Below are 52,820 nucleotides of genomic sequence, written 5' to 3' on the forward strand. Positions count from 1 at the left end.
AAACACCTATGGTTAAGCGAGTTATCGCTTAACAAAAACACTTTATAAAAATTGTACAGAAAAGGGGTGACTTTTCACCCTATTTCTTTCCCAACACATCAGCAAACGGAGTAAAAGCTTTTTAGTTACTGTTTGATGATGAGGTGCTGCTGGTTTCTGTAAGCGTTGATGGCTTAGTGTCACTTGAGCTGCTGTTGTTGTTAAGATCTGCAAGTTCTCTGGACTCTTGTTCTTTACTGGCTTTGGTTTCAGCAGCTGAAGCTTCCAGTTCAGGCGTTGTCGTGTAAATGCCAACCTCCATATCGATAATTTGTGGATAGGTCAGCTTGTCTTTAATGGTTTTGTAGTAAGGGAGCTTTAGGCTGATTTCCGATAGGGGAATACGAACCGTGTGCCCTTCTGCCATCGTGAGCAAAAGCAAGTCAGGCGTTGACGCTGAATTAGCAAAGATAACTTGCTTGACAGACTGGCGAATGCTCGGATCAAGACTGATAAACTGTTTGATAAAACTAGCGGTGTCTTCTTGTTTGTCAAACTTTAAAGGTAGGCTACCCTCGGGAAGTTGACCATCACCTAGTGGAGCGACTTGCTCACCATTTTCTAAAATTGGTCGAAAACCATCCGCGGTTTCATTGTAAGCAACGATGGCGTTTTCTTCCACAGCGATAGCAAATTTGTTAGGAAATTGATAGGTCAGATTGGCTTTTTTTACCCAAGGATTCTTTTTTACAAGAGCTTTCTCATAGCTTTTTAAGTTGAAAAACGTATGCGTGATGTAGTCATCCGATGCGATTCCTGTTGCCTTGATGATTTCTTGCTCAACGGCATGTTGAAATCCTGACACAGTGACTATTTTCTGTTTGCTAAAAGGGCTGATGGTAAAGAGAGCCAATAACAAAACAATCAGAGCAGTAAAGATAATCGGCAAGGCTTTTGGCCATTTCTGTGATAGCCCTTTTTTTCTCACTCGCTTAACCTTAGGTGGTTCAACCGCTATCGAGTCAGGTGATACGGGTGTCTCTAAAGCGTTCGACGAATCAGAGCTGTCAACAGTTTTGTCTGTCTCAGTAGCTTCACCGTCAAGTGAGGAACTCGCTGATTCATTTTTTTGTAACGCTTCAGCTTCCAAACGCTCTTTTTCCGCCTGACGCTCCTTTTTTCGCTGTTGAAATTCTAAGTTACGTTTCTGCCACTCGGTCAACTCTGGCTGAGGTTTCTTTTTTGTCGATTCTCGTTTCTTAAATGTCGCCACATAACCCTCCTATCTCTGACAAGAGCAACTGATAAAAGCTGTCAACAGAGCTGATGTCAGTGCTTCGGGACATGGCAGAGCGGTAACTGTCTGCATATCTTAAGAGTTGGTTGACCTTGTCAAGCAGACGCTCAACGGTCAGTTCCTCTTCCAAAAGCTGCTCGGCATAGCCTTTCTTGACAAAATAGGCTGCATTCTCCAACTGATCCCCACGGCTGGCTTGTTTCCCAAGCGGTACAATCACATGTAGCTTTGCCATTACCAATAATTCAAACAAAGTGTTAGCCCCCCCGCGCGTGATGACCACATCAGCCTGCTCTAATAACGGCTGGTAGAGGTCGGTGGCATAAGCTAACCGATAACAGTTGCGTGAGAGCTGGTTCAGTTTTTCATCGCCTGTGATGTTGATGATATTATAGTGCTGACAGAGCTCTGGGTGAGCTGTGATAAAATCGTTAAAGACCTTGGCTCCAGCAGACCCTCCGACAAAAAGCAGTGTTTTGAGATTGGGGTCAAATTGCTCAAGAATTGGTCCCAAGTCAGTAGCAGAACCAGTCGTTGATTGATCAACCTTGGTCACTGCACCGACTTGCTGAACCTTGGCACTCTTTAGTGTTGGTGCAAAAGTCGTATACATCTTGGTCGCAAATTTGCTGGCAATCCTGTTAGCTAACCCCATGGTCAAGTCTGACTCGTGGATAAAAACAGGAACCCCCAGCACTCGGCAAGCAATCACAGGCGGAACAGACACAAATCCCCCCTTTGAAAAGAGAGCTTTGGGGCGAAGACCAGTGATAATCACTAAGGATTGTAGAATCCCAAAGGCAACCTTGAAAAGGTCCAGAACATTTTGCAGGCTAAAATAACGACGCAACTTGCCCGTCATGATGCCATGAAAAGTCACTGCATACCCTGATTGCTGGATTTGCTGGTACTCAACACCTTTTTTATCCCCAATGTAGTGAACCTCCCAACCATCGTGAAGAAGTTTCGGGATTAAAATCAGGTTGAGGGTCACATGACCAACCGTGCCACCACCTGTTAAAACAATTGACTTAGCCATGATAATCTCCTTGTAGTTGGTCAACGGCAGCAAGAAACTCATCGCCTCTGACTTCAAAGTTTTTGTACATATCCCAACTGGCATTGGCTGGGCTAAGTAAAATCACATCTCCTGCTTGAGCCTTGGCAAACGCAAGGTGAACAGCTTCCTTGACATCTTTGGCCTCTTGATAGTTAATCCCAGCTTTCTCACAGAGGGCAATCAGCTTAGGTGCTGCTTCGCCTAACACAATCATGCCTTTTAGACCTTCTACATGAGGCAGAAGATCATCAAAATCGTTGCCACGATCAAGCCCACCAGCAATCAACAACAACTGGTGATTATCAAAGCCAGACAGGGCTTTCTGAGTGGCTAAAGTGTTGGTTGACTTGCTATCATTATAAAAGGTCACGCCAGCAATCGTTGCTACCTTTTGCAATCGGTGCTTAACGCCACCAAATTGACTCAGAGCAGCGATAATGGCTTGATTCTCAATCCCTGAGAGTTTAGCAACAGCAATCGTTGCTAGTGCATTTTCAACGTTGTGGCTACCAGGAACGCCGATAAGATGAGCCGGCATGATGGCCTCTTCTCGGAAGTAGAGCTGACCATCTAAAAGATAAGCCCCATCAACAAGTCCAGTCGTCGAGATGGGAACAACTGTCGCGCTTGTCTGCTGAGCTAGTTCTCTTGCCATCGCCTGATCATGATTGATCACCAGATAATCTACCGGTGTCATATTGTCTTGAATGCGCCACTTGGCTGACACATAGTCTTCGAAGGTCCCATGATAATCAAGGTGGCCCTCAAAAAAGTTGGTGATCACTGCAATTTTAGGGTGAAACTGCTCTATTCCCATCAGCTGAAAGGAAGAAAGCTCCATGATAAGTGTATCTGTTGCTGTCGCATGAGCGGCAACTTTACTAGCTGGGAAACCGATATTGCCAGATAAGAGCCCTGAACGACCTGCCTGTTCAAAAACATCTGCAATCATCGTCGTGGTTGTTGTTTTACCATTGGATCCTGTAATCGCAATGATTGGTGCTTCTGAGTTCAAGTAAGCCAGCTCAATCTCCGTATAAATCGGAATCCTTTTCTCCTGAGCCTTTTGTATCATGTCGTTTGTATACGGAATCCCTGGGTTTTTGACGATGAGCTCAAAATTTTCATCGAGTAAGTCCAGTGGGTGACTGCCACAGATAACCTTGATGCCTGCTTCTAGCAAGTTTTGGGCAGCTGGGTTGTCCTCAAACGGCTTGCCATCATTGACCGTAACGATAGCCCCTAGGCGGTCCAGCAGACGTGCCGCGGCTTCACCAGATTTTGCTAAACCGAGAACCAACACTTTTTTGTTGTTAAATGACCGAATGTCTTTCATACTAATCGTCTTTCTTAGATATTAATTTGCTACCTGCTTATTTTACCATAAAAGGGCAGAAAAAGGCTAAATAAGCTGGCAGATTGCCTGAAAAACCAACTAAGGACGTTCCTAGTTGGTTTGTTTCATCTGTTTAATTTTGCCCTCATCAGGGGTCACGCGTAAAGTCTTTTGTCCTGTATAGGTAACAAAACCTGGCTTAGCGGCAGTCGGCTTGTGGAGCTTTCTGACCTCAATCATATCGACTTGAACCAAGTTTGACAAGCGTGCCTTCGAATAATAGGCCGCAAGCTCGGCGGCATCGGTCTTGACTTCATCTGATGGATCAAGATTATCCCTGATAACCACGTGGCTCCCTGGAATATCCTTGGCGTGAAACCAGAGCTCGTTTTTCTTGGCCAGCTTGAAGGTCAGCTCTTCGTTTTGCAGGTTGTTACGTCCAACCATGATGATGGTTTGACCATCTGACGCCAGATAGCTCTCAGGTTTTTTCCGTTTGTGAAGCTTATCCTGACTGCGACGACGGATAAAACCTGTCTGTACCAGTTCGTCACGAATGTCACTGATGTCCTCACGACTGGCTTGACTGAGCGCCAGTTCCACCGTCTCCAGGTAAGCGATTGTCGCCTTGGTTTCAGCAATCAAACCTGTCAAGTGCTTGACCGCCTCCTTTAGTTTCTGGTATTTCTTGAAGTAGCGCTGGGCATTCTGATTGGGCGTCAAGGCCTTATCAAGGGCAATCGTCATCGGCTCACCCGTGTAATAATTATCCAGCACCACGCTATCTTTGTCGTTTGGCACCTGATGCAAAAAAGTGGTCAAGAGCTCCCCTTTTTGACGGAAGTCCTCCGCATTCTCGGTCGCCAGTAGCTCGTCCTCCTGTTTGCCCAATTTCTTACGGTTCTTGGCCAGTTCATTATCAACTTTCTGCACCAAATCACTGGCCTGCTGAGCCACACGATCCCGCTCTGCCTTGTCCATAAAAAAGACATCCAAAAGCTCCGACAGGTTGTCATAGGGTTTTGGGCTATCGCCCCATAGCAGAGCAGCAAAACCTTTTGCCGTTAAGCTGGGTTGAGACGGTTGGGCAAAAAATTGACGGAAGGTTTTGAGCTTCTGGCTGCTGGTCATCAGCTCCTCAGACAACTTTTCCGCAGTATCCCGCCCCAACCCCTGAAAGAGGGTCTGCAGGTTTTTGCCTGTCAGCTCCTGCGTTTGCAAGAGGTCAAAGAGCTTTTCATCCCCAATGGTAAAGGGGTTGCCCTTACCTGTTTCAGGTGGTCTGAGGTAGTGACTTCCAGGCAGAATCGTCCGATAAGAGTTCTGCGAGAAACCGACATGCTTGATGGACTCGATGATTTTACCTTGGCTCTTATCAACCAAGAGAATGTTGGAATGCTTGCCCATGATTTCGATGACCAGGGTTACCTTGAGCTGGTCGCCAATCTCAGTTTTGTTAGAGACGCTGATTTCCAGAATGCGGTCATTATCCAGCTGGTCAATCGCCTCAATCACCGCCCCCTGCAGGTACTTTCTCATCAGCATGGTAAAGGTATTTGGTACCTTTGGGTTGTCAAAGTCAGCTCTTGTCAGCTGAATCCGACCAAAAACTGGGTGGGCAGACAGGAGCAGTTTATAGTTGGTGCGATGGTTGCGAATGCCCAGTACTAATTCGCGCTCGAAGGGCTGGTTGACCTTCTGGATACGACCACCTAGCAGATCTTCTTGCAACTCTTTCGTCAAATGGTGCAAAAAAAAGCCGTCAAAGGACATGGGTCACCTCTTTCTATGGTTCTCTTTCTTTTATTATAGCACAGGACATGCGCAAACGCATGAGGAAAATCTAGCTTTATCGTCCTGTGAACAGCTGCTAAGTCCGACTGAAATGCGTCACCGTCAGCCCTTCTAAATCACCATGAGAAGTTCTCTTTCTTGAAATAAAAACGTTTTTTCGTTATCATAGAAGTATCATATAGATAGGAGAACAGCGATGAAGCTATTACATACCTGTATCCGTGTCAAGGATTTGGATGCCTCAATTAACTTTTACAGCTCAGCCTTTCCCTTTAAGGAAGTTCGCCGCAAGGACTTTCCTGACCACAAGTTCACCCTTGTGTTTATGAAAACCGAAGGGGAAGATTTTGAACTAGAGTTGACCTATAACTATGACCACCCAGGCTATGACTTGGGCGACGGCTATGGTCACTTGGCTGTAGGTGTGGAGGATTTGGAAGCCAACCACGCTAGCCATATCGTTGCGGGTTATGAGGTGACCGACCTCAAGGGTCTCCCTGGTCAAGAACCCCACTACTACTTTGTCAAAGATCCTGATGGCTACAAAATCGAAGTCATTCGCCTGCATTAATCGTAGAGCAACCTACTGCTAGGCAATTATTAACCAAGCTGATCATCTCTGTATTCACTAACAGGAGGGTCGGCTTTTTTAGTACGCAACTAAGTTGCTGTGAAAGGTGGCGACGGTTTTTATCATAAGAATTTTGATACAATACTGTCCCTGCTGCAATGGTTGGTAAAGGAGACTGTATGTATTACTTGAAAAAATATCACCATCAGCCCAGCATCACGATCGGCTACGCCCGCGTCAGCTCTGCTGACCAGCATCAAGCGCTAGGACTAGCGGTTCAAAGGGAGGCCCTCAGCTTTTGCGACCTTATCTTTGCCGAGAAAGACTCAGGAGCTTACAACCATCGTCCCAAACTGGATAAAGCCCTTGAGACCGTTCATTGTCTTCGACATGGAGTTCACGGTCTGTGTCCTCAATACGAATGATAAAAGTACCACCATGATGACGAGCATAAATGTAGTTAAAAAGAGCTGTACGAGCGTTTCCGATATGGAGTATGCCTGTTGGACTTGGTGGGTAACGCACGCAAATTGGTTGTGACATCGTTTCTCCTCATTTATTTAGTCAATCCCTAGTATTAAAGCATAGCTAGATGATGAGATTATCCTTTGAACAACTTAAAAAACGCCCGATGAACGAGCGTCTGATTTAGTGTTTTCGATAATTGCAAAACATAAACAACATTACCGAGAAGAGAAAATAAGTCAAAAGCTGGTTCCTAGCAAGCAATGGTAAAGGGATTGCCAAACTATCTAGGAGAGTTTTTATGACAAATGAAAGCCCCAAACAAGGGAATAAACCGAAAATCCTCTCCTCTTCTTTTGTCCAACGAACACCTAAAAACGGTAGCGACAGAGGTAGAACGACCAACATCTGAACCAACTTTGGAAAGTTTTCTAAAAAACGACTTGGCAACAAAAGGAAAACAGCTCCGAGCACCATAGCAGTGAATGCCAATCGTTTCACATAAATACGCCAATGATTAGGTTGTTTTATGATCATAACTAACGTTTGGACCCCCTCGATAAGCTCTTCTAGCACGTTTGTGGAGAGCTATCCAGCCATTTCCATCAGTGTCAAGTGAAGTAGCGAGCATCTCACCAATACTCCAACCAATGCCCATAAAGGCCAAAATTTCATGTATTACTGAGACCGCTACTCCAAACCAACCTGCCAAAAAAGCTGTCGTAGCTGTAAATCCCGCATTTGCTAAATTAGCAACTGCTCCAGCTGGTACCGCGAGCCCTGTATATTGCCAATCATCATATACATGACGAAAACCTGTTCTGCCAACACTCTCTTTTACAAACTCCTGTCGGCTAACAAGCCCCGTATTATCTGTCGTTTCAATAATAGAACGGTTATTAACCGACGTAGAAGAAATCATATCATGCGTTTCTAAATTATAAATATCCGTCGCTAATACAATACCGTTTTCTCCTACAAGCATTGTGATGATATAGTTATTTTCAAAATAGGATTGCTCCACTTTATCTGGATTAGCCGCTTTAATCTCCGTAAATAATTACGAATGTCTAACAGAATCTGTTCCCGAAAACTCTAAAGCTTTAACAATAGAGATAGGTTGTATAAATATGCTCAACGCCATCAAAAATAGATAAAAAGCAGAAAATTTCTTAGACATCTTTATTCTCCTTTGACATAAGATGCTGGTATCTAACACCTTGCCTTTAAGTACGACTAACCTCCTTTCAATTTATTGACAAAGCACTTGTGCCTTTTTTCTCATTTTATCATATAAAATAAAAAAAGCAAGAAATTAGAAAACGAATACAAAACCTGTTAAAAAGTCCCACACTTCACTTTGAAAATAAAATACATAAAAAAGTGATCTACTCCCCTTATAGTGGACAGTGAAAAAACAAAAATTCACTAGAAACTAAAAGGGGAGTTTTCGTATGTCAAAAAGAAGTCCAAAATCAGTAGAGGAAAAACTAGAGATTATTATCAGCAAGCATAATGACAATCCTCTTGTTATGAAGAGCCTAAGAAATGCTATGGAAGCTAATTCAGATGCCACGCCACTTATCCCTAGTGAGCGTGACTCCCAATACACTTCACGGAAATATCGGATGATAACGACACAATATCAGATGACACGATCTATGTCACGAGTTGGCAAATGCATTGACAATGCGCCAATTGAGAGTTTCTTTGGTCACTTTAAAACCGAGTGCTATAATTTGAATAGTTACAAGACCTTTGAGGAATTGGTTACTGATATTGATGACTATATCTATTTTTACAATAACGAACGATTTCAAGAAAAGTACAACGACCTTGCCCCTCTTGAAATGAGGAACAAGGCCGTTGCTTAATCTTTTATTATTTCATTGTCCACTTGACAGGGTACCGTTCACATACCACTCCCTCAATTAGTTTTTCAACTTTTCAACATCTCGCGCGATAACCAACTCTTCATCTGTTGGAACCACGAGGACACGCACTTTGGCAGCTGGTGTTGAGATATCACCTGAGTTACCAAAAACATTCTTCTCAGGGTCAATGTCAAGACCAAACCATGTCAAACCATTGACGATTGATTGACGCACCAGAGCGGAGTTCTCACCGATACCTGCGGTGAAGACCAAAGCATCTGCACCATTAAGTACCGCTAGGTATTGACCAATAAACTTCTGCAAACGATTAACCAGCATATTGAAGGCTAGGGTACATTTTTCATCTCCTGCCGCAACACCTGCTTCAATCTCGCGCATATCACTGGATACTTCGGCAATACCGAGGAGACCGGATTGCTTGTTGAGGACGTTGACGACATCTGCAGCATCTTTTAGCTCTTCCACCTGCTCGATTAGATAAGGAATGATTGCTGGGTCAATATCCCCTGAACGTGTCCCCATCATCGGACCAGCAAGCGGTGTGAAGCCCATGGATGTGTCGACAGATTTACCACCATCAATCGCTGAGATTGAGATCCCATTACCGATGTGAGCGGTAATCAATTTTGTTTCTTCCAATGGTTTTCCAAGCAACTCAGCTGCCCGACGAGACACGTAGTAGTGGCTTGTTCCATGAGCACCGTATTTACGTACTTGATGATCTGTATAGAACTTATTTGGTACGGGGTAGCGGTAAGCAACTTCTGGCATGGTCGTATGGAACGCTGTATCAAAGACCGCGACGCTAGTGATGTCTGGTAAGATTTCCTTAAAGGCACGGATACCAGCCACGTTAGCTGGGTTGTGAAGTGGCGCTAAGCTAGATAACTTCTCAATACGAGCGATAGCTTCCTCATCCAAGAGAACTGATTCTTTAAAGTCTTCACCACCAGCAACAACGCGGTGACCGACGCCTGTAATCTCATCATAGCTACTGATAATCTCGTAGCGAATCAAATCATCTAGCAAAAGCTTTACAGCTTGGTTATGGTCAGCAATATCAAGGGTTTGAGATTCCTTTTTCCCATCAAACTTTACAGTTGAAATCGAATCTTTCAAACCGATACGCTCAACAATACCAGCTGCCAAGACTTCTTCTTCTGGCATGCGGTAAAGTTGCCACTTTAGGCTTGAACTACCTGCGTTGATTGCAATTGTTTTTGACATCATACACCTCTATTTTTTTTGTTATCCCTTACATTATAGCAAATTCTTATCAAAATGGCACGCCTTTGGACTATATTTTTTTGTGAGTTTGTGACGTTTTTAACAGTTGTTTCCCAGACATGATAGACTATAAACGATTCACAATCATTATTAGCTACTTTTCCAGGTCCTAAGAGCTTTCATAAATGCTCTTAAGGCATCGGGGTCTTTTAAATCAGTTAAGGGATAGATGAAGCTCTCCTTGCTCTTTTCTGCTTGCTTTTGCAAGATAAAAATCGATTTGGTCAGTTGCTGACCAGCAAAAAGGTTATCAGGCAAGGTAATCACACCAAGGATATTGGCATAGTCGCTTAGCCATTGTTTCAATAAATCTGCCTGCGGGCTTGTTAACAAGTTATTTGGCGCTAGAAAAATCGCTAGTCCTCCAGGTTTTAAGTACTTGAGCGATTGTTCCATGAGGAGATGATGCGCATAGGTTTTTTGCCCTGTTGAGGCCACCTGATAGCGGCTAGCAATCTCTTCATCAGGGTAATATCCAACTGGCAAATCAGACAAAATCACATCGCTCTCTGGCAAATGCTGCGGACGAACAGCGTCGCCTTGTACCAAAGTCAACGGTAAACCAGCAATCTCAGCCATGCTAGCCGATAAATCAATCAGCAAGTCATCCAGCTCAATGCCTGTATAAGTTAGCTGCTTGCTGGTTTGGCTGAGCAACGTTAAGGCCAGATTGCCCGTACCTGAACCGATTTCCAGAACATCCAGCTGAGGTTTATCCGTCAGGACTTCAATCAAGAACAAGAGGATAAAGCCCAGTGAATCTGGGGTGAATTGATGATTAGGCTGGAGCTTATCTGTCTGACTACCCTTGATGAGTAGGAACTGATAAACACGTCGCCAGTCCTCAGCACTCAGTTTAAGGTCACGTAGGACTTGATGGCGCTTGGCTAGGTGCTCGCTTGCTGTTTCTTCCCCAAGATAGGACGCATTTTGCTCAATCAAGGCATCAAAGAAATGGGTTGATAAGGCCGTTTGCAGATCATGGGTATTGTCCAGCACCAGCTGGTAGGCCTGTTCGATTTTAGTTAATGTCATGGGTTGCCTTTCCAACGTTTTTGGTCTCATTATACCAAAATTACCAAAAACCCTCCACTATCGTATTTATTAGACTACCTCCCCCTAAAATCACGACCTCTGGACAAGGTCCTTTTTCTTTATCTACTATATTCCTACTGTATCTTACTGTATTCTACTATCTCTACTGTATCTTGAGCCTATCTTGAGAACACAAAAAAAGCCAGAGGAGCGTCTGGCTTTTTTACTTGCCCCAGTACAAAATTTCAGCTTTTCTCCTGATTAGTGCCGCCTCTTCCAAAGTCAAAGCACTTCCTAAATATTTTTGCTTCTTGTCTATATTGATGTATGCAACATAACGTTGTTTTCTTTTTGAATAATAAACACCTCGGACCCCTGTCGAACTTTTGGCAGTGGGCTTTGTTGATTTAAGTGCTTCAAAATCCGTGATAGAAGCCATGTATTCTTTTGATGCGCCCTTCTTTAAGCAACCACAAGACTTATTTAGCTCAATCTCGTTAGAGTTTAGAACTATTTCATTCTCACAATGTTTGCAAGAACAGACCCAATCAACCCTCTGTTTTTCGCTTCCTTTTTTATATAAAACACGAAAATTGTCATTCTCAAAACCTGCTAGATCTTTGTAACGCTCTCTCCTCTTTTCGTCGTTTAGGCAACCGCAAGATTTTGTAGCGCCTGATTTTAAAGCGGCACCGCGGATGTCTTTAATCGTTCCACAATCGCATTGGCATTCCCACGTTATATGTTTTCTTGGCGCTCCTTCTTTGACCTCTCTTAAAACAACCAATCTACCAAACCGTTGCCCGGCTAAGTCCATTTTCAACATTTTGTGCCTCCTTCTTTGTTATTTATTATAATCGATATGTCAACGCCTTTATCCAAGTTTTTTGACTTTTTTACAAAAAAATGATAATCTTTAAGAGGTGGCTTCCTCGCCACCTACCTTACAAACAAAAGCTGGCATCTTGCCAGCTTTTTTCTATTCAAGATAGAACGACTTCATCTCTGTTAATACCGCGGCGGTCCGAGCCTTCTCGGCTATATCGCCTTCCATGATGTCGCCTGGATTGTAGTAATAATCAACAATTGGACAAGCGCCCAGTGCTTCATTAAACTCTCCTCGGACAATGTAGATATATTCGCCTGTGAGGCCTTCGGCCAAATCTCTCTCGAGCTCCTCTATGAGCCCGGAATAATCATAATTGATTTTAAAATTCCCGTCGTTTATCCAGCGTTGAATTTTCATAGCTGTGTCTAATGTAATGTTACCTATAGATTTTATTCCCATTGCCTTTTCGGGATTTCTAAATCTTGAAACAGTTGCTTTTGACACTCCAGTCTCTTTTTCTAAAAAGTTCGCTGGAATAGCTTTGTCGCTAAGAACCAATTCTACTTGCGAAGTGTTTATAATCATTGCTCCGTTCCTTCCTTATGTTGTTATTTGCTACAGCGGATAGATGACTAAATAACTTCAAACTCTTGATAGTATGCTTGAGAGTTAGCAGAACGAATAACAAATTGCCAATCGACATCGCTAAATGTCTCAAAGATAGCTTCCCAAGAGAAATTCTCGAAAAGTGATTCAGCTTCAGCGTCTTTATCATCTTCTAAAAGTTGCTCGTATTCAACCTTGAAGTCTTCAACATCTTTAGAAATTTTGGCGATTGCATGAAACAGTTGTCCTTCTAAATTCCAGTAGCCATCTGCCAACTCCTGATCAATCATTTGCTCCATCAAATCCCGATAGCTGTCTGCTTCGATTGCATAAGTTGAGCGTTTGTCTGTTGTTTTCCCTGTAAATTTAATCATTTTGTAAGTCCTCCTTGTTTTTACTTGAGATTTTTTATCTCGTTTACCTTACAACTATATTATAGCACCATCGTTGATATATGTCAACACTTTTATTCAAGTTTTTTTTATTTTTTTACAAAAAAACCTCTGGATTGCTCCAGAGAGATATCGACATTTATATCCCGTGAAGTAGCGTGATACCTTCTATCAACAATCTTTTTAACAATCACAGGATAATCTTTCGCTAAAAATAAAAAAGCACGGGTCGGATAATCCTCCGACCGAGGCTAACGATTAAGGTTAGGAGCCTTAACTCCCCATTGTGCTTCCTAGGCTTCTCGCAAGGGAACAGTTCTTAAGCTCTGCCAAGCCATACAGCGTGCTTCAGCTGTACGCTCCTAAGGAGTGAATGGAAGAAAGGAGGTGGTAAGTGATAAGCTTACATTCTTTTTTCCATAATCATTATTTCATATCTGGCAATCTCTTGTCAAGCAAAAACTTCTAAATAAAATACAAAAAAAGCCCTTTGGAGCAATCCAGAGGGCTTAGTTTATCTATGCAATTTTCCCCCACAAGGAGACACGATTCCCCTTGCTGTCAACCTGACCAATAGCCATATAATTTCGCTTACCGCTGCGTCCGACAAACGAAATCCATCGATAGCCACCAGCTGTCAACTTGCCATCGTAGTGGACAACTTCACCAATCTGATAAATTGCCACCATATCGCCCGTCAATGACGGGGCTCGACGAACATTGATAGCTGTCTGCGTTAAGGTAAACGTCCCTTTCTCAGCTACCAGCTCCGTCTCAGTTGCCTGCGTAGGTTCGCTATCGGCTACAGCAGCTTCCGTGCTATCTCCCAGCACGATAAAGCCCATCATCTCGCTGAAGTTGCGCTGATGGTACCTAGCAGGACTACCCACGTTCAAATCACCTGCCAGATTTTGCTCAACTGTAATCATGGTCTCGCCATCGCTATCCTCGATGACAATCCCTGTATGCCCATAGTTGACCCCATCACCCGCCACATAGCGCATGACAAAAATCCAACCTGACTTAGGCTTGATACCTGGAGAGTAGTCAACCACCTTGAGCCCTTGACTTCTCGCACTATCCAGCAGATCAGCCGCATTGCCCCAAAGGTCAATGCCAGCCCACTTCTTTGTCACAAAGCAAGGCAAATCTGCACACTGAAAACCATAGGCACCATCCTTATCGACACCAGCACCAGCATTCGCTAGATTCCGTGAATATAGCGTAATCTCATTCAAAACGTTCATTTTTCTTTCCTTTCTCTTCTAAAAACGGGAAGACACTGCCAAACACTAGCACCAAAGGCCACAGTGAAATAGCCAGTAATCCCCACATCACCTTAGCGCTTTGGCGAATCATAACCTAGCGCCCTTTGACTATCGCTTAAGCCGTTTGTTGTCGGGTCGGTCAAAACCCCTAACAAAGTCAGTAGCGTTAACACAGTATTGACAACATCTGACACATTGTCAGGCAATTTAATACCCAGTTGCTGAGCCAGCAAGATGCATGTTGCAAAAATCGCTGTCAGAGTCGCCTTATTCTGCAGTCGCAGTTTCCAATTGATTGTCATATTTATCCCCTTTCCTTAATCATTGTTTTCAGTTCCTTAACATCTTCAGTCAAGTTCTTTATCTGTTCCGTCATCGCAACCAGCGCCTGATTTTGTTTATCATGGTCGTCTAGTCGTCGTGTATGGTCTTTGATAGTCTGCTCCAAAAAAGAGACTTTCAGCTCCAGCGTATTGATTCGCGTCGCCTGCTCAATGCTTTTAGCCTTCAGCACATTGTAAAAACCGTACACAGTGATAAAGAAACCAACCGCCGTCATCAATATTTGATATTCAGGCTTCACATTCAGTCCTCCTTGACCTCTAGCGACTCCGTGCCCTCATCGCCTAACAAAGCAGTATGTTCAACTGCTGACCAAATCGGCTGACCAGCCTCATCAAATAGCATGATAGTGAAGCTCTCCCCTAACAAATCTGCCAAAGGAATGCTCGTCACAGCACCACCCCACTGATAGACCCCACTGATGGTCTCTACCGTCTTAAACTGTCTGCGTCCATTAATCAGCACAGGCAACCGCTTCACATCGAGGAAGAAGTAATAACTCTGACCGCCCGTCTCTCCACGGATGGCCTCGTTATTGTCACGCATGTAGCCAATCGCTGTCGCCAAATCAAACGGCTGCGTTACGTCTTGCAAATTCAACGGTTTCACTTGTTTTGTCATCTTATTCTCCTTTTACTGTACCAGGGGCGGTTGCTTGATCAAGCGCTGCCGTGAGTTGGTTATTTTCAGCTTCTAACTCGCCAATCCGTTGCTTATCAGTTTCAGATTGGGCTAGAGCTTGACCTAGCTGAGCTTGTAGCTCTTCGTTTTGAGCTTCCAGCGTCGCGATTGTTAAGGCTTTGCTAGCAATATTGATTGCTAATTTAGATTGTATTGTGTCGTTCATATCGTTCTCCTTATAAATCTTTCATGTGGTTGTTGTATTCATTGATGACAGCTCGTCCCAAGTTATTATTTTGCGGATTCCAAGCCACATTGTTCATGTGGAGCCAGCACCTTGCAAGTGCTCTTACCGCACCGACAAGATAGTTCATATCAATCATGCTGCCTATGGTGGTTGGTGTAAACTTAAAGCCTCGATTACCATCGAATCCATCTTTTAAGAGGATACTATCACCGTAGATTTCCGCCTGGTCTACTGTAGCCGTGTGTTCAGTTCCCCTTGCTCCGCGGAAAAATCTAGCACCACAAAAACGTCCTGATGAGGCTGAGTTGATACCATCTCCAGATGACGTCACACCGATAGAAGTGTAGATACTACCAGCTCCCCCGTCAGTGGAACTCCCTACATCTTGAAAATGGACAAAAGCTGTATGCGTTCCCTTTCGACGCACAAGAGCATTATTAGCTGAGTTGAATTCAATCGTCGCATTCTGGTTGAAGGCGATGTTTGCTTGGTTCAGGTTAATTCTCATGGCATTGTTTAAGGCAGTCAACTTACCACCAGAGATTTGATTAGCTGATATACTCACTGACTGAACGCTAGTGATAAAGGCATTCTTAGCAAAGAGTTGTTTCAGTCGAGCCTCATTAGCCATGAATTTGTTAAAGAAGGCTTGATCAATCTTCATCTTTTCAGCGGTCACCGCCTCAGCCTGCAACACCGCCGTCCCAACTGTGCCAGCTTGTATCTTCCCACCGTACAGGCTCTCAATCATGGCATTCTTAATCGTCCCATCTTGGACATAGACCGTACTAGGGGTTACTACCAGCTTATTCTGACCAGCTTGTAGAGCTACCCCTCCAGTGGCGACATTGACGGCAGACAAGACCTGGTTAGCACTACCTAGTGTCGTTATCGCATAGCTATCTGCCAACTGAGTCACCCGTGTCGTTAAGTCTTCTGTTCTTGAGTTAGTGATGTCATAGACCTGATACTCAGACACATACCAGACCAAAGGCGAGCTAGCCGTTGGAGTTGCGCCACCCCCGATAGCCCAAAAGCCAAAGTTGCTAAAATGCCCTTCGTAGCCACTCTTGACATAAGCAACATAAGTCGCATAGTTACCAGTCCCATCCACCGACGACAACCAGCGCCAACTAGCACCAGTTCCCAAGGAGTTGTTGTGGAAATAAATCTTGCGACCAATAGGAATTTTAGCGACAAGCCGAACCAAAAATTCTTTGTTTTTGGCTGCGTAAACTGTGCTGTAAAAACCACCTAACCAAGGTGAGGTCCCACTCCCGCTGGTTTTTACCATCATGGCATAACCAGATGAACTAAGATTATCTGACACCCTACTGATGGTCACATGACCAGTCCTAGCATTATCATAGACATTGTAGCCCGCCAGGTCAGTTGCAAAGTGCTTATTACCAGTCATCGGCACGCCATCAGCCATACGGCTCAACAACTCACTATCCGTCTGTTGCTTGGTCACTTCCGTTTGGAAAAGCTGACTAGTCATGACCTGACGAGCCACATTGGACGCCACATCACCCTCTGTCCGCCCTAAAACTCGTTCGTAGAGCTGTGCGGTTTCTTCTACTCGATTGAAATCAACTTGAGAAACTAAATCTTCGAGAGCTGGCGACCATTCTGTGGGTTCGAGGTCACTTTGGACAACCATATACCAGTCGATGTCCGCAGTGCCTGAGCGGTCACCGCCGTTGGGATACCAGTAGGAGGTGATGTAAAAAGCACCTGTCGAACGGGATACAAACTTAACGCTTTTAGTTTCATAGTTTGTTGAGTTAAACTCCAAATTGTAACCTTCTTGCCAATCAGATTTATAGATATAGACTCTCGTTCGCTTATCACTAGTGCCCCCTGTCTTCTTAGCTCTCGCTAAGAACCAATAGGTCTTCCCAGCCTCTAATTGAATCGTCCGAGTCCCAAAACCATAAGCATTCGAACTCTCGTTGATTTTAGAATTTGGCACGAGATTAACCGAGCTTCCCTTGGTCGGTATCAACGCTCTTGTCTCCGTCAACTGACGCTCAATAGACTGCGCTGTCTCTCGTTTGTAGTTGTCAAATACCTTAGCCGAGACAAGGCTTTTGCCATCAACCAAGCTATCAACCTCTGTACGTGTCAAACGTTGAGAGATTTGGTCAGCCTGCTGGCGAATTGAACTCTCAGCTATTGATAGACGACCTGTGACCGCGTTGACTTCGGTTTTGGTCGCTAGTTGACGGATATCATTCGCCGTCTGCTGTACCAATGTCTTGGTCTCAGACAAGCTACCGTCTAAACCTTGAACGCGTCTCCCTAGCTCTGCGCTATTCTCCTCCACTGTTCGCTTGTAGTCTGCAAATTCTTGACGGAAATCTTCATCGGCTGCCGACCAGTCGGTGGGAATAGTGCCGTGTTCTAGTTTGAACGGTGTGTGACTAAAGCCACCTTGCTCATCGGTTATCATCGCTAAACGAATAGCTAATGTCCCGACACGCTCTGCCGTAAAAGTCACTGAAATAAGACTGAACTTATCCGCATCAAGTTGAAAAATTTGGTCTCGATTAACATTTAAAAACTTGTTGTCATCATAAAGATAGAGGAAAATTCGCCCTTGACTGCCTTTTTTGACATAAGTGCTAAATGTATATGTTGCGCCTGCTGTGACAGAGTAATAAGCGATAGTTGTATACTTACCTCCGCTTACCCACTCAAAAATTGGTTGTTTGCGGTACGTCTCTTGAGATTTTCGCCAAACTTGTCCGCTACTAGACCAGCCTGTACCTGTCATAGTCTCTGTGTTTTTTAGCAGGTTCACCCCACCGACCGATAGATTCTCAAACCGCTCCCTAACGCCGTCTAAACCGCGCTCAATGTCAGTAGTCTTTTGACTAACAGACTGAACCTGACCGGTCGTCGTATTGAGCGCTTGATTGAGCTGGCTGTACTGCTCACGAACACCAGACAGACCAGCCTCAGCACTCGCCACCCTTTGGGTCACTCTCATCAGATTGCCTGTCGTGCTATTGACGGTTTTTGACAGCTCTGTCAGCGTAGCCTTCGTGCCATTTGCGGTCTCCTCAACGGTCGTCAAGCGACTAGACAGCCCATCTTGCGCCTGAGCCTGTCGTCGGATTTGGTCGGCTTGACGAGACAGGTTTTCCCGCGCCAATCGCACAGCTTCTTGAAGTTCTCTGGACTTCGTCAACAAATTTTGGCCTGTTTGCGCCGACGAAGCTACCGCTCTGTCTGCTGTCTCTTTTGCTAGTCTTGCTAGATTGTCACTCGCCCCAGCCCTAATCAACGCCTCACTGGCTTTTTGGTCTGTCGACCGCATGCCCTGCAGCGCTTGATTAGCCTTATTCTCAGCCTCAAGCACCGATTGCCCAACTTCAGCCTTGACCACCTCTGCGGCAGCCTTGGCCTCTTCAATGCCGTCCTCGATAGCTTGCTTGTTCTTTTCAAACTCCGCTTCAAAGGCACGGTTGGCGTTGTCGATTTGTTTTTGTAATTTACGGTCAAAATCACTATCAAGAGCTGATTTTGCCTGCTCAATACCGCTATCTACAGCCGAAGAAATTTGCTGGTGGAGATTCGTCTTAGTTTTACCAAAACCGATAGACTTCAACTTTCTAGACATCGGCGAAAACTTATAGCTAGTTATTTTTAGCCGTAAATCTTTCCCAAACACTTCATGATGAACAAGCACCGTGTCAAACAAGCGGACATCGTAAGAATGATTATCTGTCACCTCAATTGTCAGGCTATTTTTAGGGACATCTGGCAAGTTCTTGCGGAAATAATCTTGACCATATTCGACCAATTGATCCCGTGTCGTGATATTTTCATCGGACACCTCAATCGCATGTTCAAAAATCCGCCCCTTATAGGCATCAATCAGCGGACTATCCACAACAGCCTCCAGCACTTGGTCAGCCGTACCTTCTTGCCCCTGAACGGCCTTTCTCAGATGAAGCTGCGTCACCAACCCCTTCATGCTATCTATCTCCGCATAGGATTTCAGATTCTTCTTGTACATAAAGAGATGTTCCGTGTCACGCCCACCATGCGCCAGCAAGCGCAAACTGTACTTATCCCGCACCAAATCACCGCCCCATTGACCAATAATCGAGTGCTTGCCTTTGGCCAAAGCATCCATTACCGAGACAATCTTTTGGTTAAGGGTATGGCGGTCTTGAATATCGCTAAAAAAACTAAACGGGTGCTGACGAATGACACTGCCAGCTAAAGCCGACATGACCATCTGACCAGGCGCACGATCAACTGATATGGCACTAATTAGGTACTCATTTAGGTCAAAACTGACCTGATTGGCATAGACAAAGAGGTAGCCGTTGCGTTTCGTGATTTCAAAAATCCGAAATTCCTGCTCACCGTGAAGGTCATCCGCCAAGACCAAATCCCCAACTTCAATCTCCGCCCATTTAGGGTCTGATACTGGGTATTTGAAAGACAGCTGATAATCGCTGTTAGCTTCTTGAACAATCTCGTCCTCGAAGGCATTAACCAACAAAATACCCTTTTCTTTTAAACTAATCATACCTGAAACCTCCATCTCGGTTCAATCTCAACACGGCTTATCCCGTCCCCTAAGACAACCCCAATTGGGTCACTAGAGGCTGGAATCTCAAAGAAGGTCCCTGATGTCCGAATGCTGTTCTTGATCACATCATTTTTATCATAGATATTCTGGAAACCATGACGGCACTCAATCGTAGCCTTGGTATCGAGAGTAAGCCGCATGACTTGCTTACCAATGGTCAGGCTCGTTGCGCCGCTACCGTATATCGTTACCCTAGGCTCGCTAAAGACATCCCCTAGATTACGAATTGCCCCAGAATCCGTCAGAGAAATAGGCTCAACCCCAAGCAAATAACGAAAAGGTTTAATGGCTAGCGTGATGGTCACGTCCCAGCTCTGTTTATGGTGAAATTGATACTCGCTCTCTTTGAAATCGAAGTAATAAAAACTGTCAGGCACTGGCCAGAGTTCCAAACGTCTATCCATTCCTTGGAAGAATCGGATAATCTGACCAACTGCTTCAAAGGATTCACAATGAAAACCGAGCTTTCGCTCTGTCTCTCCATAAGCCTCAATGGTTCGATTGACCCCGTTCATGCCATAGACAGTCTCTTCTACAAATCGAGGAGCAGAGCCTGACCAGTCACCAAGAGTTGTCAACAAACAACCCCGAACCGTCCGTGACGACACGCCATTAACTTTTACTTCAACGGTCATCTAAACACTCCTTTCCATAATTCTGCCGTGCTCTTCATAGGTCATTCGACCGACTTTTTCAAGGTCGAGGTAAACATCACCGTTTTTGTTCAAAATAGCCTGCAAGAGCTCAATAATTCGCTCTAGCAAGTCCCTGTTATCTGACAAACCAACACCCCAAGCCTCAGCGATAGACTGACCGATAGGGCGCAACGTCTGCTCATTCAACGGCAAAATCGCCTCAGGGCCAGCTTCGCCGCCCATCATGACATTGGCACCATTCATGCCAAAAGCTGTTGGTTGGGTCATAATACCACCCTTAGCGAACCACTCAATGCCAAAACTTGGAACACTCAAGGGCTTCAAGCTGAATCCCCCTGAAATGGTAATCCGGGGCAACTTCAATTTAGGCAAACTCCAGCTAAAGTTCATGATACTTTTTACTGTATCAATCGCTGTCTTAACCGCATTCTTAGCACCATCAATGGCACCAGAGATTTTTTCCTTGATACCGTCCCAAATCTTGCCGACGGTATCTTTAATGCCACCCATAACGTTAGAAACAATACTGCTAATCCCGTTGATGACACTATCAATGTTGGATTTTATCCCCTCCCAAACAGCACTGGCTGTTTGTTTGATGGTTTCCCAAGCCCCCGACCAATCGCCATTGATCGCCTGCATGATTGCTGTAATAATGCCAGAGATAACCGTAATGACCGTTTCAATATTGGTCTTGATAACATCCCAAACCGTCACCACAACAGTTTTGATGGTCTCCCATGCCCCCTGTAAAAAAGAACCCAAGAAATCCATAGCAGCTGAAAAGACCTGTTTGAGCCCTTCCCAAAACTGAACAAACCAATCCGCTAACCCTTGCCATATAGGCTTGCTCCATTCGACAAAGCTAGACCAAGCACCAGATAACCAGTCCATAAAGGACTGCCACATCTGCCGCCCAGTCTCTGTCTGGGTAAAGAACCAAACAAGACCAGCAACGAGTGCCGCGATTAGTCCGATAATCAGGACAATGGGATTGGCCATTAAAACAGTGTTGAATAGCTGAAAAGCTCCCGTTGCCCCCATCGTAGCCGCCGCCTGCGTCGCTTCCGCTGCTGTTAGGGCACCAGTCTGAACAAATCGAGCCAGCATCAAGCCATTTCCGATAGCCAACAAAGTGTTTTTGACTGTCTCAATCCCTTGGATAATACCAGTCACAACCTTGTAGCCTGTCCAAGCTGTCGTTAGGCCGACAACAGCTGATTTCAAGAGGTCAACGCCAGTTCCGCCTTTTTCAAACCACTCAACAAAATCCCTGACCTTGCCAGTGGCCTCTTCAAGAAAATTAGCTAACTCCTCAAAAACACCAGCAATGCCTTCGACATTAGCCTCACTACCCGTAAGTCCTGCTAAATCAGCAATGAAGTCACCAACCAAACGACCGAGTGTTTTGACAGTCTCCCAAAGATTTTCAAAACTGATGCGAACAGACTCCGCCATGTTGACAATAGAGGTCGCCGTCGCTTCGTCCAAGCCAAGAGAGGTCATGAAATCAGCGTTATCTTTTTTCGATTGAGAACCAAAGATAACATCATACATTGAAACGACAATTTCTTTGAAAAGGTCGATTTTCGGTTGTAGTTGCTGAAATTTATCCCCTAGCTTATTGATCCAACCAGTAGCTAGTTGCAAACCAGCAACCACAGGCGCTAGTATCGGACCACCGATAACAGCCTTAAAGTCCTCCCATGCCTGCTTGAGGTTGCCCATGACATTCTCGTAGCCGTCAGCTTCACGGCTGGCCTGTCCCATCGCACCAGACGCCTCTTGCATAGCTTCCGCAAATTGCAGACGGATAATCTGCTTGCCCTTTTCGTCTAGGTCTTTCCAACTGACACCAAGGTTATCAGACGCCCACTTGGCGAGCTGGGTCTCATTGGCAAACAAGCCGATAGCCTCACCACCCTCATAGTTACCGTTGATGAAACTATTCAGCGCACTAGAAGTGTCCTCCAGCGACTTGTCGTAAAAGGCTGCCGCATCTGCCGCTAAGGTCGTCCCCCTAGCCGCCAAATTCATCGCCTCTTCCGTCGTCGCACCAAGACCCTTGTACTTTGCGGACAGCTTAGAAAACATCGGATTCAGACGATTGGGCAAAATCCCCATCTCATCAGACATCTTCTTAACTGTCTGTCGTGCCATCGGCTCCAACTCGCCGAAAACAGACTCGAACTGAGCATTGATGGCCTTAGCTGTTGCAGCTGCTTCAACAACCGACTTCCCAAAATCAAAAATCGCCTTACCAGCAAATAGCGTCCCTAAAAAGCCAGCCATTTTCTTAAAGGTATCAGTGATTTTCCCGCTGGATTCTCTTGCCTTGCCTGTTGTCTCGTCAATCGCCTTGTTAGCATCTTGATTTTTGATGCCAATTGAGCCAAACAGTTTAAACAATTCCATCTAGCAGTACCTCCTCTCCTCTACCCATGTTCAAAATGGCTTCCGCCTGTTCTAACGCTCGCTTATCCTTAGCAACTGACTGCGTTCGCTGGTCTAAACGTTTAATATAGGCTTTTTTAGAATATTTAGTGATAAAATCAGCCAAGGTCATATCAACCTCCTTAGCCAACCAAATCTTGGTCAATGCTTCCTTATCCTCTTCATCAAAGACATACAAAAAGAAATCCAGGGCACCCTTTAGGTCATAAGACCTCAAGATGCCTTCTGGATTTCCGTATCGTCTAAAGAGAATATCCTTGAGCTGGTTGAGGTCTAGCCCAAGACAGAAGCAATAGATTGGAAAAAATCCTTTAGCTCTGGTTTTTTCGCAAAATCAACCAACAAAGCCGTGTAAGCAAGCATAGATAGACCTTCAATTTCTTTTCGCCTCACTCCTGTTAAATCAGCCAGAAAAGTATTGGTGTCATTCTTAACATCGCCAACATGGCGCAAAATCGCAAAACCGATGTCAGTCAGGACACGCATACCGCGCAACTCGATAGCCTGTTCCTGCGCTTCCTGCTCCGCTTTGGTCGCTTTCTTTTTCTTATGGTCGTTCAGGGTAGGCAACGTGTTACCAGAACCGTACTGACGCTCCAAAAGTTCCACCACCTCATCCTTGATATCCAACTTGCCCAAGATAGCTAGCATAGTGAAAATATCGCCACCGTTTAGCTCACGCATCGTCAACTTGTCAGCCATTCTCTACACCTCCTCGCTTGCTACAGGTGGGAAGTAAATCCGACATGGCAAGGTCAAGTCTTCGATTTGGTCTTCACTGGCATGCGCTTCAAAGGTCATGGTCACCACCGCCTCTTCATTGTCCTTGGTCTCAAACTCAAGGCCAGACGTACACAAGGCGTTGTCTAAGATAATGATGATAGGCTTATCAGTCCCTGACACCGTCCCCACCAGACCAAGGTTCTTGATATAGTCTGTTTTTTCCAACTTGCCTTTAGCAGACAAAACCTTATAATCTGTGGGTGCAGTAGAACCGTCACCACTTGTTACCACACCGTTGATTGCCATACGCAGATTTTCAGCGGTCAACTCCTTGGCGTTGACCTCCAACTTAGCCGTCTGGCTTTTTAACACCTTCTGACCAACCGCAGCCGTAAAGACGCCGTCAATTTCGATGGTACGGTATTCTTGCTCAACAACCAATTTATTACCGCCAGCTGTTGCGCCAAAACGCTCTCCTTCCCACTGGCTTGATTCGCTGTTCCATTTTAAATTTTTATAAATTGCCCCAGCATTGACAATAAAACTCTGAGGAGTGCTCTTTGCATACCCTGTCTTTTTGACAGCTTTATTCATATTCCCTTCTCCAATCTATCGTTACATAAAAACGGGCATGCCGCCGTTGCAACACATCCGATAAAGTATCAAGGGGATTAGACCCCTCATAGCGCAGGCGTAGGTAGAAATCTTCCGCCATGACCGCCTTGTGTTCTAATTCACGTTTCAATTGACCAAGCAAGAACTCAATCCGTTCTTGGTTTTCGCCCCGATTGTCGAATATATCCACATCGATATAAGCGCCGTCTTGCCCCCATTCGCGTTGTTCCGCCTCATAGGAGAAGACCAGATAAGGATACAGCACATCAGCGCTAGGATTTGATAAAAAATGACTCTCAGGAACAATCCCCTCAAACAACTCAGTCAAGGTTGCAATCACATTCTCCATGTCTAATCTCCAATCTCACGCAAAGCGTCTTCTAAGATGGCTCGGATACGCTTTTTGTTTCGCCGAAAAGCAGGACGTAGATACGGCTTAGGCTTATTACCATAAGTGAAATACCACTTCCCATCCGGTGCTTTATAAACCCAGCCTCCTTTTCGTCCATCGCCTTTCTCTGCAAACTCACCCGTTCCGAACTCCATATAAATGGCGTACTCGACGTTGGTGCCGACGTAACCAATCAAAGTCGCTTCATCAACTTTGTAGGCGATACTGTCTCGCAAAGCTCCGCTTTTAGCAGGAGCAAGCGCCACCGCCTGACCCTCGACCAGCTTGCAGGCCTTAATCAAGGCTTGAATCGCCTTTTTCTCAATCAACGCCTTAGCTTTAGCGCTGTTGTCAACAAACTCCATCAGGACACCACCTTCAGATAAATTTCCAAATGGTGCCCCAGATTGACAGGATTGTCCACAAAAGTCACCTCGTAGACCTGCGAACCGTAACGTAAACGGTCTTTATTGGTCACGGTAATCATCTCTTTAGTCAGAAAGATATGGGTACTCGTTGACAAGGCTGTTGCACGGTCCGTTTCGTTGCCTGATAACATGTCCAGATAACCCTTGACCTTACCGGCTTCAACCAAATCATAGACCGCCTGACCTAACTTGTTCTTTCCCTGCTTCTGATAGGACAAGATTTCCAGTTCAATCATCACGACCACCGAATCTTCCTATACTTGTCCAAAAAGCCCAGCAGGACAGTAGGATAACCTTCCTTGCTCTCTGATGAAGTCATGTCATAGTAGGTTACTGACCACCTGGCAACACTCTCGGATTTGACCCCGATTTTATCCCCCATCTTGGCATCATAAGCTAACAGCTTCTTGACCCCTTCCATCACGTCCGTAGGGTAGTCTATTTTGGTCAGAATGGCGCTTTTTGACGTTTCTGGTATAAATCCCTTATCCAAACGTAAAACGCCGTCAGAGGCTTCTGTGACCGTGTAGAGACCATCGTTGAAATCCGTGCCGTTAATCTCGACTCTATCGCCGACTCGAAAGATATCCGACCGACCAGATAGCCCCTTGGCCGTTCCGTTTTCCAGCGTCAATCCGGACAAGCGAAAGGCTGGCGCTTGAAAGTTATTGTTGGTCAATCGGCGCACCATGACTTCTAGCCCGTCGCACATCGCCTGACTGGCATTTGGGTTTAACGCCTGAGCTTCTTGTAATGAAATCATGTCTCACCTCCTCGATAAGAAAAGAGGAGTTCTTCACTCCTCTACAACAGCTGCATCATCGGCTTTTTTCGTCCGCTTTGTCGTCTTTTTAGGCTTCTCGACCTCTTCAGCTACCTCGGCACCAGAAGACTTAGCAGGTAGCTCGGTAATCGCCTTAATCAGAGCAATCCCTTTAGCGTTATCTCCAGTCTCAAGTGCCCTGATGCGTTCTTCACTTGGTTCATAGCCCTCACGAGGGTAGAGCGCCCCGATTGGGTAGCTCACACCCTCGTCTTGCGTGTCTGTAAACGTGTCAATAGTGATGTACTTAGTCATACCTCTCCCCCCTTAAACGTCGTCAGAACCCAGTTTGTGACGAATGGCCACAATACCGATGTTTTTGTCTTGGTAAACCTTAGACCAGTTATTGGCTGTTGCCAGCTCAGTGTTAGATGGCGTATTGCCTGTAACAGTCGTGTCTGTGAACTTCACGCCGTACGGATGGAAGACAAAGGCTCGGCGAGTATACACTTCGTCAATGCCTTTAGCAGCTACACGGTTGGTTTCAAAAGTTGTCAGTCGATTAGGCGTTCCTGTATTGCGACCAAACGCCCCTTTTGCCAACAAGTAAGTCGTGTACTCTTGACCTGCTGGAGCGTTGCTGTCGTCTACAATGACACGGTAACCCAGATAAGTTGGAATATTGATTGTCGCATCCGTAGGCTGGATATAGACAATCAAGTTGTCTTGTTGCAGCTTGGTATAGACAGCAGAGTGCATCACAATCACCTTGATTTTATCTGCGGCATCCCCCAGCAATTGCTTAGCATTCAATACTTCTTTAGCCGTGATAGGCTTAGAAGCGATATTCAGTAGGTGAGTGCTTGCTAAAGCACCACCAGACGCAAAGAGACCTTTCAGCACAGACAGCAAGACTTTCTGCTCTTGACGGAGCCAGTAGTCACCGATACGACTCAAGAGAGCACGCATTGGGTCGTCACCAGACATCACTGCAGACAGCTCATTGACTGCCCAGCCACGCCCACGATACATCACCGCAGCGACATCTTTGCCAGCTGTGATTTTGCCAGTACCAAGTTCTACGTCATCCCCTAGTACCTCATCATCACCAGAAAGGTCATTCCAAAACGGCATATTGACCAAGGTATTCCCAGCTGTAATCATCTTAGAAACACGCTCGTCCGCAATAGCTACCCCAGAATTAACAATCAGAGACTTCTCAGCCGTATACTGTTGCATGTAGGTATTGTAAATCTCCGGGGTAATCACATCTAAAATTTTAGTAACATCTTTTGTCATTTTGTCTTATACTCCTTTTGTTTGTTGTTCAAGGAACTGTGTCAGATTCACGTCCTTGTTAGAAATGACGGTAGCCACATCTTGCGCCTCTGGTTGTTTGCCTTTGCCAAGGTCAGCTCCTCCTAGAGACTTATAGCCGTCTGTCTGTTTTGCACCAACTGCCGACTCGAAGAATTGCGGTAAATTCGCTTGTAAGTCCTTGATTTTATTGTCTAAATCCTTGATTTGACCGTCCTCGCCGACCTCTACTTCGCCCAGCTTATACATGAGATAGTCCACATCGGTCGCCTTTGCAGCTGTTAGAGCATCCTTAATTGATTGCTTTTTGGCTGTTTCCTTAGCTTCTGTTTCCAGTTGCACTACCTTTTCTTTGTAGGATTTCAGTTCAGCCTGCAAAGACTCATTGTCCTTATTGGACTTCTTGAGGGTCTCAAGCGTCTCATTGGCAGCCTTCAACTTATCAGCCTGCTCATTGTAGACTGCCTTGGTCACTGCGTGCTTGGGAAATTCTGTATTGACTGCGTTCATGACCGCTTCAACATCAGTAGCCCCGTCCGTTGTGTGCTTCTCAATAATTGTTTTCAACCATTCCATCGGTTGTACCTCCATAGATGTTTTTATGCCGGGCTCTCTCCGGCTGGGAGTGCCCAGGATATAGCCCCCAGACCCTAGCTATGCCTAGTTTAACGCCATTCGACAGGGCAAAAAGAAAACTGGTCAGTTTCGACCAGTTTAAAGTAATTTAAAGTAGTTTATAGCAGTCTTTCCTGCTGTCAAGATGAGTGACCACCTCCTAATCTACTCGTTCATATGTTTCTGTGAAAATATCAGGTTTGCAAGGATAGCACTCCCCTCTGACACCTTTGATTATGTAATCGCCTTTTTGAGCTACGACATTCCCTTCAAGAGTAGGAATGACAATACTCAAAGTTGAGCACAAGGTATCTTGACCAATAAACTCTCTGATTTCTTCATAGTTCGCACCATTGAATTGAATAGCTTCGATCATAACTGGCTTCTTGCGATATTTCATTGCTTTTCTCCTTATTTACGGCCAAACAGACCTTTTTTCTTGTTTTTTCTAAACTCGATAATTGCCTTATCTAAATCAACTCGCATCGATTTATTTTCAGCCTCCAACTGGTCAAAGCGAAAACTCGTAGCCTCCACATTCTGTGAATAGACTACTTGAAGCAAGCCCTCTAAACGCTCAAGCAAGTCAGCTTCAGCAAGGTTGGCACGCAACTGAATCTCCTCTATCTCCTGCTTGGACTGCTCTAGCCATTGTTCGACGGCTTTGTTTAGCAGGTCAAAGCGGTTGTTGACAGCCTCAGCGTTCTGCTCCACAATCGCCCGCAATTCTGCCATCTCTCGCTTGACCTGAGCTAGCTGGTTGCCGTAGTATTCAATGACCTCTTGTTGCAGGTTGTTAGCTCGCTGTAACTCTGCTAACAAGCATTTCTTCTTAATCCGTTTATTCATTTTTTTCTCCTGTGTTAAGTAAAATTAAGTAGTTTCAAGTAATTTTGAGTAGCAAAAAAGCACCGCTGGGGTGCTAATCTAAAACATCATACCTTGATTTCCAATATCTTTCAAGGTCTTTTTAGCTTTCTCAAACAACCGATTATCGAACAGATATTGAATCCCTTTCGGTGTAATCGCGACGCCTGACATGTCGTCAATCTGACGCCCCTCCACCGTCTGCACCAGAGAAACGCCCGTGATGTAGCCTTCATCGACCAAACTGGCAATAATATAGCCCCAGTAACTTTCAGGAATCAGGTAAAAAGTCGCTGTCAGTTGTTCAACATCTGGGCGCTTGCCCTGCTTCAATCGGGTATAGAGGTATTTCAGTACCTCGTACACAATCACAAAATAGTCGTCTTTTGACATGTTCTAACTCCTTTCTGAAAAAACATAGTCGAAGCGATTAATAGTGTATAGCAACGCCGTTATCATCTGAAATCCCTGAGTTCGACATCATCTTCTGGTAGTTGCGAAACTCTTCGACTGCCCAATCGGGGGCATCAGAACTTAATTCAGTTCCATAATCCCCATCTATCCAATATTTATATCCTTTAGGTGCGGTTAGCATTCTTTAGTACCTCTTTCGCTTTTCTTTCAAAAACCTCTCTGAAATCATCTGCAATTTTCCTTGGTGTTTCACCGTAGGCTTCAGCAAATAATTCAGCAAATGTTTCTGTATTGCTACGTTTCTGTTTGTAATATTCATGAGCATATCCACCCGTCAATTTACCAACTTCTGAAACTCTATATTTGTCAGGATTTGATTTTTCCAGTTCTCTAAAAACGTCATCTGAAAATTGTTTTGACATCAGTTTTGACAACTGAAAATCAATATGATGTCCAAACTCATGAATCATAATGTGATCTGGAGAACTATTTTTAGAAAACCATCCTGATTTTATATTATATTCGACCGTAGCTTTCAAAATATCTGCATTCAGGAACTTGCTGACATTGATTCCAAATTCAATTGGAGTATTCGAACTTGCATATCGTGAATACCAAGCGATAGCATCTCCTGCTTTTGTTTTAGGTATTGCTCGAACTCTCGGAATTTTTTCGGGCAACATATCGTAAATGTTCTCAAAAGATTTTAGAATAGAATAAGTTTGCTCCAAAGCGAGTTGAGGCAATCTAGTCCTGCTTGTTTCGCTAACTGTCATACCAAACTCGGAATGTAACTTTTTAGTCAATTCTACTGCTGAATATTTTCTATCAAACTTAAATCTATTATACAATTCTTTTTGATTTTGTTCAATCGGTTTATCAAAAATAGAGTTTTTCAACCAATCCAAAAACTTATTAGCCTTTTGACTAAATCCGTCGCCGTTCTTAACTTTCGCCTCTTCCAAGCGTTTAATGACTTCAGCTGTTGTCTTGACCCCAGCACCTCCCTTGATTTCAAACTGTCCTGTATCAGGGTTCCAGCGGATACCCTTAGGCAACTCAGGCATATCAGGTTGAGGCTTCGGTTTCTTCGCGTAACCCTTGCTCTCTGCCCACTCCTGATAATTCTTCCACTCGCCAACCTCACCCGTCTCATTGTCACGGCGTGAGAGAGGTGTATCATCGCCTTTCAAGCGTGAAATCGTCCTACAACGACAGTTGATGTCCTCACTCGCTACCCCAAACATGTGAGGTTGCAGAGCTTTCTTGCCACTGGGCGAGGTGAAATACTCATCAGGCGCCACCTTTTGCCCATCTAGTCGACCGTGATTGTGCCGTGTTTTCTTGTCAAGCACTGCCATCCAGACTTTTTCAAACTCAACGCCCAGCTCTTGAGCGTAAGTCTGCGACCGCTGACGACTGACTGCTGATACTCTGCCAGCTTCTGTTCGGACTATCCTCATCGCCCTTTGGTAGGATGCCTGTCCAACCAAAGACAGCCTTTTAGCTGCCTTCTGGTAGCTATCCCCATGCAAAAACGACCGCGTCAGCTCGTTATTAATGTTATTTCGCAAGTCTTCAACATTGCCTTCTAGCCGTTCGGATAGACGAAATCCGGCTACAGGTGTCTCGATGATGGTTTTGAGAGCTTCTTCGTTGAGCAAAGCAAAGTCTAACCGACCATGAGTGCTCTCATACTCGTAAAATAAGCCATTATAAGCCAGCTCTCCGCTTCTTTTTAGGTGGTCTGGTATAACAACACCTAGACCCTTCTCTAAGGCCTGAGCACGGCTTTCTATGGTGTCTAGGAGCGCCTGCATGCGTAACAAGTCCATCCTCTGCGACCGTGACAATTTCTCGACTGCCCGATACTCCAAGAGCAAGGACCGTTTGATGTCCTTTACTGTAGTCACATAGAGGTCAAAAACTGCCCTATTGACCCGCTTCTCCTCCAAGGTCAAGAGCTTCTCGATTTCCTTCTGGTACTGGTTCAGCGCCATCCTCTACCTCCGTCTCTTTGGCAAAATCGCTGGTATACCCTTCCTCCTCAAGAGCCTTCTCAACCTCGTCAGGATCAATTTCAAGCACCTCAGCAAGCAAATTCAGTACCGTCCGCTGGTCTAGTTTACTGGAAGCGTCCAAAATGGTCTGAACCGCCACCTGCTTAGTGTCAGCTTCCGTCTTCGCCATATTGGCATTATCCACCTCGTTAGCCATGACATCACGGACAATGGCAATCTCAATATCCGACGTGTCGTAAGACTTGTCGTGTAAGACATTGATGTTCTCGACAATCAACTCGACCATCTGCTTGATGAGTTTGCGCAACCGAATTTCAATCTTGTTGCACTTGAGGTCCAGTAGACTATACCGCGACTTGATGACCACATTGGTCACATTGCCATCACCAACCTGCGAACTATCAAAGCCCATGCCAAATTTATAGATAGCTTCTTTGTCAATCAATAGCTTTTCTTTGCGAGCTTCGATGGGAATATCTACAGTCTTTACATCGATACCACCAGCGTCGCTAACGCCGACCGTCTTTCTCGTCTTCAGGTTTATCGTCAACTTATCCAGATTATCGCCATTGTACCCCCTGACTGCATAGATGGGGTGGTCAAAGTCAATCAAATTATTAGACAAGGCACAAGCCATCAAGTCATAATCATCTATCAAATCTTTAATCGGCAACAAGTCTGTCGTCTTCTGACGGTTATTTTCAAGCACAAAAAACGGCAAGCGGCCATAGCCTTTGCCTAAAACCTCACCTGTCTTCTCATTTTTGACCAGACGATGATAGGCAGGATTGACCGCAACATCCGTGTCAAGCTCAACCTTGTCGTCAAGGTAGATGAAATAGAAAACCTGCTCCTCTGTCCAGAACTGGATGCGAATCACCGATTTTTTCTGACCACTTTTGACAATCTCATCGTCCACATAGTAGATAGCCTGCACCATCTGGGCATTGTCATCATAGATAGGGATAAAGCTAAGGGCATCCGCCGACCGAAAAACCAAGCGACCAGACGCATCCAAACGCCAAAAAGCATACTCGACTGCCTTCTGACTAGCCCCTTCTACCAACTCCTGCAACATCAGCTGGAAGTCCTCGTCCAGATAATCGTCCAAATACTCCTGCAGACCCTCTTGTTGGGTCGTCACCTCAACAGGATTAGACAACAAATACTGTACCTTTTGATCAACTAGCTCCGTGAAAAAGCCGTGAGCAATCTTGGTATTACTTCGGTACTTTTCTTCTTGAAGACGGTCGTTATTGTCAAAATAATAGAGCCTATAGTCGTAAATATCATGCCTGCCCTTGTAATAAGCCATGGCTTGGCGCATAGCAGACTTAGCAGGACTATACCTATCCGCATTGACCAAGCGCTTAATACGCGCTGACAGGTCGTATATATTCTCTGTTTGTAGCATATCTCCTCCTTTCTAAATCAACCAATCCCGAACAGCGACCTGAGAATAAATCGCATATCGCAGAGCATCTAGCACATCGTCATCGTGTTTTTGAGGCATACCGCTTTTCTCATTCCAAACATACTGATAAATCTCATCTTTGAACTTTGTGACCTTGTCTGCCACCACAAAAAAGCAGTTCTGCTTCATCAGCTTAGCCACTTGCTCAATACCTGACAGAACAGATTTATCTGCGTTGTGGCAATTCAGCCCCTCGCGCTGAAATCTCGCAACATGCTCAGGTCTCGCACTATCCGCCCAAAACTTCAATCTAGGGTAGCGCTGTTTCATATCTTTAGCGACTTCTACCCAGAAATCAATTTCTTGATACTGTCTAGCCACTTCTTCTAACAGATAGACCCTACCGTCTGCGGTCTTTCCGCAAATCACAATCGCCCCGTGGTGGTCATACCCCCAGTCAACACCAGCAAAATATGCAACAATGTCGTCAGTCGGCACTTTCTCAGCTAGGAGATAACAATCCTCACTGAAATCACGATAAACAGCTCCCTCGCCGATAACCCAGCGCCCATAGATACCTCGCTCTGTAAACATCCCGCTAGGCGTCGTCGCTATCAAGTTATCAACATAGCCCTTTCCCAAAAAGTTGTTATCAAAAATTGTAAAATGATTTGAAACAATCGTCTCACCGTCCGCCTTGTCAATGTAATCCACTTTCAGCCAGTGCTTGGGATGGTCTGGGTTGGTATCACAGATAATTCTTGCCCCGCGCCCTGAACACCGCTTCTTGATTTCATCAAAAACCTCTTTATTGGCCAAGGAAGCCTCATTGATGTAAGCCCCATAGGCTGTCATCCCCCGAATCGCTCTGAGACCGACAATAGAACCCGTGAACGTCGTGACCACATAAACATCAAATAATGTGAAATTGCCGTGACGGTCAAACTTGAACTCGTGCCCGTAGTCATTTGTGATTTCACGCAAGATGTTGGTCTGTAAGGTTCCTGATGATACAGCACCCAAAATATACATTGGCTTGTCAACACCATCAAGCGCAGCATTCTTTTTGACTCGCAACAGCTCCATCAGAAAAAGAACGTTATTGAGCTTAGTCTTACCAGCCCGCACCGCTCCGTGGTTAATCATCATGTACCAATCACGAGATACCGCTCGCTTTAGTATGCTAATCTGTTTCTGGGTGTATTTCCCCTTCGTCATCTCCTAGAACCTCCTGCAATCGTTCAAAGTATTCTGCCATATGAGCTTCTTCGTCATCCGAGCCGAGCACTTGAGCCCTAAGCTTCTCAATCTCAAGACCTAATTTCTCCGTTTCCAGAGCCAACGGATAGCGTTTCATCAGTTCGCTACCGGCCTTGATAACTTCCGCAATAGATGGCTTTTTCTGGGTTTTGATAAACTGCCTGCTAGTGGGATCCAGCTGAATCACTTCCTCAGTCAACTCCTGCCTCAAAATCGCTGTGAACACCTGCAACACCTCATCAGCCTTGGCGATTTTTTGTTTTTCCAGCTCTGCCATTCTTTTGACATAGTAATCATAAGATTCTTGTTTGAATTTCTTACGCTTTTTTTCATCTTGGTTTTTCTTGGTTTCGGGATTAATCCAAAAATAAGCATCAGATTTAGCAGTACTCTCTGCATAACCTGCTTTTATCGCAGCGGTGTACTCCTCACCAGTGATGATGTACTCATCAACAAACTTCTTTTCCCTTATATCGATTTTCCATCACCTCCAATCAAAATAAAAAAAGCCACTCAGTGAGTGACTTCTGCCCGACATCTATGTCGGTCTGTTTACAGGAACGGCCGGAATCGAACCTGCGACCTCTTGTGAGAGCAGTTTTACAGACTGCCGTCTTAACCCCTCGACCAACTCTCCTTGTCAGGTAAGGTTTACTGCCTTACCCTTATTTCTTGATAATACCATAATACCACTTCTATCAGTATTTTTGAGTATTATTTTGTACTGTTCCAGTATTATTTTGTACCGATTCAGTACGATTTAGTACTAGATTCAGACTGTCTACGCCTTTGCGCTTCAGCATGTAGTAGTTGTTGCGGTTCATTTCGAGCCTATCGATAGCCTCGTCGAAGGTCTGGCAGTTGACGTAGGTTGTAATCAGGACGTGCCTCTGGAGCATGTCTGGCAAGGTCATCAGCAAGTCAATGATTTCCTGCCGTCGTTTGAGTAAATTCTCAATCTGCTTAGTGTTGTAGTCGGTAACATCGACAACCTCAACGTTCTTGTCCTCCTGAGACAATTTCAGACCGCCTTGAACTTTCATATCAGACCACTTCGGAGAGCTCAAGACAGAGCTCCGAGTAGCCTCGATATCAGCTCGTAACTCGGCAATCAACTTCGGGATAATCCGCAATTCCTCCAACAAATAATGGGCTGATGTCTTATCTTTCGCCATTTCTCGCCCTCCTTATGATATAATATAGTTAAGAGATTATATCCAAAGAGTCAGCGTTGCTGGCTTTTTTATTGTCTTCTCATACTTTCATTTGTTCAGGCTCATCTTGACCTCTTTGTTTTTTTATTTTCAGAATCGACCTTATTCATCATCTTCAACAGGATAAACCCAATCATGGCCACGTTCAGAAATAGCGCGGCCCCTACAATAGCTGCAATAACAATAGCTGTGTTCATTCTTAATAATCTCCTACTTCTAAATCAAAATACTCTACCAATTCTTTTTTCAGTTCCTCGAAATCTTCGCACCGCTCCATCATATCTGAAACATCGTCTAGCGTCGTCTCTTTATCTAGCGTATTTTCATTTACTGCATCTGCGACCCATTTTGGGTGAGTTCCAGAGTAACTAAACTGCTCTTGTGGTAGTAATTCAAGTAAAGCCTCATACCTCTCCTCTAAGCAAATGAGCTGACCCATCGTTTCAATCAACAAATCATTTGCTTTATGCTCTGCATAGAGTTCTGGCTGATTTTCCTTAACAATTTCGTGATAAATTGCACTCCACTCTTTTTCAGAGAACCTGGATGCCGTAACCAACGCACCGTACTCAATTTCTCTGCCATCTACTGTTACTTTATAATTCATTTTTTTCCTCCTTTGCTTAATCAGCCAATTTGGCATCAATAGGGATAATCATTTCCGGGTTAAAAATAAGCGTGTACTTCGTATTGCTGACACCTTTGCCTGTAATGTCCTCGACAACATAAGTCACGTTGTCTGATAATCCTATGAAATGCTTTTTATACTCACCTTTATCATCTTCTGCAATGATGACAAGCTGATTTTCGCCTTGCTCGATGGACATTTTACCAGTCACTTGATACAAAACTTCGCCTTTAATGGCGTTGATAATAGTGATTTTTCTGACTACGTTAAAATTGTCAGCCTCTTTCGACAGATTATAAGAAACCCGATCACTTTCACGGCAACCAGCCAACAGAGCTGATAGGCCTAGCGCCAATGCCAATAACTTCAATTTTTTCATATTAGCTTCCTCTTTTCTTCAAAAATTCTGGGGCTTCATCGCCCACCTTGATTAGGTTTGTCAATTACTTCATACTATCACCTCCCGCTTGTTTCTTACAAAACCATTGTTTATAGCAAATCTGATAAGCCATTCTTTAGCTATCGTCCTGTACGGCTCAATTCCATGCCTGTAAACTGATATGAACGACAGTACACGTTCATCAGCTACACTGAAATTTAGACTGTCTTTTTCAGCAATCTCTTCTCTTAGTTTGTTGATTATGTCATCAAGTTTCATCCCTTGTTATCCTCCATCAATTCTGGATTCTTTGTTGGTCATTTTTTCGCTCTTTTCTGTTTCCATTCATCCACCAAGTAATTTCCAAATGTTTTGTTTGTGCTCAATTTTTTTAGTTGTTCCTCAAGTGCATGACGAAGTGCACCAGCCCTGGTATAACATCCTGTAAATTTGCTTAGTGCATCAAGCTCGACAATCTGAGACTCAGTTAAGGTTACGACGACTTTCTTGCTCAATGTCCTATCTCCTTTCGCCTGTCAACCTGTTTTCGTAGTAGCGAACTCTGATGATTTCACCTGAGCCGCTATAACGGATGTCTTCGTACAGCTCCCACAAGGGGCGGTTGTAGGGGTGTTTCTTAGGTCTCATCTACTCCTCCTCACGTTTTCTAAACTCTTCCAAAGCTCTGTCGATATCTTCGGAAACTATAAACAGCGAATCATGCAAACAATGCTCAGAACAATAAGCGCTATCGTCTGCCACATGATTGTCTTTACAACGCCAAACTTCATCTTGGCAAATGCGGTAACAGTTCGGGCAAATCAACTCTCCATCGCTATACATCACTGCACCTCCTTCGCAAACCCAGCATTCCACGCCCAGTCAAAGTCCTTGCGGATTTCATCTTCCGTTAATTGGTGGGCTATACTATGTTTCCAAAGAGGGTCATCTACCATCACAATACGAATCTTTTTATGCTCTAACCTCACAAGAGTGGTGTATCTCCACACTCCATTATGTGGGTCAGGTATCTCCACCGTATACAGCTTCTCTGGCTCCACCTCAACCGCAGACGGCCCATTGACAATGAGGTTAGCTAAAGCCAGTTCACGTTGATTGTTTATCTCGTTGGTATTGTCATACAACCACTCCGCCAATTTTTCTCCCTCTGGGAACTCCTCTAGGAACCCAGAATCGTAGAAGTCACCAAACCACTCGTCAAAACCAGAAATCTGATTTTTATATTTTTCATAATAATCAATAGCCACCTTCGGAACTGTGACTTTCTGTGGTTCGTCCAGCCGGTCAATCAGTCCGAGTACGCTGTCTTTGTTGACCATGACTTTCTTGAAAATCAATTCAGACGGCAGGCTTGAGACTTGCTCTTTTAGTTCTTGTTTATTCATCTTCCTTCTCCATTCTCACTTTATACAACCGCTGGCCACGGTATTTGCGTTCAAGGTCACTTTTGCACTTGGCAGCCTCCCCCTCTTTCTTAAAATAATGGGTCTCATCGACCATATTGTCAAAATATAACGTTACTGTGTATGCCATCTAATAATATCCATCGCATCATTTACAGAACGGGCAACACCTGCCAACGCTCCGTTTTGGCGCATCCTTTCTAAAAATTTTTCCTGCTCAGGTCTAAGACGACCTGTTTTATTTTTAACTTCGATGAAAAATATCCGTCCATCTGGCCGGAATCCGAACAGGTCTGAAAAACCTTTCGGCAATCCTGTGTCAAACCAGCGGCCATCAGCCATGCGGACCTTTCCGACGTTGGCACGGAATACTAAGCACCCATGCTCCGTCAATCCAACACGAATATCATTTTGTATTTTATGTTCTGATTCCATATTCCTCCCAAATGTTACCGTTCTTGATTTTGCCAACGTTAACATCACAAACCTAGTCGTATCAAGGGTTTAGACCACAAAACAGCGCAAAAGTTAACGTTACACTTAGGTTCTCTCTTTATATATATTATTTATTTATTATTTTTTATTATTTCTATAGATAAGAAAGTTAACACGGTAACATTTTAGCGCAAACCCTTGATATATAAGGTTTAATTCATGTTAACGTTCTTGATTCCAAACGTTAACACAACAGACAACGTTAACATTTAATGTTTCACAAAGCACATTGTTGTCTCATTCGCTTCATCATCTCCCCAAGCAAAGCCGATATAATGTTTTGGAACATCAACAGAAGGTATAAATCGTGCCGTCGGTCGCATACGTTTTTTATTCCATTCAACTGGAAGAGTCTTAGCCAATTGATTTTCAAACTTCCGTTTGGTTAATTTGGTCACTCCCTCGTCCTTGCACCACTCCTGATACAACCACCACAAAAACCGACTAGGCAGGCGGGTCGATTCAAAGCGTGGAAACCATTCATTGACAAAGGCTTTGACTGTGTCATTGGATTCCTTAAACTCCTCCAAGGCCTCCAGCGAGGCTTTGGGTTCGATGAAGCGGTCAAAATCCATCTCCAGAGCACGTTTCAGTACATACTCAAGCACATCTTCACGGTAGATGTAGTTATCTTTGATATCCCAATTGTCCTCTTTGCTGGAAAAAGTCTTTTTAAAGGGAATAATCGTAAACCGCCGATAAGTCCCGTTAGTCTTATTCTTAAATCGTGGCAGTTCGTTAGTTGACTGGATTACAGTCTTCTTAAAAATCGTCGTGTAAGGTTGCTTGTTCTTTTCTTCGACCAAGACAGGCTCACCCGTCACCACGCTATTAAAGTTTGACGATTCATCCACATAGACACCAGCCTGCACATCATCTCCGATGATAACAGTTTTTCCCTCGATCATTGATAAGGCAAACCGCTCCGAAAACTGATTAAGCTTGAGACTGGCAATATTCTTGATACCAACCAGATTGGTAATCAACTGCTGCACGGTTCCCTTACCGTCGTTCCCCTCACCGACAAACCAGATTGATTTTCGATAAGAGTAATTCCCGTTCAGACTGGCAGAAATAACCTGCCATAAAAGGGTAACCAGCTCCTCATCGCCACTCATCAAATCCAAGAGCCAGTCATCCACATTCCAGCCGTTGAGGTCAGGAGATTTAGCGAATTTATCGTATTCCGTCCCTATGGTCGAAAACGCCACGAATTGATGGGTAAAGCCTCGCAAAGACCGCTCTTTCTTGTCGTAAATCCCATTTTTAACTAAGATGAACCGCTTGGGATCTTTAAACTCTCCCACAGGGAAATCACAAGAGAAACCATCATACTGATGTTTTTTAGCAGTTGCTGACAACATGAAGAGAACGTTCTTGGCTTTAGCCTCATTGAAATGCGGTTCTAATAACCTGATAACACGATAAGCAAAACTAGGATCTTTGTGGTAATAGCCCTTGTCAGGGTCGTAAACTGCCACCCTCTCATTAGGCAGACTGACAATGTGCAAAATCTGCTCCATTCCATTAGCGACTGCTAGTTCATTGAGCCTTGTTGGTGGATTCTCACGCTGTTCTCTCGTTCCGTACTGAGTTTCCTTCCACTGAGCTTGTTCCAGCCAATTCTCCCTGTAAGACCGACAAGCCAGCCGAATTTCTCGCCAGTCTGACGGTTTTTCCGTCACCGCAGGGTGAGGAATCACATTATTATATTCCGCTTTAATTTTCTGTATATCCAGAGCCACCTCGTCTATCCAACTCCTTTCTAAGCATACTTTCAAATGTCGCATCTACCTCTGCTTGTGGTAGAGGACTAGGCGTGTAATGATTAGCTATCTTCGCCAAAAGATAAGCCGCCTCTTCGTCTACACCACGAACCAAGAGACCGCCAACAAAACTCGCCAGAGCATTGTTTCGACCGCCCTTATCCCCAAGACCAAAGACGATTTGCTCAAAGAGTTTGGCGGTTTTACTCGAAAATTCGCCTTGTTGATAATTGGTGGTAAAGTTCATCGACCGTGTTGGCTTCTCTGCCTGTAAAATCGCCACAATCTCATTTGGTGCAACCGCCATCTCTTCCACCGACTTGTCCCATTGGTACTTACCTTTGGGATTATTGCTTGGAGCAACTAAAACATAATTATTTGGATTGCCCTTGATATCAATTCCAGGACGAACTTTGATGTCCTGGTTGATGGTTACCTCAGGAGGCTTCTTCAAGTAAATGTGCCTGCCCCCGCTGGGTGTCGTCGCACAAAGTGTTGGCGGTATGTACTTGGCTAACTCCCAGTCTCTCAGAGAATCGTAGCCATTCACATCCTCCTTCACGTCAATATCAATGACAAAGAAATCTGTCGTTCTCACAGCGATATTAGCATCCGGACGGTCTTTCCAGAGCAGACGAATCTCGTGCTCTGAAAAGGTCTTGTCCTTAAATTTGGTGATAGCTCTCTTACTGCTCTTATCGATTGGAACGACTGAAAATCCTAGCCTTTTGTAGTGAAGGGCATAATCAACCATTCCAGGCATAGCGTTAAAATGGCAAATCTAAATCATCAATCGCTGGGGTAGACGCGGTCTGTGCCTGTCCAGCATAGGCAGGTAGCGTTGACTGCTCCATCTTTTTGATATTGAGATTGTCATAGGTCTTGCCGTTGTACTCTGACTGCTCATTTTTAACAGTAACTTTCAAGGTTTTCCCCTTAATCAATTCAAGGAAGTGTTCGATAGACTGGACTTCCACGTTTTCAGGAATTCCCACCGCCTTAGCATAGCGTTGTAGAGACCACTCTGGATATTGCAAGGTTTGCTTGTTAATCCATACCTTGTCAAAGATAAGATTGTTTCGGAATTTCTGTGTAAAATCATCACGAACCTTTAGGCGAATATCTAGAAAGTCTGTCCCTCCTTGGCTAGCTGCCTGCTCCGCTGAAAAAACAAATACCTCATAGGTACCATCCTCAATAGACGAAAATTGATCTGCTGCTTCGTAGTTTACTGAAAATAATGACATAGGTTAATTCCTCCAAATGTTTAGTTCTTTTTGTTTGTGCCATAGCCAGCCTGGGGCATAGCCATGTATAAGACGAAATGCTTTTAATTCTGCCAGATTCTGGCATTTACTGTACTGCCTGCCGTAGGTCATGACACGACGATAAACGACAGCTTCTTCTCTCTTGACCTCGACCTGTTCGCCATTCAACCAGACGAACTCCATGCCTTGATTGATTTCCACTAACTCCCCGTCAGTTTCTTCCCGCTCAAGGTCTTCAATAGTTTTCTTTTTGACCATTTCAAAGCCACAGTACGGACACTTCCCATCTTCCATCTTCTCCCTGTAAAAGGTCGCAAAACACTCGTCACAGGTCACAGGGGATTTCTCACTTGCTTTCTTGGTCTTCTTAACCCCATCCAGCGACCAGTCACGGTCATCGTTAGGCAGTCCATGCCGAAGATGGTTGCCCACATGGTCAATCAAGATAGCAGTTTTACCTTCTCGTGGATTGAGGGCTCGCATAGCAAATTGGAGATAGAGGGATAAGGAAGCTGTTGGCCTAAGCATGATGCAGACATCCACACCAGGCAAATCTATTCCTTCAGTAAACAGATTAACATTTACCATGATGGTCAACCTCCCTTGCCTAAATGCCTCCATCAAGCTCTCACGTTCGCTCTGTGGCGTTTTTCCAGATACTATGGCAGATTGGTAGCCATGGTCAGAAAATCGCTTAGCGACCCTCTCAGCGTATTCTACGCTATGGGCATAGACGATAGCCTGTTTCCCTTTGGCTAATCGCTCATAATGACTGATGTAGTCGCCGTGAACAGTTTTGAAGTCCAAGGCCTCGTCAACCGAATTATTGGTGAACTCGCCAGAACGTTTTTTGAGCTTAGCCATATCCAAGAGATTGATAGAATAGTATTGAAAGGGGGCGATGTTCCCAGATTCCTGCAACCAGCGAATGGATTTCCCTGTTACCAAATCCTCCGCTAAGTCGTGAAATCCAGACCCATCCAACCGTATCGGCGTTCCTGTAAAGAAGAGCTGGCATGCTTGGCTAAAATACTTTAAAATTGTTTGGTATTGGCTAGCCTTGATGTGGTGAGCTTCGTCAACTAATATCAGGTCGGGCGGTGGTAATTTCGACAGTTTCCTAACCAAGCTACCCACCGTCCCGATGGTGACCCTAAAAAGATCCACACCACCCCGCTTAAAAGTCTCTGCGACCTGCTCATTGATTTCTTTGCGGTGGCTGAAAAATAGTACCTGACGCCCCTTATCCGTCGCCTGTTTGGCAATGGTCGCCATGACCACCGTTTTCCCAGAACGCGGAGGAGACTGCACCATGATACGTCTGTGTCCTGCCAACATAGATTCCCTGATACCCTTAATCAGGTCTATCTGGTAGTTTCTCAGCGAATAGCTCATCCGCTTTACACCCCTTTCGGTCATCCAGACGATTCTTAGCATAGACGCTGGCTGACGGTTGTAAGATAAACCCTAGCACCTCATCGCCATCCTCTGTTGTCTTCTTGACCAAACGAGCGACAACGTCAGTCAAGCCGAGGAAATTATTCAAGATTTTCTGTCTAATATCTGGCATAGCTCGATTGTAAATCATGCCGTTCTCATCTGTCCACTGGTCGCTGGTCTCCCAAGCCGTGAAGACGATACGCTTTTTCAACTGGAGTAGCGCCCGTAAACTGTCTAAGATAGTGAAGTCCACACGCTGATAATCTGCCTGACTAGGCACACGATGATTTTTTCCTTCACGTCCCAGATTTGCCAAACAAGCACGAAAGAGTTCAGAAACGTTGTCAACAACGATGGTATCGTAATCCTTGGCAGCACCTGCCAGAAGTTCTTTAACCGTATTTAGCCATTCATCCCAAATCTTATGGGTGTCAACTTCTGCGATATCGATATTGTCAGCCCCTGCAAGAACCTTGGCTGATTTATCAACATTGATAACTAACGTCTTCCCAGGAATATGCTTGATAGTTGATGTCTTACCAAATCCCGGATTTCCATAGATGAGGTAGCAGGCATCGGCATTCGTAATTTCCGTCGCTTTTTTAATTTTCATCGAATCACCAAACTTTCTGTTCTCATGGTTGTCACACCATCTACAACTAAACCTTCCTTAATATCCGTTAGAAGCTTACGTTTATCTAACTTCTTCTCGATTTTGAAGTACTCATCATCGATATATTTTTCTGTCTCAATATCCAAGGACAACGGATTTTTTTTGATGTAAAAACTAAATAAATCTGTTTTGAATTTTCGCTTACCAGTAACCTCCATGGCATTCTTTAGATAGTAAGTCATGTTTTCCATGGCCTGCTCGTCACGCTCGTTCAAATCTTGAAGACGCTTGATTTCGGCTTTCCGAGCTTCAATATTAGCTTTCCTGTTTTTCTGGAAACGAGCAATATTGTCAGCCTTTTCTTCAATAGCGGCATCAACTTCTTCCATTGCTTTTAACCAGTCTTCACTTTCTTCTTCTTGGAAGTCAAAGTTATATAAAAATTGAAATTTATCCGCCAGTTCATACAATGTTTCCTTACTCATTTCGTCACCTCTTTCATCAATCTGTTTGCTTCTTTGATAAGCAGTCTCATTTCATTTGGATCAGTTGACCGTCTTGCTGCATCCGTAAGCATATCAATCCATTCCCAACGCATTTCATTTTTACGCTCAATAAATTCTAAAATCTCTTCGTTGAGTTGGATTGAGATAGAATAATCAAGCGTTCCGTCGGGTAATTTGACGCACCGACCAGCTTTTTTATCCTTGTGGACATTTACCCTAACATTGCTGTTTGTCGTACCGACAGCTGTTGCTACTTCATCATAACTGGCAGCTGGGTGTGATTTGTAATACTCCCTAATTCGTTCCGCCTGTGTCATTTCGTTACCTCCTCAAGATTTTTCAGTTGCCGGACAATGCCCTCGATTTCTCCGACCACAAACTCGTAGTTTCGGTAAAAACCTTCCTGATGCCACGGAGTCCAGTCTCCGGCATGGGCGCAGTCAAATCCAATATAACGTCCCGTTGTCGGAAAACTCTCAACGTCTGATTGGTCAGCGGTAACACCTCCGTGACAATCGATATAATTTGTGTCTACGGAAAGGTCCTCAGGAACTTCAACGTAACCGCACAGGTGCCCCATAGGAGTCCGCCGAATAAGAGCTTTAAAACCATCTACTTCTAGGGATTTTTGGCCATACATACCAACCTTCTCAAGGTCTCTTTCAAATAATTCCTGTTGTACCATTTTTCACCTCTCTAATCTTGTTTTGCAACTTAACCAGACCTATTCCAGCCTTGGTTAACTCAGGATTATCTGTAATTAAATGCATCTGGTTCATCCGAACCACCTCGCTTCTGCTCAAACAGGCAAGATTTGTAATGTCCCAGTTGCTCTTGTCGCCATCCAAGAACACCACCGAATATCCCTTAGGAACGGGACCGTGGTGTTTTTCCCAAGTCTGCCTATGAAGATACTCCCAAACATTAGGCTCTGCCACCTTAATTTTGGGATAACCGTCAGTCGTATAGTTGATAGTGCCAACCGGCAGGTAGCTGGCAGGTTTATCTCCTTTCTTAAACTGACCACTATTGCGCATTCCTGGGTATTTCTTGCCCTTGTTTGCTGGCACATGCCCCTTGGAAAATTGCCCTGTGAGCCCGCTTTTTAGCTTGTGGTTGCCTCGGTAGTTCTTTACTCTCTCGGCAGACCAAGACAGACCAAATTCGGCATTAAGCAGTTCTGCTACTTCCTTAGCCGTGCGCCCGTTGTTAATAGCAACCAAAAACTCGTGTTGCTCCTTAGTCAGAGACCTACCATGAGTATGTTTGCCAGAACTCAGTCCTAACCGTTTACACACGCCTGCAATCTGCACCTTGCTATACGTCGTACCGAACCTCCCATTGACGAGAGTAGTGACTTCAGGTATTAGTCGTCCTGTTATAATGTCTCGCAAATAGGCAGTATACTCATCTTTCCAACCCAACGAACGCCTAGCCATTCAACAGCTCCAAATTGACCGTCCGTTTGCCGTTATAATCAGCTACAGTTTTTTGGGCATCCAATATCAAACGTCCAGTATCAATAACCTTTCCTGCAACATTCGCAACCGCCTTACTGCGCTCAATTTCTTTTTCTAGCTCTTCGCTAGTCAACTCTTCATCGCCCAAGCGTTCCAACATCGCAAACAGATGGTTATTCAAATCTGATAATTTATTCTGTACCATTTTTCACCTCCCCAGACGTCCCATCCCAAACAAAAATCCGAGCAATATCGACCAGATGTTCAAAGTCCCCGGTCTCTACATAGTGACCAAACAACATCGCCATCTGCTCCAGCACCAGACCCCGACCATCGTCCAAGTCCTGCTCTAACTGCCAAAACAACTGACCAAGCGCGTCGCCTAAGCGCAACTTATCTCTGCTGGATAGATTGCTCTCCTTGAGACACTTGAACACAAAATTAATCGCTTGTTTGAGTAAAAATTGCTTAATCATTGTTGGCCTCCTCTAATTTCTGGACTAGTTCAACATACATTTTGTAACAATCGCCAGACAACTTACTGTCTTGATATGCTTCTTGAATAAGCTCCTCGCCAGTTCCGTAGAAGCAACCAACCTTCCACTTTTTGTTAGAGGTTGTGTAGGTAAACCACCGTAAACTGGACCAAGTGTTCTTGAAAACAATATAATCTTTAGACGACGATACCACAGCGTCTCCATAGACCCATGCGTTACCATAGACCCATGCGTATCCATAGACCCGTGCGTCTCCAGAGACCCATGCGTCTCCATAGACCTGTGCGTTACCATAGACCTGTGCGTTACCATAGACCTGTGCGTTACCATAGACCTGTGCGTTACCATAGACCTGTGCGTCTCCATAGACCCGTGCGTTACCATAGACCTGTGCGTCCCCATAGACCCGTGCGTCATCAGAGACCCATGCGTCTCCAAAGGAAGAAAGATTTTCCTCCTTCTCTAAATAGCCCCCTAGTTCCCCAGATTTGACATTGCTAAAATCGCGCAACGCTTTTATTCTAAATAGTTTTACACCTTTGTACCAAATGACGTCGTTGTCAAGTAGTTCATATTTCTTGTTCGTCTTAATCACCGATATACCTCCATTCTGAGTTAATAGACTTCAGCAAATTCTCCAATCGCTTGCTGTCTGCCCGATAACCGTCTCTAAGTGCTACAAATTGCCTATCCAGTTGATGCATACGATCAACCGACTGAAAAGCTAGATGAACTGCCAACATTGATACTAGTATCGACAGCCCACAAATCACCAGCAAGCAACCGATAAGTGTCTCCTGTCGTCTAGTCGTCTTTTCTAACAATTTCAGACGATAGCCGACATCCTTTTGCTGCGACTCAACCGCCCTGACAGACTTCTCAAGCCTCGTCACCCGCGACGGCGTGTTAACTTCATTTTTTTTCATTTTCCTATTCCTTTATTTTTCGACCTTGTCCAGAAGTCTTAATTTTTATCAGCTAGCCAGTTTAAGACCGCCAGCTTTTTCCATTTTTTTGTCGGAAGCTCTTTAGGAAAACCCAGAGCCTCATATTCGTGCTGATAAGCTCTGAACGTATCAGTGCTCATCCTCAATTTCTCAGCGACCTCTTTCAACGTATAGACGTCTGCCTCAAGTTCCATCAGCCGAAGCTGAACCAGTTTATCAAGAGTTTCAAGGATAACTCCCTTTAACCACTCAATAAAACCATCAAAAGCCTTTTCCATTTTAGCCTCCTGTGGTATAATCTAAGTAAGTATTTTTTCTTGAGCGACTGTTTCCGCAGTCGCTTTTTCTTTTGGTAAATAGCAGAGCTATCACTCCACCTTATGCTCATAAGCTCTAAATCTAACCTCTCGCTCAACCTGCCGGATAAGCAACAAGGCCTCGCCATAAGTTTCCGACTGAGCCAAAATCTGATCAGCCAAACCAATAATAATGTCGTCCATATTTTCCTCCCCCAGACCGATGACAGATGACCACCCGCCTGCTATGATGATGTTGTGAGTAAACCTTTACACTCTTTATTCACACAAAATCAATAGAGAAAGGAGGTGGAAACTATGAAGCCGAACTATTTCCATGTCCAATTTAAGCAAAGCGAAAATGTGTCATACTCGACGCCATCTGCTGAAGGTAGAGAAATCATCTCTATCAAAGGTGCCGAAGTAACTAAAATGATCTTTGCTGATGGCAATGAATTATTGAGCGTTATTCACGACGGTATTGTTGATGTCTACGCAACTTTCCCAATCATCCTCGAATACCGTTAATTCATTGTCCTTGAACCAGCAATCGCCCTCTACTGCGCTTGCTGGTTTTTTGTTTCCGTAAAACACCCGATTGCTCATCCCCCTCACCTCCTTTCTATCTGAATTCTTCCGTGCTAACACCTAGGGCATCAGCGAGCTTGACAACAGTGTCAAAATACAATCTTTTTGTCCGTCCTGCTTTTAGAGAAATCAAGACATTTTGCCCGATACCAGCCTTCTTACTGACTGCGTACATAGTTGTATTTTTCTCTATTATCAACCGTTCAATTTTTTTCCACATTATTATCCTCCCAAAAGTTATCCACAACTATATATTGTGCTTTAAAAGTTATCCACAACTATATATTGACAAATATGTATGTTTAAAGTACAATATAGTCATGACAAATCAGTTCAAAATTTGAAGAATCCTACCGCTTCAAACCTCCTTATGAATTGAAAAGTCAAATAAAACTGAAAGGAGATAGGTATGGTCAAAAATTCAAAACAGACATCACGCAGCGTTGCGACTAAAGCAAGTAAAGCTCTTCGTGATGGTCGATCATCGTCGAGAACCAAATCTATTGCTGGTTCTGCTTTGTCACAAGCTAAGCCAAAATCATCAAAAAAGTAAAATGATGTAATTTGTGCTTAATATGTAACTCTTTCCTTCTTCGATAACTTCAACCAAGTTATCTTCTGGGAAGAGCTTTTTTATTTCACCAGAAACCTCTCTTACTTCACAATCGCGAAATGTAATTCCTTCGTCCATTGTGACTATTTTTTGAAACTTCACCCTCTCCCCTCACCTCCTTTCTAATTTGTGCTATAATTTAATAAATCGGTGCAATAATTTCAAAATACATCTAATAAGCGATCGCTTTTGAAGTAGTTCAAGTTCTTTTTGAATTTGTCCTACTTCTTTTTTTGCATCTTCTTTAGAAATCAAAGTCGGTGTATCATACCAGTCCTTTTCCAAATAGAGTACCTCGTCTGATTTTGATAGCCGATTCAATATCCATTGAAAATGCTCTAACCGTCTATTTAGTTCGATCATTCGTTTCTTCATCTCCCCCTCCTTTCTCCACCCCTGCCTTGTGGTTGGTGGGGTAGTTGTTTATCTCTTTTTGAGATATTTTAGCTGAAAAATAAATCCGTTTCACTAATTCCAAACTTATCAGCAATAATTGCCATTTCGTAGTCTTGAAAAGGAAACTGGCCTTTTTCTTTTAATTCATACTGACGACGATTTTTTAATCCAATTAAGTCAGCCATGTATAGAGTAGTAAATTCTCGTTTTCTTCGTTCTTCTCGTAGACGAGTTTTAGGCTGAAGAAACCGAGACCGTAACTTCTCTTTATTCGTCACTTAACCCCACCCCCTTTCTTGTGGTATAATGAAATAAAAACGATTGGAGAAATCTTATGGATAAAAAAACTTGCTTTATCGTCTGCCCTATCGGTGAGGAAAATTCTAATACCAGAAAACGTTCTGATACAGTTTTAAAACACATCATTTCACCTGTGTGCCAACAATTCGGCTACGACGTGATTAGAGTTGATAAATTATCTTCAGTTGATAGAATTGATCAAACCATTATCAATTATCTTGAAACTGCAGAACTTGTAATCGCTGATATGACATCCCACAACGCTAATGTATTTTACGAATTTGGTTATCGCCAAGCCACAAAGCTCCCGCTTATTCCAATTATCGAAGAGTCTGAAACAATCCCTTTTGACGTCGCTACTTTAAGAGCTATCAAATATGTCACCAACGATCTGGATAAAGTTGAGGTTGTTAAACAAAGGCTAGCTGAAACAGTTGAACTCTTGTCTAACCAAGAATATCCAGTAGCTGACAATACTAATAAATATACCGACAACAACATTCTACTAGGATTGCATAATAAACTAGATGAAATTATTGACCTTGTTCGTCAAAACAACACCGAGACTATTGACTTAATTGTTCAGCAAATTACCAAACATTCAGCTACTAGTAAAACCACTGAAGATAAAATGATGGAATTGTTACTTCCTGAATTCCTCAAAAACCCCGACAGGATGCTTGAATTAGCTAACAAATTCCCTAAGAATGGCTAGCTGACTCCAGCCGACGAAGTCGTTCCTCAAGACCTTTAATGTAGCCTTGCAGATATGCTAAAGAGGCTGCATTTTCTTTTTGATTCTGTTTTAGTTCCTTAAATTCTTCCGCTGTCATTTCTTCTTCCTCCGACACTCAACGACCTTGCGTGCCACAAAAGACACCACCAACAGGCCACCTAACACTAAGACGACTTTTTTCATCTTGCTTTCTTGGGCAGATGATGATACACTAAAGATAATAGGTTGGGGCTTTCGCCCCTTGCTCTTACTTTTTGTTTTGCAAGTTCCGCCTGTGCTCAAGCACTTGTTTGTGCCATAAGCGGGCTTCTCTTGCTAAGCCTAGGACGATGATTGGAAGTGTGAGTTCCTTATCGACTAGGTTTTTTATGATGTGTTCCATCGTCTGCCTTTTCTCCTTTCGTTTTATTTGGTCATTTCCCTGACCTTGGTTATATTATATCTCGTTTTGAGATATTTGTCAACAACTTTTTATCACTTTTTGCGATTTTTTTATTTATTTTTTTATCTCGTTGTGGTATATTATAGGTAGAGGAGGTACAAACCCAATGAATATACTCGGTAATTCTATTAAAGAAATCAGGAAATCTAAAAAAATGACACAAACAGAATTGTCAAAATTAACAGGTTTCAAACAAAATACTATCTCCAACCACGAGAATGGGAAACGCCAATTAGACGAAACAGATATTCGAACCTACGCTGCCGCTTTAGGGGTAGAACCACAACAACTATTTAATCTCTCCAAACCAACCCCCTCCCTCCTCTCTGCCGTCACTCCTCCACCATCTCAGAAGCCCACAGACGAGCTCACAGAGACGATTATAGAGACAGTGAGGGAATTATCCCCAGAGGGTAAAAAAAGCGTCCTAGGCTACGCTAGAGAGGTTCTGGAACGTGAGGAAGACGAGGCTGCACTCGCAGAGCAACCGCTCTTCACAATCTACTACACGTCTGCTGCCAAAGCAGGACCCACAGGCTTCTCTTACGATGACTACGACAATGACAAGTACGTCTACACCGATGAAGAACCACCTCGCTACGACATCGCCACCATGGTTGATGGCTGGTCTATGGCACCAGACTATGACGATGGGGACATCCTCTACCTCAGAGACTACGGCACTAGCCACTATAACGGTCAAGAATGCGTCGTCGTCGTCGATGATAAGAACTACTTCAAAAAAGTCTACACCACCAATGACGGACTACTTCTGGTCTCTATCAACGAAGACAAAGACCAGTTCCCAGACTTTACCATCCCATTCCCACCAAACGAAGACACCCATATCAAAATCTTTGAGGTAGTCGGTAGCTTCACACCGGTGGAGGGGTAACCGTATAAAATCGATACAGCATCACCAATACCGCTTAGAACCATCAGCGAGGTGATGGAGATTCATCAACAAAATAAAATACGTGCAAACCACTGATCCACGTTAAAAGCTGAAATTAATATTTAGGAGTATACAAATGGGATTTTTTGCACAGCGTTGTCCCTACTGCCAAAGCACAGAGGTGCAATTTATGAACCAAGATCGTAAAGGTTTCAATGGTTGTGTAGGATGTATAGGTTTTTTGATTGCTTGGCCATTATTGTTGCTAGGTTTAGTTGGAAAAAAAGGTAAAAACAACTGGCATTGCACAAATTGCGGTAGGACATTTAAAACAAAATAACCCCCCCACGTCTCCATCATCGGAGAGGTTGTGGATATTTACAGGGAGGGGTAGGATGATACAAGAAAAATTTAGGAAAATAGTGGGGATGTAATAACAAAAGGATCAATTTATGGGGACTATCATAGCACTAATTATTTTAATCATATTACTAATCACTTTGTGGCCTTTAGCCCTTGCATTGGGAATAGGCTACGGCTTATATAGACTAATTAGATATTTCCGAAAAGAAAAATACTTCAGAAGTGAGTCGTTTCTAGAACACAAAGCTGCTATCAAATTTGCCGTTGATGAATACAACGACCTAGCCAACTATGTGAATTCCTTCGGTGAGCTATCTCTTACTTCAACGGCTAATGATCGCTTTAAATATGCCCACTTGGCTTCTACGGAAAACACTAGTAAACATAACATCAATCGCGAAAGAAATACTAAAACTGTCTCACACAATGTCCATCAAACTTCATTATCAGTTGTAAAAAAGGCTGCGGAGGAACCATTCAAATACTTAACCAAATATTTTGATTTGAAGCCAAATGAAGAAAATCTCAACCATATTCAAGAGATGGCCGAGACTATTTCTCGATTTTCAAATGCAAAGACCAACCTCAATGAACGCTTGGCAAAAATTGAAGCAGACTTCAATCCACCAAAATTCATTAAGAAGCATTATTACAAGGAACTACTAGAAAAACTATCAATCAGAGTTCCAGAAATCCACTTCAGCATTCCGCATTATTATTTTGAGTATGTTAGTGCCGGAGGAAACAGTTCTCAACGGACAACGATTAAACTAGATGAAGACACGCTTGAAGCACTTGCAGAATATTTATCCGAACGTATCAAAATCAGTAAATCTGCTAAAGCACAACGCTCTTTAATGACTAAAAAACTAAGAGAATTCATCAAAAATCGTGACAGTTACACTTGTCAAATTTGCTCAGCTTCAATTGCTGAACAAAGCTTGTTACTACTCGAAGTTGATCATATCATACCAGTTTCCAAGGGAGGGTTATCAATCGAGGATAACCTTCAGACACTCTGCTGGAAATGTAACCGAAGTAAATCCAATAAAACAGCATAAAAAATCCACCACTCTCCCTGACCAAAGTTTGAGTGATGGACTTAACCTGTATAGTAAAAACCAGCTTTTCAGCAGGTCTCTTTAATATACCCATTTTAACACCTGAAAGGGGGTGATGTCAACCTCTCCGACGTGAAAAAGACCTTGTCCAGATGTCATCACAAAGGAGAAAAACAATGACAAAAATACCAACAAATTACCCAAATATTTTTACTTACAGCACCACCAAGGGCAAACGTTACTACATCAGGCGCTCTTTCATGATCAACGGTCGCAAGCAAGAGGTTACCAAGAGCGGTCTCAAAACCCTTGCCGAAGCACGGTCAGCCCTCGCGGAGATTGAAAATAAAATCGACCAAGGCGACTATCACATCAGCAAGAACCTAACCGTTGACCAGTTTTGGGAAAAATACTACGATAAAAAGACTAGAACTGGTCAATGGGCACCTGACACCGAAGCCAACAAGGTCAGCATCTATACCAACCACTTCCTCCCCAAATATGGTCACGTCAAGCTCAAAGACCTCAATCGTGAGGACTACGAGCTCTTCATCAACGGCATGCTCAAGACCCACAGCAAACATACCGTCAGACAAGCCCATGGGATTTTTATGGCTATTCTCAACGATGCTGTCGCCTGTGGCAACCTTATCCAGAATACCTTACAAAAAATTTACATTGGAGAGAGCCATATTCTGCCCCAAAACCGCAAGCTCAAGTTGGCTGATTTCAAAATCATAGACCAGACAGCCCGCAATCTTTTCGGCGATTACGAGTACACCATCTTCCGTAGCACCTACTTTGGCCTGCGCAAAAGTGAAGTCGCAGGTATTCAGCTCAAAACGCCCGTAGAACGGTCAGACGGTCGCCTAGAACTCCATCTAACAACCTCAAGGACAAACCGCCGTGACGGGCGAAA

75 protein-coding genes and 2 pseudogenes (1 of these 77 running past the window's edge) are annotated in these 52,820 nt (G+C 44.1%); 10 read left to right on the plus strand and 67 right to left on the minus strand.

What is annotated here, in order from left to right; genetic code table 11:
- Window positions 1–121: 121 nt before the first annotated feature.
- From ACERC8_RS01205 to ACERC8_RS01220, 4 genes are all read right to left on the minus strand, one after another.
- On the minus strand, window positions 122–1,252 hold the full coding sequence (locus ACERC8_RS01205) for a cell division protein FtsQ/DivIB (RefSeq protein ID WP_373658082.1): 1,131 nt from the start codon (window positions 1,250–1,252) through the stop codon (window positions 122–124).
- Window positions 1,239–2,315: a UDP-N-acetylglucosamine--N-acetylmuramyl-(pentapeptide) pyrophosphoryl-undecaprenol N-acetylglucosamine transferase gene (locus tag ACERC8_RS01210; RefSeq protein ID WP_373658083.1), complete on the minus strand. Its 1,077-nt coding sequence runs from the start codon at window positions 2,313–2,315 to the stop codon at window positions 1,239–1,241. The genes ACERC8_RS01205 and ACERC8_RS01210 overlap by 14 nt, the downstream gene beginning before the upstream one ends.
- A complete protein-coding gene (gene murD, locus ACERC8_RS01215) occupies window positions 2,308–3,672 on the minus strand; it encodes a UDP-N-acetylmuramoyl-L-alanine--D-glutamate ligase (protein WP_373658084.1) in 1,365 nt (454 codons plus the stop codon). Before murD ends, ACERC8_RS01210 begins: the two co-directional genes overlap by 8 nt.
- 111 nt (window positions 3,673–3,783) lie before the next feature.
- Window positions 3,784–5,445 (minus strand): NFACT family protein, encoded by a 1,662-nt coding sequence (locus tag ACERC8_RS01220; RefSeq protein ID WP_373658085.1) that lies wholly within the window; start codon window positions 5,443–5,445, stop codon window positions 3,784–3,786.
- Between the two features lie 217 nt (window positions 5,446–5,662).
- Here ACERC8_RS01220 and ACERC8_RS01225 point away from each other — a divergent pair, with 217 nt between their 5' ends.
- Together ACERC8_RS01225 and ACERC8_RS01230 are read left to right on the plus strand one after the other, a co-directional pair.
- Window positions 5,663–6,037 (plus strand): VOC family protein, encoded by a 375-nt coding sequence (locus ACERC8_RS01225; RefSeq protein WP_373658086.1) that lies wholly within the window; start codon window positions 5,663–5,665, stop codon window positions 6,035–6,037.
- A 179-nt stretch (window positions 6,038–6,216) separates the two neighbouring features.
- Complete coding sequence (locus ACERC8_RS01230) at window positions 6,217–6,462, plus strand: recombinase family protein (protein WP_373658087.1); 246 nt, start codon at window positions 6,217–6,219, stop codon at window positions 6,460–6,462.
- Here ACERC8_RS01230 and ACERC8_RS01235 read toward each other — a convergent pair.
- Window positions 6,404–6,580: pseudogene (locus ACERC8_RS01235) on the minus strand (glutamate--tRNA ligase family protein); the annotation flags it as partial. The gene ACERC8_RS01230 and the pseudogene ACERC8_RS01235 sit on opposite strands and share 59 nt — an antisense overlap.
- A gap of 439 nt (window positions 6,581–7,019) precedes the next feature.
- Entirely contained in the window at window positions 7,020–7,526 is a 507-nt protein-coding gene (locus ACERC8_RS01240; RefSeq protein WP_373658088.1) for a hypothetical protein, read from the minus strand.
- Between the two features lie 487 nt (window positions 7,527–8,013).
- Between ACERC8_RS01240 and ACERC8_RS01245 the strand changes: the two are divergent.
- Window positions 8,014–8,376: pseudogene (locus ACERC8_RS01245) on the plus strand (transposase); the annotation flags it as partial.
- 57 nt (window positions 8,377–8,433) lie between these two features.
- On the opposite strand, the gene ACERC8_RS01250 reads toward ACERC8_RS01245, so the two are convergent.
- From ACERC8_RS01250 to ACERC8_RS01525, 56 genes are all read right to left on the minus strand, one after another.
- The gene (locus ACERC8_RS01250; RefSeq protein WP_373658089.1) at window positions 8,434–9,624 is read right to left on the minus strand and encodes an acetate kinase; all 1,191 of its coding nucleotides are present in this window, start codon (window positions 9,622–9,624) and stop codon (window positions 8,434–8,436) included.
- Window positions 9,625–9,774: 150 nt separating this feature from the next.
- On the minus strand, window positions 9,775–10,719 hold the full coding sequence (locus tag ACERC8_RS01255; protein WP_373658090.1) for a class I SAM-dependent methyltransferase: 945 nt from the start codon (window positions 10,717–10,719) through the stop codon (window positions 9,775–9,777).
- 223 nt (window positions 10,720–10,942) lie between these two features.
- Window positions 10,943–11,545: an AP2 domain-containing protein gene (locus ACERC8_RS01260; RefSeq protein ID WP_373658091.1), complete on the minus strand. Its 603-nt coding sequence runs from the start codon at window positions 11,543–11,545 to the stop codon at window positions 10,943–10,945.
- A gap of 153 nt (window positions 11,546–11,698) precedes the next feature.
- Window positions 11,699–12,133 (minus strand): hypothetical protein, encoded by a 435-nt coding sequence (locus ACERC8_RS01265; protein ID WP_373658092.1) that lies wholly within the window; start codon window positions 12,131–12,133, stop codon window positions 11,699–11,701.
- A 47-nt stretch (window positions 12,134–12,180) separates the two neighbouring features.
- Window positions 12,181–12,528: a hypothetical protein gene (locus ACERC8_RS01270; protein WP_373658093.1), complete on the minus strand. Its 348-nt coding sequence runs from the start codon at window positions 12,526–12,528 to the stop codon at window positions 12,181–12,183.
- Window positions 12,529–13,064: 536 nt separating this feature from the next.
- Complete coding sequence (locus tag ACERC8_RS01275; RefSeq protein WP_373658094.1) at window positions 13,065–13,793, minus strand: CHAP domain-containing protein; 729 nt, start codon at window positions 13,791–13,793, stop codon at window positions 13,065–13,067.
- A 92-nt stretch (window positions 13,794–13,885) separates the two neighbouring features.
- Window positions 13,886–14,116, minus strand: a complete 231-nt coding sequence (locus tag ACERC8_RS01280) for a phage holin (RefSeq protein ID WP_373658095.1) — start codon at window positions 14,114–14,116, stop codon at window positions 13,886–13,888.
- A 2-nt stretch (window positions 14,117–14,118) separates the two neighbouring features.
- Window positions 14,119–14,397 (minus strand): hypothetical protein, encoded by a 279-nt coding sequence (locus ACERC8_RS01285; RefSeq protein WP_373658096.1) that lies wholly within the window; start codon window positions 14,395–14,397, stop codon window positions 14,119–14,121.
- Window positions 14,398–14,399: 2 nt separating this feature from the next.
- Entirely contained in the window at window positions 14,400–14,777 is a 378-nt protein-coding gene (locus tag ACERC8_RS01290) for a hypothetical protein (protein ID WP_373658098.1), read from the minus strand.
- 1 nt (window position 14,778) lies between these two features.
- Complete coding sequence (locus tag ACERC8_RS01295) at window positions 14,779–15,003, minus strand: hypothetical protein (protein ID WP_373658099.1); 225 nt, start codon at window positions 15,001–15,003, stop codon at window positions 14,779–14,781.
- 10 nt (window positions 15,004–15,013) lie between these two features.
- Window positions 15,014–19,573, minus strand: a complete 4,560-nt coding sequence (locus ACERC8_RS01300; RefSeq protein ID WP_373658100.1) for a phage tail spike protein — start codon at window positions 19,571–19,573, stop codon at window positions 15,014–15,016.
- Entirely contained in the window at window positions 19,570–20,271 is a 702-nt protein-coding gene (locus ACERC8_RS01305) for a hypothetical protein (protein WP_373658101.1), read from the minus strand. The genes ACERC8_RS01300 and ACERC8_RS01305 overlap by 4 nt, the downstream gene beginning before the upstream one ends.
- Window positions 20,272–22,707, minus strand: coding sequence for a hypothetical protein (locus tag ACERC8_RS01310; RefSeq protein ID WP_373658102.1), 2,436 nt, complete (start codon window positions 22,705–22,707; stop codon window positions 20,272–20,274).
- Window positions 22,694–22,963 (minus strand): hypothetical protein, encoded by a 270-nt coding sequence (locus ACERC8_RS01315; protein WP_373658103.1) that lies wholly within the window; start codon window positions 22,961–22,963, stop codon window positions 22,694–22,696. The genes ACERC8_RS01310 and ACERC8_RS01315 overlap by 14 nt, the downstream gene beginning before the upstream one ends.
- Before the next feature lie 56 nt (window positions 22,964–23,019).
- Window positions 23,020–23,448, minus strand: coding sequence for a hypothetical protein (locus ACERC8_RS01320; protein WP_373658104.1), 429 nt, complete (start codon window positions 23,446–23,448; stop codon window positions 23,020–23,022).
- Between the two features lie 3 nt (window positions 23,449–23,451).
- Window positions 23,452–24,063, minus strand: coding sequence for a hypothetical protein (locus ACERC8_RS01325; protein ID WP_373658105.1), 612 nt, complete (start codon window positions 24,061–24,063; stop codon window positions 23,452–23,454).
- Window positions 24,056–24,433, minus strand: a complete 378-nt coding sequence (locus tag ACERC8_RS01330; protein WP_373658106.1) for a hypothetical protein — start codon at window positions 24,431–24,433, stop codon at window positions 24,056–24,058. The genes ACERC8_RS01325 and ACERC8_RS01330 overlap by 8 nt, the downstream gene beginning before the upstream one ends.
- A gap of 2 nt (window positions 24,434–24,435) precedes the next feature.
- Window positions 24,436–24,840, minus strand: coding sequence for an HK97-gp10 family putative phage morphogenesis protein (locus ACERC8_RS01335; RefSeq protein ID WP_373658107.1), 405 nt, complete (start codon window positions 24,838–24,840; stop codon window positions 24,436–24,438).
- Window positions 24,840–25,139: a phage head closure protein gene (locus ACERC8_RS01340; RefSeq protein WP_373658108.1), complete on the minus strand. Its 300-nt coding sequence runs from the start codon at window positions 25,137–25,139 to the stop codon at window positions 24,840–24,842. Before ACERC8_RS01340 ends, ACERC8_RS01335 begins: the two co-directional genes overlap by 1 nt.
- A complete protein-coding gene (locus ACERC8_RS01345; protein WP_373658109.1) occupies window positions 25,139–25,666 on the minus strand; it encodes a hypothetical protein in 528 nt (175 codons plus the stop codon). The genes ACERC8_RS01340 and ACERC8_RS01345 overlap by 1 nt, the downstream gene beginning before the upstream one ends.
- 33 nt (window positions 25,667–25,699) lie before the next feature.
- Window positions 25,700–25,981 carry a hypothetical protein gene (locus ACERC8_RS01350; RefSeq protein ID WP_373658110.1) on the minus strand — a complete coding sequence of 94 codons (282 nt, stop codon included), beginning with the start codon at window positions 25,979–25,981 and terminating at the stop codon, window positions 25,700–25,702.
- A 12-nt stretch (window positions 25,982–25,993) separates the two neighbouring features.
- A complete protein-coding gene (locus ACERC8_RS01355; RefSeq protein ID WP_373658111.1) occupies window positions 25,994–26,965 on the minus strand; it encodes a major capsid protein in 972 nt (323 codons plus the stop codon).
- A 6-nt stretch (window positions 26,966–26,971) separates the two neighbouring features.
- Entirely contained in the window at window positions 26,972–27,559 is a 588-nt protein-coding gene (locus ACERC8_RS01360) for a phage scaffolding protein (protein WP_373658112.1), read from the minus strand.
- 199 nt (window positions 27,560–27,758) lie between these two features.
- Window positions 27,759–27,998: a hypothetical protein gene (locus tag ACERC8_RS01365; protein ID WP_373658113.1), complete on the minus strand. Its 240-nt coding sequence runs from the start codon at window positions 27,996–27,998 to the stop codon at window positions 27,759–27,761.
- Window positions 27,999–28,009: 11 nt separating this feature from the next.
- Window positions 28,010–28,447 (minus strand): hypothetical protein, encoded by a 438-nt coding sequence (locus ACERC8_RS01370; RefSeq protein ID WP_373658114.1) that lies wholly within the window; start codon window positions 28,445–28,447, stop codon window positions 28,010–28,012.
- Window positions 28,448–28,525: 78 nt separating this feature from the next.
- Window positions 28,526–28,858: a YjcQ family protein gene (locus tag ACERC8_RS01375; RefSeq protein WP_373658115.1), complete on the minus strand. Its 333-nt coding sequence runs from the start codon at window positions 28,856–28,858 to the stop codon at window positions 28,526–28,528.
- 185 nt (window positions 28,859–29,043) lie between these two features.
- Entirely contained in the window at window positions 29,044–30,879 is a 1,836-nt protein-coding gene (locus ACERC8_RS01380; RefSeq protein ID WP_373658116.1) for a phage minor head protein, read from the minus strand.
- Window positions 30,812–32,314, minus strand: coding sequence for a phage portal protein (locus tag ACERC8_RS01385; protein WP_373658117.1), 1,503 nt, complete (start codon window positions 32,312–32,314; stop codon window positions 30,812–30,814). The genes ACERC8_RS01380 and ACERC8_RS01385 overlap by 68 nt, the downstream gene beginning before the upstream one ends.
- A 12-nt stretch (window positions 32,315–32,326) precedes the next feature.
- On the minus strand, window positions 32,327–33,532 hold the full coding sequence (locus tag ACERC8_RS01390) for a PBSX family phage terminase large subunit (RefSeq protein ID WP_373658118.1): 1,206 nt from the start codon (window positions 33,530–33,532) through the stop codon (window positions 32,327–32,329).
- Entirely contained in the window at window positions 33,498–34,052 is a 555-nt protein-coding gene (locus ACERC8_RS01395; RefSeq protein ID WP_373658180.1) for a terminase small subunit, read from the minus strand. The genes ACERC8_RS01390 and ACERC8_RS01395 overlap by 35 nt, the downstream gene beginning before the upstream one ends.
- Window positions 34,053–34,272: 220 nt before the next feature.
- Window positions 34,273–34,749 carry a DUF1492 domain-containing protein gene (locus ACERC8_RS01400; protein WP_373658119.1) on the minus strand — a complete coding sequence of 159 codons (477 nt, stop codon included), beginning with the start codon at window positions 34,747–34,749 and terminating at the stop codon, window positions 34,273–34,275.
- 101 nt (window positions 34,750–34,850) lie between these two features.
- A complete protein-coding gene (locus tag ACERC8_RS01405; RefSeq protein ID WP_373658120.1) occupies window positions 34,851–34,985 on the minus strand; it encodes a hypothetical protein in 135 nt (44 codons plus the stop codon).
- A 2-nt stretch (window positions 34,986–34,987) separates the two neighbouring features.
- Window positions 34,988–35,395, minus strand: a complete 408-nt coding sequence (locus tag ACERC8_RS01410; protein ID WP_373658121.1) for a hypothetical protein — start codon at window positions 35,393–35,395, stop codon at window positions 34,988–34,990.
- A 16-nt stretch (window positions 35,396–35,411) separates the two neighbouring features.
- Window positions 35,412–35,795 (minus strand): hypothetical protein, encoded by a 384-nt coding sequence (locus ACERC8_RS01415; RefSeq protein WP_373658122.1) that lies wholly within the window; start codon window positions 35,793–35,795, stop codon window positions 35,412–35,414.
- Between the two features lie 69 nt (window positions 35,796–35,864).
- Complete coding sequence (locus ACERC8_RS01420) at window positions 35,865–36,074, minus strand: hypothetical protein (protein ID WP_373658123.1); 210 nt, start codon at window positions 36,072–36,074, stop codon at window positions 35,865–35,867.
- A 38-nt stretch (window positions 36,075–36,112) separates the two neighbouring features.
- Window positions 36,113–36,310: a hypothetical protein gene (locus tag ACERC8_RS01425; RefSeq protein WP_373658124.1), complete on the minus strand. Its 198-nt coding sequence runs from the start codon at window positions 36,308–36,310 to the stop codon at window positions 36,113–36,115.
- 4 nt (window positions 36,311–36,314) lie between these two features.
- On the minus strand, window positions 36,315–36,443 hold the full coding sequence (locus ACERC8_RS01430) for a hypothetical protein (RefSeq protein WP_373658125.1): 129 nt from the start codon (window positions 36,441–36,443) through the stop codon (window positions 36,315–36,317).
- Complete coding sequence (locus ACERC8_RS01435) at window positions 36,444–36,638, minus strand: hypothetical protein (protein ID WP_373658126.1); 195 nt, start codon at window positions 36,636–36,638, stop codon at window positions 36,444–36,446.
- Complete coding sequence (locus ACERC8_RS01440) at window positions 36,638–37,201, minus strand: DUF1642 domain-containing protein (RefSeq protein WP_373658127.1); 564 nt, start codon at window positions 37,199–37,201, stop codon at window positions 36,638–36,640. The genes ACERC8_RS01435 and ACERC8_RS01440 overlap by 1 nt, the downstream gene beginning before the upstream one ends.
- Window positions 37,194–37,349 (minus strand): hypothetical protein, encoded by a 156-nt coding sequence (locus ACERC8_RS01445; protein ID WP_373658128.1) that lies wholly within the window; start codon window positions 37,347–37,349, stop codon window positions 37,194–37,196. Before ACERC8_RS01445 ends, ACERC8_RS01440 begins: the two co-directional genes overlap by 8 nt.
- Entirely contained in the window at window positions 37,334–37,654 is a 321-nt protein-coding gene (locus ACERC8_RS01450; RefSeq protein ID WP_373658129.1) for a VRR-NUC domain-containing protein, read from the minus strand. The genes ACERC8_RS01445 and ACERC8_RS01450 overlap by 16 nt, the downstream gene beginning before the upstream one ends.
- A 269-nt stretch (window positions 37,655–37,923) precedes the next feature.
- Window positions 37,924–39,504, minus strand: a complete 1,581-nt coding sequence (locus tag ACERC8_RS01455) for a phage/plasmid primase, P4 family (protein WP_373658130.1) — start codon at window positions 39,502–39,504, stop codon at window positions 37,924–37,926.
- Window positions 39,434–40,243 carry a bifunctional DNA primase/polymerase gene (locus ACERC8_RS01460; RefSeq protein ID WP_373658131.1) on the minus strand — a complete coding sequence of 270 codons (810 nt, stop codon included), beginning with the start codon at window positions 40,241–40,243 and terminating at the stop codon, window positions 39,434–39,436. The genes ACERC8_RS01455 and ACERC8_RS01460 overlap by 71 nt, the downstream gene beginning before the upstream one ends.
- 4 nt (window positions 40,244–40,247) lie before the next feature.
- Entirely contained in the window at window positions 40,248–40,727 is a 480-nt protein-coding gene (locus ACERC8_RS01465; RefSeq protein ID WP_373658132.1) for a DUF669 domain-containing protein, read from the minus strand.
- Between the two features lie 3 nt (window positions 40,728–40,730).
- Window positions 40,731–42,143: a DEAD/DEAH box helicase gene (locus tag ACERC8_RS01470; protein ID WP_373658133.1), complete on the minus strand. Its 1,413-nt coding sequence runs from the start codon at window positions 42,141–42,143 to the stop codon at window positions 40,731–40,733.
- The gene (locus ACERC8_RS01475) at window positions 42,103–42,801 is read right to left on the minus strand and encodes an AAA family ATPase (RefSeq protein ID WP_373658134.1); all 699 of its coding nucleotides are present in this window, start codon (window positions 42,799–42,801) and stop codon (window positions 42,103–42,105) included. The genes ACERC8_RS01470 and ACERC8_RS01475 overlap by 41 nt, the downstream gene beginning before the upstream one ends.
- A complete protein-coding gene (locus ACERC8_RS01480; RefSeq protein WP_373658135.1) occupies window positions 42,798–43,286 on the minus strand; it encodes a siphovirus Gp157 family protein in 489 nt (162 codons plus the stop codon). The genes ACERC8_RS01475 and ACERC8_RS01480 overlap by 4 nt, the downstream gene beginning before the upstream one ends.
- Window positions 43,283–43,624, minus strand: coding sequence for a hypothetical protein (locus tag ACERC8_RS01485; protein ID WP_373658136.1), 342 nt, complete (start codon window positions 43,622–43,624; stop codon window positions 43,283–43,285). The genes ACERC8_RS01480 and ACERC8_RS01485 overlap by 4 nt, the downstream gene beginning before the upstream one ends.
- Entirely contained in the window at window positions 43,621–43,992 is a 372-nt protein-coding gene (locus tag ACERC8_RS01490) for a hypothetical protein (RefSeq protein WP_373658137.1), read from the minus strand. Before ACERC8_RS01490 ends, ACERC8_RS01485 begins: the two co-directional genes overlap by 4 nt.
- Window positions 43,970–44,746: an HNH endonuclease signature motif containing protein gene (locus ACERC8_RS01495; protein WP_373658138.1), complete on the minus strand. Its 777-nt coding sequence runs from the start codon at window positions 44,744–44,746 to the stop codon at window positions 43,970–43,972. The genes ACERC8_RS01490 and ACERC8_RS01495 overlap by 23 nt, the downstream gene beginning before the upstream one ends.
- A complete protein-coding gene (locus ACERC8_RS01500; RefSeq protein ID WP_373658139.1) occupies window positions 44,739–44,972 on the minus strand; it encodes a hypothetical protein in 234 nt (77 codons plus the stop codon). Before ACERC8_RS01500 ends, ACERC8_RS01495 begins: the two co-directional genes overlap by 8 nt.
- On the minus strand, window positions 44,959–45,243 hold the full coding sequence (locus ACERC8_RS01505) for a hypothetical protein (RefSeq protein WP_373658140.1): 285 nt from the start codon (window positions 45,241–45,243) through the stop codon (window positions 44,959–44,961). The genes ACERC8_RS01500 and ACERC8_RS01505 overlap by 14 nt, the downstream gene beginning before the upstream one ends.
- Window positions 45,236–45,859 (minus strand): polymer-forming cytoskeletal protein, encoded by a 624-nt coding sequence (locus ACERC8_RS01510; protein WP_373658141.1) that lies wholly within the window; start codon window positions 45,857–45,859, stop codon window positions 45,236–45,238. Before ACERC8_RS01510 ends, ACERC8_RS01505 begins: the two co-directional genes overlap by 8 nt.
- Complete coding sequence (locus ACERC8_RS01515) at window positions 45,852–46,190, minus strand: hypothetical protein (protein WP_373658142.1); 339 nt, start codon at window positions 46,188–46,190, stop codon at window positions 45,852–45,854. Before ACERC8_RS01515 ends, ACERC8_RS01510 begins: the two co-directional genes overlap by 8 nt.
- A 38-nt stretch (window positions 46,191–46,228) precedes the next feature.
- A complete protein-coding gene (locus ACERC8_RS01520) occupies window positions 46,229–46,489 on the minus strand; it encodes a hypothetical protein (RefSeq protein ID WP_373658143.1) in 261 nt (86 codons plus the stop codon).
- A 90-nt stretch (window positions 46,490–46,579) separates the two neighbouring features.
- The gene (locus ACERC8_RS01525) at window positions 46,580–46,711 is read right to left on the minus strand and encodes a hypothetical protein (RefSeq protein ID WP_373658144.1); all 132 of its coding nucleotides are present in this window, start codon (window positions 46,709–46,711) and stop codon (window positions 46,580–46,582) included.
- Between the two features lie 114 nt (window positions 46,712–46,825).
- On the opposite strand from ACERC8_RS01525, the gene ACERC8_RS01530 reads away from it, so the two are divergent.
- Complete coding sequence (locus tag ACERC8_RS01530) at window positions 46,826–47,035, plus strand: hypothetical protein (protein WP_373658145.1); 210 nt, start codon at window positions 46,826–46,828, stop codon at window positions 47,033–47,035.
- 94 nt (window positions 47,036–47,129) lie between these two features.
- Here ACERC8_RS01530 and ACERC8_RS01535 read toward each other — a convergent pair whose 3' ends face one another.
- The gene (locus ACERC8_RS01535) at window positions 47,130–47,315 is read right to left on the minus strand and encodes a helix-turn-helix domain-containing protein (RefSeq protein ID WP_373658146.1); all 186 of its coding nucleotides are present in this window, start codon (window positions 47,313–47,315) and stop codon (window positions 47,130–47,132) included.
- A 189-nt stretch (window positions 47,316–47,504) separates the two neighbouring features.
- Here ACERC8_RS01535 and ACERC8_RS01540 point away from each other — a divergent pair, with 189 nt between their 5' ends.
- Window positions 47,505–47,648, plus strand: coding sequence for a hypothetical protein (locus ACERC8_RS01540; protein ID WP_169361579.1), 144 nt, complete (start codon window positions 47,505–47,507; stop codon window positions 47,646–47,648).
- On the opposite strand, the gene ACERC8_RS01545 is transcribed toward ACERC8_RS01540, so the two are convergent.
- From ACERC8_RS01545 to ACERC8_RS01555, 3 genes are all read right to left on the minus strand, one after another.
- On the minus strand, window positions 47,637–47,810 hold the full coding sequence (locus ACERC8_RS01545; RefSeq protein WP_373658147.1) for a hypothetical protein: 174 nt from the start codon (window positions 47,808–47,810) through the stop codon (window positions 47,637–47,639). The genes ACERC8_RS01540 and ACERC8_RS01545 overlap by 12 nt on opposite strands.
- A gap of 30 nt (window positions 47,811–47,840) precedes the next feature.
- The gene (locus ACERC8_RS01550; RefSeq protein WP_373658148.1) at window positions 47,841–48,083 is read right to left on the minus strand and encodes a hypothetical protein; all 243 of its coding nucleotides are present in this window, start codon (window positions 48,081–48,083) and stop codon (window positions 47,841–47,843) included.
- Between the two features lie 68 nt (window positions 48,084–48,151).
- A complete protein-coding gene (locus ACERC8_RS01555; protein WP_373658149.1) occupies window positions 48,152–48,289 on the minus strand; it encodes a hypothetical protein in 138 nt (45 codons plus the stop codon).
- A gap of 149 nt (window positions 48,290–48,438) precedes the next feature.
- Between ACERC8_RS01555 and ACERC8_RS01560 the strand changes: the two genes are divergently transcribed.
- Entirely contained in the window at window positions 48,439–49,119 is a 681-nt protein-coding gene (locus tag ACERC8_RS01560; protein WP_373658150.1) for a hypothetical protein, read from the plus strand.
- Here the strand turns inward: ACERC8_RS01560 and ACERC8_RS01565 are convergent.
- On the minus strand, window positions 49,106–49,237 hold the full coding sequence (locus ACERC8_RS01565) for a hypothetical protein (RefSeq protein ID WP_373658151.1): 132 nt from the start codon (window positions 49,235–49,237) through the stop codon (window positions 49,106–49,108). The genes ACERC8_RS01560 and ACERC8_RS01565 overlap by 14 nt on opposite strands.
- A 451-nt stretch (window positions 49,238–49,688) precedes the next feature.
- Here ACERC8_RS01565 and ACERC8_RS01570 point away from each other — a divergent pair, with 451 nt between their 5' ends.
- From ACERC8_RS01570 to ACERC8_RS01585, 4 genes are all read left to right on the plus strand, one after another.
- Complete coding sequence (locus ACERC8_RS01570) at window positions 49,689–50,477, plus strand: helix-turn-helix transcriptional regulator (protein ID WP_373658152.1); 789 nt, start codon at window positions 49,689–49,691, stop codon at window positions 50,475–50,477.
- A 136-nt stretch (window positions 50,478–50,613) separates the two neighbouring features.
- Window positions 50,614–50,817: a hypothetical protein gene (locus ACERC8_RS01575; RefSeq protein WP_373658153.1), complete on the plus strand. Its 204-nt coding sequence runs from the start codon at window positions 50,614–50,616 to the stop codon at window positions 50,815–50,817.
- Between the two features lie 112 nt (window positions 50,818–50,929).
- Window positions 50,930–51,901, plus strand: a complete 972-nt coding sequence (locus tag ACERC8_RS01580) for an HNH endonuclease (protein ID WP_373658155.1) — start codon at window positions 50,930–50,932, stop codon at window positions 51,899–51,901.
- A 176-nt stretch (window positions 51,902–52,077) separates the two neighbouring features.
- Window positions 52,078–52,820, plus strand: partial view of a tyrosine-type recombinase/integrase gene (locus ACERC8_RS01585; protein ID WP_373658157.1) — the 5' portion only. 433 nt of this gene lie beyond the right edge of the window; the window shows 743 of its 1,176 coding nt (coding positions 1–743); it begins with the start codon at window positions 52,078–52,080; its stop codon lies beyond the right edge, outside the window.

The sequence above is a fragment of the Streptococcus sp. E29BA genome, from assembly GCF_041807805.1.
Taxonomy (GTDB): domain Bacteria; phylum Bacillota; class Bacilli; order Lactobacillales; family Streptococcaceae; genus Streptococcus; species Streptococcus entericus.

Bases quoted from the DNA above. Each gene is read 5' to 3' on its own strand.
- ACERC8_RS01550 (WP_373658148.1), bottom strand. From the start codon at position 48,083: ATGAAGAAACGAATGATCGAACTAAATAGACGGTTAGAGCATTTTCAA.
- ACERC8_RS01580 (WP_373658155.1), top strand. From the start codon at position 50,930: ATGGGGACTATCATAGCACTAATTATTTTAATCATATTACTAATCACT.
- ACERC8_RS01455 (WP_373658130.1), bottom strand. From the start codon at position 39,504: ATGCGACATTTGAAAGTATGCTTAGAAAGGAGTTGGATAGACGAGGTG.
- ACERC8_RS01430 (WP_373658125.1), bottom strand. From the start codon at position 36,443: ATGAGACCTAAGAAACACCCCTACAACCGCCCCTTGTGGGAGCTGTAC.
- ACERC8_RS01220 (WP_373658085.1), bottom strand. From the start codon at position 5,445: ATGTCCTTTGACGGCTTTTTTTTGCACCATTTGACGAAAGAGTTGCAA.
- ACERC8_RS01385 (WP_373658117.1), bottom strand. From the start codon at position 32,314: ATGCTACAAACAGAGAATATATACGACCTGTCAGCGCGTATTAAGCGC.
- ACERC8_RS01540 (WP_169361579.1), top strand. From the start codon at position 47,505: ATGGTCAAAAATTCAAAACAGACATCACGCAGCGTTGCGACTAAAGCA.
- ACERC8_RS01310 (WP_373658102.1), bottom strand. From the start codon at position 22,707: ATGGAATTGTTTAAACTGTTTGGCTCAATTGGCATCAAAAATCAAGAT.
- ACERC8_RS01400 (WP_373658119.1), bottom strand. From the start codon at position 34,749: ATGGCGAAAGATAAGACATCAGCCCATTATTTGTTGGAGGAATTGCGG.
- ACERC8_RS01530 (WP_373658145.1), top strand. From the start codon at position 46,826: ATGAAGCCGAACTATTTCCATGTCCAATTTAAGCAAAGCGAAAATGTG.
- ACERC8_RS01560 (WP_373658150.1), top strand. From the start codon at position 48,439: ATGGATAAAAAAACTTGCTTTATCGTCTGCCCTATCGGTGAGGAAAAT.
- ACERC8_RS01250 (WP_373658089.1), bottom strand. From the start codon at position 9,624: ATGTCAAAAACAATTGCAATCAACGCAGGTAGTTCAAGCCTAAAGTGG.
- ACERC8_RS01270 (WP_373658093.1), bottom strand. From the start codon at position 12,528: ATGATTAAATTTACAGGGAAAACAACAGACAAACGCTCAACTTATGCA.
- ACERC8_RS01290 (WP_373658098.1), bottom strand. From the start codon at position 14,777: ATGACAAAACAAGTGAAACCGTTGAATTTGCAAGACGTAACGCAGCCG.
- ACERC8_RS01445 (WP_373658128.1), bottom strand. From the start codon at position 37,349: ATGGCATACACAGTAACGTTATATTTTGACAATATGGTCGATGAGACC.
- ACERC8_RS01575 (WP_373658153.1), top strand. From the start codon at position 50,614: ATGGGATTTTTTGCACAGCGTTGTCCCTACTGCCAAAGCACAGAGGTG.
- ACERC8_RS01410 (WP_373658121.1), bottom strand. From the start codon at position 35,395: ATGAATTATAAAGTAACAGTAGATGGCAGAGAAATTGAGTACGGTGCG.
- ACERC8_RS01500 (WP_373658139.1), bottom strand. From the start codon at position 44,972: ATGGTACAGAATAAATTATCAGATTTGAATAACCATCTGTTTGCGATG.
- ACERC8_RS01210 (WP_373658083.1), bottom strand. From the start codon at position 2,315: ATGGCTAAGTCAATTGTTTTAACAGGTGGTGGCACGGTTGGTCATGTG.
- ACERC8_RS01370 (WP_373658114.1), bottom strand. From the start codon at position 28,447: ATGAATAAACGGATTAAGAAGAAATGCTTGTTAGCAGAGTTACAGCGA.
- ACERC8_RS01420 (WP_373658123.1), bottom strand. From the start codon at position 36,074: ATGAAACTTGATGACATAATCAACAAACTAAGAGAAGAGATTGCTGAA.
- ACERC8_RS01255 (WP_373658090.1), bottom strand. From the start codon at position 10,719: ATGACATTAACTAAAATCGAACAGGCCTACCAGCTGGTGCTGGACAAT.
- ACERC8_RS01340 (WP_373658108.1), bottom strand. From the start codon at position 25,139: ATGATTGAACTGGAAATCTTGTCCTATCAGAAGCAGGGAAAGAACAAG.
- ACERC8_RS01280 (WP_373658095.1), bottom strand. From the start codon at position 14,116: ATGACAATCAATTGGAAACTGCGACTGCAGAATAAGGCGACTCTGACA.
- ACERC8_RS01505 (WP_373658140.1), bottom strand. From the start codon at position 45,243: ATGATTAAGCAATTTTTACTCAAACAAGCGATTAATTTTGTGTTCAAG.
- ACERC8_RS01380 (WP_373658116.1), bottom strand. From the start codon at position 30,879: ATGGCGCTGAACCAGTACCAGAAGGAAATCGAGAAGCTCTTGACCTTG.
- ACERC8_RS01405 (WP_373658120.1), bottom strand. From the start codon at position 34,985: ATGAACACAGCTATTGTTATTGCAGCTATTGTAGGGGCCGCGCTATTT.
- ACERC8_RS01330 (WP_373658106.1), bottom strand. From the start codon at position 24,433: ATGGAGAATGTGATTGCAACCTTGACTGAGTTGTTTGAGGGGATTGTT.
- ACERC8_RS01365 (WP_373658113.1), bottom strand. From the start codon at position 27,998: ATGAAATATCGCAAGAAGCCAGTTATGATCGAAGCTATTCAATTCAAT.
- ACERC8_RS01520 (WP_373658143.1), bottom strand. From the start codon at position 46,489: ATGGAAAAGGCTTTTGATGGTTTTATTGAGTGGTTAAAGGGAGTTATC.
- ACERC8_RS01360 (WP_373658112.1), bottom strand. From the start codon at position 27,559: ATGGAATGGTTGAAAACAATTATTGAGAAGCACACAACGGACGGGGCT.
- ACERC8_RS01535 (WP_373658146.1), bottom strand. From the start codon at position 47,315: ATGTGGAAAAAAATTGAACGGTTGATAATAGAGAAAAATACAACTATG.
- ACERC8_RS01230 (WP_373658087.1), top strand. From the start codon at position 6,217: ATGTATTACTTGAAAAAATATCACCATCAGCCCAGCATCACGATCGGC.
- ACERC8_RS01435 (WP_373658126.1), bottom strand. From the start codon at position 36,638: ATGTATAGCGATGGAGAGTTGATTTGCCCGAACTGTTACCGCATTTGC.
- ACERC8_RS01375 (WP_373658115.1), bottom strand. From the start codon at position 28,858: ATGTCAAAAGACGACTATTTTGTGATTGTGTACGAGGTACTGAAATAC.
- ACERC8_RS01485 (WP_373658136.1), bottom strand. From the start codon at position 43,624: ATGACACAGGCGGAACGAATTAGGGAGTATTACAAATCACACCCAGCT.
- ACERC8_RS01225 (WP_373658086.1), top strand. From the start codon at position 5,663: ATGAAGCTATTACATACCTGTATCCGTGTCAAGGATTTGGATGCCTCA.
- ACERC8_RS01325 (WP_373658105.1), bottom strand. From the start codon at position 24,063: ATGAATAAAGCTGTCAAAAAGACAGGGTATGCAAAGAGCACTCCTCAG.
- ACERC8_RS01570 (WP_373658152.1), top strand. From the start codon at position 49,689: ATGAATATACTCGGTAATTCTATTAAAGAAATCAGGAAATCTAAAAAA.
- ACERC8_RS01265 (WP_373658092.1), bottom strand. From the start codon at position 12,133: ATGATTATAAACACTTCGCAAGTAGAATTGGTTCTTAGCGACAAAGCT.
- ACERC8_RS01345 (WP_373658109.1), bottom strand. From the start codon at position 25,666: ATGATTTCATTACAAGAAGCTCAGGCGTTAAACCCAAATGCCAGTCAG.
- ACERC8_RS01260 (WP_373658091.1), bottom strand. From the start codon at position 11,545: ATGTTGAAAATGGACTTAGCCGGGCAACGGTTTGGTAGATTGGTTGTT.
- ACERC8_RS01355 (WP_373658111.1), bottom strand. From the start codon at position 26,965: ATGACAAAAGATGTTACTAAAATTTTAGATGTGATTACCCCGGAGATT.
- ACERC8_RS01305 (WP_373658101.1), bottom strand. From the start codon at position 20,271: ATGACCGTTGAAGTAAAAGTTAATGGCGTGTCGTCACGGACGGTTCGG.
- ACERC8_RS01415 (WP_373658122.1), bottom strand. From the start codon at position 35,795: ATGAAAAAATTGAAGTTATTGGCATTGGCGCTAGGCCTATCAGCTCTG.
- ACERC8_RS01470 (WP_373658133.1), bottom strand. From the start codon at position 42,143: ATGAGCTATTCGCTGAGAAACTACCAGATAGACCTGATTAAGGGTATC.
- murD (WP_373658084.1), bottom strand. From the start codon at position 3,672: ATGAAAGACATTCGGTCATTTAACAACAAAAAAGTGTTGGTTCTCGGT.
- ACERC8_RS01525 (WP_373658144.1), bottom strand. From the start codon at position 46,711: ATGGACGACATTATTATTGGTTTGGCTGATCAGATTTTGGCTCAGTCG.
- ACERC8_RS01350 (WP_373658110.1), bottom strand. From the start codon at position 25,981: ATGACTAAGTACATCACTATTGACACGTTTACAGACACGCAAGACGAG.
- ACERC8_RS01450 (WP_373658129.1), bottom strand. From the start codon at position 37,654: ATGGAATCAGAACATAAAATACAAAATGATATTCGTGTTGGATTGACG.
- ACERC8_RS01465 (WP_373658132.1), bottom strand. From the start codon at position 40,727: ATGTCATTATTTTCAGTAAACTACGAAGCAGCAGATCAATTTTCGTCT.
- ACERC8_RS01300 (WP_373658100.1), bottom strand. From the start codon at position 19,573: ATGATTAGTTTAAAAGAAAAGGGTATTTTGTTGGTTAATGCCTTCGAG.
- ACERC8_RS01295 (WP_373658099.1), bottom strand. From the start codon at position 15,003: ATGAACGACACAATACAATCTAAATTAGCAATCAATATTGCTAGCAAA.
- ACERC8_RS01555 (WP_373658149.1), bottom strand. From the start codon at position 48,289: ATGGCTGACTTAATTGGATTAAAAAATCGTCGTCAGTATGAATTAAAA.
- ACERC8_RS01390 (WP_373658118.1), bottom strand. From the start codon at position 33,532: ATGACGAAGGGGAAATACACCCAGAAACAGATTAGCATACTAAAGCGA.
- ACERC8_RS01275 (WP_373658094.1), bottom strand. From the start codon at position 13,793: ATGAACGTTTTGAATGAGATTACGCTATATTCACGGAATCTAGCGAAT.
- ACERC8_RS01320 (WP_373658104.1), bottom strand. From the start codon at position 23,448: ATGGCTGACAAGTTGACGATGCGTGAGCTAAACGGTGGCGATATTTTC.
- ACERC8_RS01515 (WP_373658142.1), bottom strand. From the start codon at position 46,190: ATGAAAAAAAATGAAGTTAACACGCCGTCGCGGGTGACGAGGCTTGAG.
- ACERC8_RS01480 (WP_373658135.1), bottom strand. From the start codon at position 43,286: ATGAGTAAGGAAACATTGTATGAACTGGCGGATAAATTTCAATTTTTA.
- ACERC8_RS01495 (WP_373658138.1), bottom strand. From the start codon at position 44,746: ATGGCTAGGCGTTCGTTGGGTTGGAAAGATGAGTATACTGCCTATTTG.
- ACERC8_RS01335 (WP_373658107.1), bottom strand. From the start codon at position 24,840: ATGGAGTTTGTTGACAACAGCGCTAAAGCTAAGGCGTTGATTGAGAAA.
- ACERC8_RS01460 (WP_373658131.1), bottom strand. From the start codon at position 40,243: ATGCCTGGAATGGTTGATTATGCCCTTCACTACAAAAGGCTAGGATTT.
- ACERC8_RS01490 (WP_373658137.1), bottom strand. From the start codon at position 43,992: ATGGTACAACAGGAATTATTTGAAAGAGACCTTGAGAAGGTTGGTATG.
- ACERC8_RS01475 (WP_373658134.1), bottom strand. From the start codon at position 42,801: ATGAAAATTAAAAAAGCGACGGAAATTACGAATGCCGATGCCTGCTAC.
- ACERC8_RS01565 (WP_373658151.1), bottom strand. From the start codon at position 49,237: ATGACAGCGGAAGAATTTAAGGAACTAAAACAGAATCAAAAAGAAAAT.
- ACERC8_RS01440 (WP_373658127.1), bottom strand. From the start codon at position 37,201: ATGAATAAACAAGAACTAAAAGAGCAAGTCTCAAGCCTGCCGTCTGAA.